The organism is Actinomadura sp. 7K534, assembly GCF_004348575.1.
Classification (GTDB): Bacteria; Actinomycetota; Actinomycetes; order Streptosporangiales; family Streptosporangiaceae; genus Spirillospora; species Spirillospora livida.
Genome location: NZ_SMKB01000036.1, coordinates 1 through 43,831, shown reverse-complemented (window position 1 = coordinate 43,831; position 43,831 = coordinate 1). Strand labels below are relative to the sequence as shown.

38 protein-coding genes and 1 riboswitch are annotated in these 43,831 nt (G+C 72.9%); of the genes, 21 read left to right on the top strand and 17 right to left on the bottom strand.

Features of this window, described 5'->3' with window-relative positions:
* The 11 genes from E1266_RS10655 to glpK form a co-directional block, all read left to right on the top strand.
* A partial coding sequence (locus tag E1266_RS10655; RefSeq protein WP_132046151.1) for a PP2C family protein-serine/threonine phosphatase occupies positions 1–1,668 on the top strand: 1,668 nt, incomplete at its 5' end.
* Positions 1,669–2,134: 466 nt separating this feature from the next.
* Positions 2,135–2,277, top strand: a riboswitch (cyclic di-AMP (ydaO/yuaA leader).
* A gap of 11 nt (positions 2,278–2,288) precedes the next feature.
* Positions 2,289–3,050 carry a CHAP domain-containing protein gene (locus E1266_RS10650; protein WP_243718351.1) on the top strand — a complete coding sequence of 254 codons (762 nt, stop codon included), beginning with the start codon at positions 2,289–2,291 and terminating at the stop codon, positions 3,048–3,050.
* 307 nt (positions 3,051–3,357) lie between these two features.
* Complete coding sequence (locus E1266_RS10645; RefSeq protein WP_243718350.1) at positions 3,358–6,246, top strand: CDP-glycerol glycerophosphotransferase family protein; 2,889 nt, start codon at positions 3,358–3,360, stop codon at positions 6,244–6,246.
* Positions 6,230–7,504: a glycosyltransferase gene (locus tag E1266_RS10640; protein ID WP_132046149.1), complete on the top strand. Its 1,275-nt coding sequence runs from the start codon at positions 6,230–6,232 to the stop codon at positions 7,502–7,504. Before E1266_RS10645 ends, E1266_RS10640 begins: the two co-directional genes overlap by 17 nt.
* Before the next feature lie 24 nt (positions 7,505–7,528).
* Positions 7,529–8,728, top strand: coding sequence for an acyl-CoA dehydrogenase family protein (locus E1266_RS10635; RefSeq protein WP_132046148.1), 1,200 nt, complete (start codon positions 7,529–7,531; stop codon positions 8,726–8,728).
* Positions 8,725–9,501, top strand: a complete 777-nt coding sequence (locus E1266_RS10630) for an SDR family oxidoreductase (RefSeq protein WP_132046147.1) — start codon at positions 8,725–8,727, stop codon at positions 9,499–9,501. The genes E1266_RS10635 and E1266_RS10630 overlap by 4 nt, the downstream gene beginning before the upstream one ends.
* 8 nt (positions 9,502–9,509) lie before the next feature.
* A complete protein-coding gene (locus tag E1266_RS10625) occupies positions 9,510–10,163 on the top strand; it encodes a TetR/AcrR family transcriptional regulator (RefSeq protein WP_132046146.1) in 654 nt (217 codons plus the stop codon).
* Between the two features lie 19 nt (positions 10,164–10,182).
* Positions 10,183–11,337, top strand: a complete 1,155-nt coding sequence (locus tag E1266_RS10620) for an acetyl-CoA C-acetyltransferase (protein WP_132046145.1) — start codon at positions 10,183–10,185, stop codon at positions 11,335–11,337.
* A 25-nt stretch (positions 11,338–11,362) separates the two neighbouring features.
* Positions 11,363–12,523, top strand: coding sequence for an NADH:flavin oxidoreductase (locus E1266_RS10615; RefSeq protein WP_132046144.1), 1,161 nt, complete (start codon positions 11,363–11,365; stop codon positions 12,521–12,523).
* A 208-nt stretch (positions 12,524–12,731) separates the two neighbouring features.
* A complete protein-coding gene (locus tag E1266_RS10610; protein WP_132046143.1) occupies positions 12,732–13,499 on the top strand; it encodes an IclR family transcriptional regulator in 768 nt (255 codons plus the stop codon).
* 51 nt (positions 13,500–13,550) lie between these two features.
* Positions 13,551–15,077 (top strand): glycerol kinase GlpK, encoded by a 1,527-nt coding sequence (gene glpK, locus E1266_RS10605; protein WP_132046142.1) that lies wholly within the window; start codon positions 13,551–13,553, stop codon positions 15,075–15,077.
* 33 nt (positions 15,078–15,110) lie between these two features.
* Here the strand turns inward: glpK and E1266_RS10600 are convergent, their stop codons facing one another.
* Positions 15,111–16,262 (bottom strand): acyl-CoA dehydrogenase family protein, encoded by a 1,152-nt coding sequence (locus E1266_RS10600; protein ID WP_243718349.1) that lies wholly within the window; start codon positions 16,260–16,262, stop codon positions 15,111–15,113.
* A gap of 106 nt (positions 16,263–16,368) precedes the next feature.
* Here E1266_RS10600 and E1266_RS10595 point away from each other — a divergent pair, with 106 nt between their 5' ends.
* Both E1266_RS10595 and E1266_RS10590 read left to right on the top strand, forming a co-directional pair.
* Positions 16,369–17,079: a GntR family transcriptional regulator gene (locus tag E1266_RS10595; RefSeq protein WP_132046141.1), complete on the top strand. Its 711-nt coding sequence runs from the start codon at positions 16,369–16,371 to the stop codon at positions 17,077–17,079.
* 78 nt (positions 17,080–17,157) lie between these two features.
* Positions 17,158–18,336 carry an acyl-CoA dehydrogenase family protein gene (locus tag E1266_RS10590; RefSeq protein WP_132046140.1) on the top strand — a complete coding sequence of 393 codons (1,179 nt, stop codon included), beginning with the start codon at positions 17,158–17,160 and terminating at the stop codon, positions 18,334–18,336.
* Here E1266_RS10590 and E1266_RS10585 read toward each other — a convergent pair.
* From E1266_RS10585 to E1266_RS10570, 4 genes are read right to left on the bottom strand one after another with little or no spacing between them, the layout of a single operon-like run.
* Positions 18,302–19,393: a nitronate monooxygenase gene (locus E1266_RS10585; protein ID WP_132046139.1), complete on the bottom strand. Its 1,092-nt coding sequence runs from the start codon at positions 19,391–19,393 to the stop codon at positions 18,302–18,304. The genes E1266_RS10590 and E1266_RS10585 overlap by 35 nt on opposite strands.
* A 49-nt stretch (positions 19,394–19,442) precedes the next feature.
* Positions 19,443–20,183, bottom strand: coding sequence for a CoA-transferase (locus E1266_RS10580; protein ID WP_132046138.1), 741 nt, complete (start codon positions 20,181–20,183; stop codon positions 19,443–19,445).
* Positions 20,180–21,058 (bottom strand): CoA-transferase, encoded by an 879-nt coding sequence (locus E1266_RS10575; RefSeq protein WP_132046137.1) that lies wholly within the window; start codon positions 21,056–21,058, stop codon positions 20,180–20,182. Before E1266_RS10575 ends, E1266_RS10580 begins: the two co-directional genes overlap by 4 nt.
* Positions 21,055–21,801 carry an enoyl-CoA hydratase family protein gene (locus E1266_RS10570; RefSeq protein WP_132046136.1) on the bottom strand — a complete coding sequence of 249 codons (747 nt, stop codon included), beginning with the start codon at positions 21,799–21,801 and terminating at the stop codon, positions 21,055–21,057. The genes E1266_RS10575 and E1266_RS10570 overlap by 4 nt, the downstream gene beginning before the upstream one ends.
* A gap of 66 nt (positions 21,802–21,867) precedes the next feature.
* Here E1266_RS10570 and E1266_RS10565 point away from each other — a divergent pair, with 66 nt between their 5' ends.
* From E1266_RS10565 to E1266_RS10545, 5 genes are all read left to right on the top strand, one after another.
* Positions 21,868–22,653, top strand: a complete 786-nt coding sequence (locus tag E1266_RS10565; RefSeq protein WP_132046135.1) for an SDR family oxidoreductase — start codon at positions 21,868–21,870, stop codon at positions 22,651–22,653.
* The gene (locus E1266_RS10560; RefSeq protein WP_132046134.1) at positions 22,650–23,558 is read left to right on the top strand and encodes an SDR family oxidoreductase; all 909 of its coding nucleotides are present in this window, start codon (positions 22,650–22,652) and stop codon (positions 23,556–23,558) included. The genes E1266_RS10565 and E1266_RS10560 overlap by 4 nt, the downstream gene beginning before the upstream one ends.
* A gap of 157 nt (positions 23,559–23,715) precedes the next feature.
* Complete coding sequence (gene hrpA, locus E1266_RS10555) at positions 23,716–27,684, top strand: ATP-dependent RNA helicase HrpA (protein WP_132046133.1); 3,969 nt, start codon at positions 23,716–23,718, stop codon at positions 27,682–27,684.
* A gap of 51 nt (positions 27,685–27,735) precedes the next feature.
* Positions 27,736–28,689 (top strand): prolyl aminopeptidase, encoded by a 954-nt coding sequence (gene pip / locus E1266_RS10550; RefSeq protein WP_207945537.1) that lies wholly within the window; start codon positions 27,736–27,738, stop codon positions 28,687–28,689.
* Between the two features lie 109 nt (positions 28,690–28,798).
* The gene (locus tag E1266_RS10545; RefSeq protein ID WP_243718348.1) at positions 28,799–30,250 is read left to right on the top strand and encodes a chromosome segregation ATPase; all 1,452 of its coding nucleotides are present in this window, start codon (positions 28,799–28,801) and stop codon (positions 30,248–30,250) included.
* Between the two features lie 7 nt (positions 30,251–30,257).
* Here the strand turns inward: E1266_RS10545 and E1266_RS10540 are convergent, their stop codons facing one another.
* From E1266_RS10540 to E1266_RS10495, 10 genes are all read right to left on the bottom strand, one after another.
* A complete protein-coding gene (locus E1266_RS10540; protein WP_132046131.1) occupies positions 30,258–30,473 on the bottom strand; it encodes a hypothetical protein in 216 nt (71 codons plus the stop codon).
* Positions 30,474–30,618: 145 nt separating this feature from the next.
* Positions 30,619–31,308, bottom strand: coding sequence for a hypothetical protein (locus E1266_RS10535; protein ID WP_132046130.1), 690 nt, complete (start codon positions 31,306–31,308; stop codon positions 30,619–30,621).
* A 107-nt stretch (positions 31,309–31,415) separates the two neighbouring features.
* The gene (locus tag E1266_RS10530; protein WP_132046129.1) at positions 31,416–31,931 is read right to left on the bottom strand and encodes a hypothetical protein; all 516 of its coding nucleotides are present in this window, start codon (positions 31,929–31,931) and stop codon (positions 31,416–31,418) included.
* 104 nt (positions 31,932–32,035) lie between these two features.
* Positions 32,036–33,400, bottom strand: a complete 1,365-nt coding sequence (locus E1266_RS10525; protein ID WP_243718347.1) for an AAA family ATPase — start codon at positions 33,398–33,400, stop codon at positions 32,036–32,038.
* Positions 33,397–34,869 (bottom strand): hypothetical protein, encoded by a 1,473-nt coding sequence (locus tag E1266_RS10520; protein ID WP_132046127.1) that lies wholly within the window; start codon positions 34,867–34,869, stop codon positions 33,397–33,399. The genes E1266_RS10525 and E1266_RS10520 overlap by 4 nt, the downstream gene beginning before the upstream one ends.
* Before the next feature lie 30 nt (positions 34,870–34,899).
* Complete coding sequence (locus E1266_RS10515; RefSeq protein WP_132046126.1) at positions 34,900–35,994, bottom strand: hypothetical protein; 1,095 nt, start codon at positions 35,992–35,994, stop codon at positions 34,900–34,902.
* Positions 35,991–36,839, bottom strand: coding sequence for a hypothetical protein (locus tag E1266_RS10510; RefSeq protein WP_132046125.1), 849 nt, complete (start codon positions 36,837–36,839; stop codon positions 35,991–35,993). The genes E1266_RS10515 and E1266_RS10510 overlap by 4 nt, the downstream gene beginning before the upstream one ends.
* Positions 36,840–36,930: 91 nt before the next feature.
* The gene (locus tag E1266_RS10505; protein WP_132046124.1) at positions 36,931–37,806 is read right to left on the bottom strand and encodes an NAD(P)-dependent oxidoreductase; all 876 of its coding nucleotides are present in this window, start codon (positions 37,804–37,806) and stop codon (positions 36,931–36,933) included.
* A 98-nt stretch (positions 37,807–37,904) separates the two neighbouring features.
* Complete coding sequence (locus E1266_RS10500) at positions 37,905–39,008, bottom strand: phosphotransferase (protein ID WP_243718346.1); 1,104 nt, start codon at positions 39,006–39,008, stop codon at positions 37,905–37,907.
* 96 nt (positions 39,009–39,104) lie between these two features.
* Positions 39,105–39,506, bottom strand: a complete 402-nt coding sequence (locus E1266_RS10495) for a nitroreductase family deazaflavin-dependent oxidoreductase (protein ID WP_132046123.1) — start codon at positions 39,504–39,506, stop codon at positions 39,105–39,107.
* Between the two features lie 127 nt (positions 39,507–39,633).
* Between E1266_RS10495 and paaI the strand changes: the two genes are divergently transcribed.
* The gene (gene paaI, locus E1266_RS10490; RefSeq protein WP_347876711.1) at positions 39,634–40,074 is read left to right on the top strand and encodes a hydroxyphenylacetyl-CoA thioesterase PaaI; all 441 of its coding nucleotides are present in this window, start codon (positions 39,634–39,636) and stop codon (positions 40,072–40,074) included.
* A 9-nt stretch (positions 40,075–40,083) separates the two neighbouring features.
* On the opposite strand, the gene E1266_RS10485 is transcribed toward paaI, so the two are convergent.
* A complete protein-coding gene (locus E1266_RS10485; protein ID WP_132046153.1) occupies positions 40,084–40,950 on the bottom strand; it encodes a helix-turn-helix transcriptional regulator in 867 nt (288 codons plus the stop codon).
* 574 nt (positions 40,951–41,524) lie between these two features.
* Between E1266_RS10485 and E1266_RS10480 the strand changes: the two genes are divergently transcribed.
* Positions 41,525–41,833: a hypothetical protein gene (locus tag E1266_RS10480; RefSeq protein WP_132046122.1), complete on the top strand. Its 309-nt coding sequence runs from the start codon at positions 41,525–41,527 to the stop codon at positions 41,831–41,833.
* A gap of 561 nt (positions 41,834–42,394) precedes the next feature.
* Here the strand turns inward: E1266_RS10480 and E1266_RS10475 are convergent.
* Entirely contained in the window at positions 42,395–43,084 is a 690-nt protein-coding gene (locus E1266_RS10475) for an alpha/beta fold hydrolase (RefSeq protein WP_132046121.1), read from the bottom strand.
* 87 nt (positions 43,085–43,171) lie between these two features.
* On the opposite strand from E1266_RS10475, the gene E1266_RS10470 reads away from it, so the two are divergent.
* On the top strand, positions 43,172–43,831 hold a 660-nt coding region (locus E1266_RS10470), incomplete at its 3' end, for a helix-turn-helix domain-containing protein (RefSeq protein ID WP_207945534.1).

Genomic DNA, 43,831 nt, shown 5'->3' with positions numbered 1-43,831 from the left:
GGGTCGGCCGGGGCCGTGCTGGCGGGGCGTCGCGCGCCCCGGGCGGAGGGCGGCGCGGCCGAGCGCCGGGCCGCGCTGTCGGAGGTCGAGGACGTCCTTCGCCGGGTGACGGCCGAGGACACCGCGGGGGACGAGGAGATCCTCGGCCGGGTGCCGGACGACCCGATGGCGCGGGCCGTGCTGGACGCGACGCTGGATTCGTCGGCCCATCTGGTGCCCGTGCGCGGGCCGGACGGCAACGTGGCCGACTTTCTCTATGTGGCCCTCAACGAGGGCGCCCGCGACATGTTCGGCCGCGGCAGGGAGGAATTGACCGGGCAGCGGCTCCTGCAGACCGATCCGGGGACGGTGCAGAGCGGGCTGTTCGACGATTACATCGAGGTCCTGGAGACCGGGACCAGTTTGGAACGTTCCTCCATTCCCTATACGACCGCCCAGCGCGGCCTGTCGCGCTCGTCCCGGACGAGCGTGCGGTGCGTGGCGGTCCCGACCGGCATCTGCCTGACCTGGCGGTACCACCATGCCGAGGACCGGACCGTGCGGCGGCTGGAGCGGGTCGAGCGGCTCGCCCTGGTGGGGTTCGGCGAGTGGGACCTCGCCACGGGTGAGGCGGACTGGACGCCGCAGATGCTGGCCAACTACGGGCTCGGCCCCGAAGAGGTGCCGCCGTCGCCGCACGACCTGCCGAAGGCCGTGGCCGAGGACGATCTCCCACTGGTGGAGGAGGCCGTCCAGACGATGTTCTCGCGCCGGGAGCCGGTGGAGGCCGAGCACCGCGTGATCGGCCCGGACGGCGCCCCGCGGCACCTCTGGATGTTCGCCGAGCCGGTGCTGGGCGACTCCGGGCTGCCGGTCTCGATCAACATCGTCTCGCAGGACATCACGCGGCGGCGCGGGGTGGAGCGGGCGCTGGCCGAGACCCGGCGGCAGATGCTGAAGCAGCAGGAGCGGATGGCGCAGGAGCGGCGGGTGGCGGTGACGCTGCGCCGCGCGATTCTGCCGGACGAGGACGAGTCCGAGCGGCTGCCGGGCCTGATGACGGCGATCCGCAGCCTGGCGGCGGAGAGCACCGCCCGCATCGGCGGGGACTGGTACGCGACCCGCGCGCTGGCGGACGGGCGCGCGCTGTTCGCCATCGGGGACGCGGCCGGGCACGGGCTGCCCGCCGCCGCGGCGATGGCGCGCAGCCGCAACGGGCTGCTGGGCCTGGCCTGCACGGGCGAGCCCGCGGGACGGCTGGTGGGCTGGCTGAACGAGCTGGTGGGCACCATGGACCCGACGGCGACGGGGACCGCCATCGTCGCCGTCTTCGACCCGGGCCGGCGGGTGATGGAGTGGACGTGCGCCGGCCATCCGCCGCCGATCCTGATGCGGGGCGGCCGGGCGGAGCGCCTGGAGGTCGTCCGCGACCCGATGCTCGGCGCGATGACGGACTGGGAGTACACGACGATCACCACCCAGCTCGACCAGGGCGACGTCATCTTCCTGTACACCGACGGGCTGGTGGAGCGCAGGGACGCCGACCTGGACGACCGGATCAACCGCCTCACCGACATCCTGCAGGACTCCTCCACCCGGCCGGAGCTGGTGCTGGACGAGGTCCTGGCCCGCATGGAGCACGACAGGGCGGCCGACGACACCACGCTCTTCGCCGTCCGCGTGGAGTGAGGAGCGTCATGTTCGGGGGCGGGAGAACCGCCTCGTGTGATGTGCACCACGCGTAACCGGGGGTGAAGACGGCCGGTACGTGGCGGACCGCCATGTGCCGGCCGTCGTCGTCCCCGGGTCCTTTACCTTTCCCCGGATGCCGGGAGGCCCCTGCTGGCAGGGGCTGTGGCCGGTCGACCGGTGATCGGGAAGACATCGGGTCCTTACGCTGTTGGTGGTGTCTTGGAAGGTCTTTGAGCAGGCAAGACGGTGTTTTGTCCGCGATTTGCGTTCCTTGAGAACGTTGATACCTTCTATCCGAATCACGCAGCGCACCCCATGCGTTGCCACCGGCCGCCCATGTCGCGGCCGAGGATCGCGGAGCGGATCCCGCACGCGATGCGCGCCAGACGATGCGCGCCCCCTCACCGAGATCAGTCGCTGAGATAAATCCGAACAGTCAGCACCGCGCCCGCGGTGCGAGGCCGAGTCCGTCCGGTCGAATCCGACCGGCACGGAGCCGGGGACCCAGGTTCCAGGGGTGAATCGGCGCGTCCGAGAGTCGCGCCGTAGGGCTGCTTCCATGCCCGAATCCGTCAGCTAACCCGGTAGGCGTCATGGAAGACAAGGAGATTCCCTGCATGACCGGTCGTTTCAATCGACTTTCCATGGACAACATCACCGCCGAGGACAAGGCGGTCGGCGCCGCGGTAGGCGCGGTGCTCGCGGGGGCCGTCGGGCTCGCGCTCATCAACCCCCTCGCCGGCGACGCGTCGGCGGAGACCACTGCCCAGGCGGCCGCCAAGAACGGCTCCGTCGCGGCGAGCGTCTCGAACCAGTCGAACCAGTCGAGCGGCTCCACCGCCCTCTCGGCCGCCGAGGCGCGCAAGATGGGCTACAAGGTCCCGCCGCGCGACGTGGACCCGTCCGAGGTCATCAAGCTGGCCGAGAAGCAGGTCGGCATCTCGGAGGGCCGGGGCGGCCAGACCAAGTACCACGACTGGTTCGTGTCGACCCCGCACGCCAAGGCCACCGCCAAGCGTGACGGCGGGTTCTCGGTCAAGGCCTACAACGGCGCGCAGTGGTGCAACATGTTCGTGTCGTGGCTGGGCGCCCAGACCGGTGTGAAGAACATGGGCTGGGACGCCTACACCGTCCAGCACGCCTCCTGGTTCAAGGAGACCGGGCGCTGGGGCCAGAAGGCCAAGCCGGGTTCGGTCGTGTTCTTCGACTGGGACCGCGGTTCCAGCATCGGCGCCATCGACCACGTCGGGATCGTCGTCAAGGACAACGGCAACGGCACCGTCAGCACCATCGAGGGCAACACGAACGACAAGGTGGAGAAGAAGGTCCGCAGCAAGTCCGTGATCGTGGGTTACGGCTACCCCGACTACAAGGCCTGATCCACCGCACGGCCACGTCCGTGCTCCACGCGGTTCCGCGTCGATCGGAAGGCGCCCGGCAGTCCTGCCGGGCGCCTTCTGGCGTTCCCGGGCCGGGTGCCCCTTCTCTCCGCGGAAGTCGGGTAATGCCAACCATTGACAGCCTTTGATCGCTCTTGGACCTCAGCGCGGCGTTCCTGGAAAGGAATCCGTGCACGCGCGTCCGACCGGCGCCTGGAAGGGAGCGTCCACGAGCGGGAAGGCCGGGGTCGGGCGCCTTCGCCGGAGGTCCGGGGGCTCCCGGAGCCGAAGCCGCGGGGGGATGTCAGTGCGCCCGGATCTGAGTGTGGTCGTGATCGCCTACAACGATGCGCGGAGGCTGCCGCGCGCGGTCGCGTCGGCGCTGGGGCAGTCGCTGGGCGGTGTCGAGACGGTCATCGTCGACGACGCGAGCACCGACGGCACGGCGGAGGTCGCCGACCGGATCGCCGCCGCGCACCCCGGCCGCGTCCGGGCCGTGCACCTGCCGTCCAACTCCGGCGGCTGCGGCCGGCCGCGCAATGCGGGCGTCGAGGCGTCCACCGGCCGGTACGTGATGTTCCTCGACAGCGACGACCTGCTGGACCGGCACGCCTGCCTGAACCTGCTCGGCGCCGCCGAGGACACCGGCGCCGACCTGGTGTCCGGGCGGTGCGACCGGATCTTCCTGGACCTGCCGGAGGGGGCGCGGGAACGCGTCCGGCCCTGGTACCCGTGGCTTTACCGGCGCAGAGCCGTGTTCGGGTCGCTGGAGGAGAACCCCCGCCTCCTCTACGACACCCTGTCGACCAACAAGGCGTACCGCAGGTCCTTCCTGGAGGAGCACGGCCTCAGGTTCGTCGAGGACCTGCACTACGAGGACCTGCTGTTCACCGCCGAGGCCTACCTGGCGGCGCGGGGGACGGCGCTGATCCCGCACCGCGTCTACAACTGGCTGGTCAGTGAGCGGACGCCGGCGCCCTCCATCTCCAACCGGCGCGCGGACCTGGCGAACTTCGCCGACCGCCTGGAGATCCACCGGCGCATCGACATGCTGTTCGCGCTGCGCGGCGCCCACGAGCTGGGACGTGCCAAGGACGTCAAGTTCATCAACCACGACCTGGTCCTCTACATGCGGGAGATGCGCGGCCGCGACGTCGGCTACCAGGAGCGGTTCCTGGGGCTCGCGGCCGCTTACCTGGCGGAGCTCGATCCCCGCGTGTTCGAGGAGGCCAACACGCTGCCCGCGATCGCCGCGTACCTGGTGCGCGAGGGGGACCACGCCGGGGCGCTCGCGGCCGCGGAGTACGCCCCCGAGAAGCGGCCCGAGCTGCGCGCGCGGCTCGTGGAGCGGGACGGGCGCGTCTTCTGGGGCGCGGGCCGGCCCCGCGGCGCCCTCGGCCGCCGCGTCCTGGACGTCACGGACTTCGGCTTCCATCTGCGCCCCCTGAAGGATCTTCGGCCGGCCAACACGGTGACCGAGCTGGAGATGCGGGGAGGGCGGGCCCGCATGGCCGGCCACGTGCTGAACCCGCTGGGCCGCATCGGCCCGGCCGGACTGTCCGGCACACTGGAGTTCTGCGACCGGCGGCGGAAATCCCGGAGGGCGCGGATCCGGGCGAGGCTGCGGCACGAGGGCGACCGGATCGGCTGGGAGGCCGAGTTCGACCCCGTCGCGGTGCTCCGGCCGACCGGGCTCATCGACCCTGTCTGGGACGTCCGGCTCCGCCTCAGGGCGGACGGTGAGGACGTGGTCACCCGGCTGGGCGAGGGCCGCGGGTCGCCCAAGCTGGACGGGGTCGTGCTGCCCGTCCGGCCCCGGCTGACGCGGTTCGCCGGGGACCGGCTCCGCTCGTACGTCACGGGCGGCGGGCACCTGGCGTTCGCGCTGGAGACGGACAGTCCGTGGGCGCGGCTGGCCGGCGCGGCCGCGCGCCGCGTCCCGGTGGTCCGGGCCGGACGGCGCGCCTGGCGGCGTGTGCGGCGGCTGGACAGGAGCGCCCGCCGGAGGCTGACCTCGCGCAAGACCAAGGTCGCGGTGTTCAACCGGGTGCTGAGCCGGCTGCCGGTCCGGACGGGCCTCGCGGTGTTCGAGAGCCAGCTCGGCAAGCAGTACTCGGACAACCCGAAGTACGTCTACCGGGAGCTGCGCCGCTCGGGTCTCCCGGTCAGGGCCGTGTGGTCGTACGCGTCGTCCCCCGACGGGTTCCCGCGCGACGCCGAGCTCGTCAAGCGCGGGTCCTGGGCCTACTACCTGGCGCTCGCGCGGGCCGAGTTCTGGATCGACAACCAGGGCTACCCGGACGGGCTCCGCAAGCGGCCGGAGACCACCTACATCCAGACCTGGCACGGGTCGGCGTTCAAGCTGATGGGCCTGGACCAGCCGCGGCTCAAGGGCGGTGCCGCCGCGGAGCGGGAGCGGCTGCGGCGGATGGTCGATCGCTACGACTGCTTCCTCGTCCGGTCCGGGCACGACGAGGAGACTTTGTGCGGGGGCCTCGGCGTCCGCGCGGAACTCCTGCCGGTCGGCTACCCGCGCAACGATCCCCTGGTCAACGGCCTGGACGACGACCCCGAGCTGGCCGCCGAGGTCGCCGCCCTCCGGGACTCGCTAGGGCTGGGCGACGGTCGCCGCGCCGTGCTGTACGCACCGACGTTCCTGACGGGCCCGAAGGGCCGCCCGGTCCGGCTGCTGGAGCCGCCCCTCGAACCCGAGGTGTTCGCGCGGGAACTGGGGGACGAGTTCGTCCTGCTCGTCCGCCCCCACTACCTGTGCCGGGCCAACCTCCCGCCCGGCTCGCACACGGTGATGCGGGACGTGGGAGGCGTGCCCGACGTCACCCCGCTGCTGCTGCTCGCCGACGCGCTGATCACCGACCACTCCTCGATCATGTTCGACTTCGCGCTCCTGGACCGCCCGATCGTGCTGCACCTGCCGGACGGCCGGGACCGCGTCACCGGCTACTTCGACCTGCAGCGGCACGCCCCGGGGCCGATCACCCGCACCGGGGACGAGCTCGTCGCGGCGCTCGCCGGGCTGGACCGGGCGGCGGCCGTCCACGCCGCCCGGCGCCGCGCCTTCGCCGCGCGCTTCGGCGAGCACGACCGGGGCACCGCCGCCCGGGCGGTCGTGGACCGCTACTTCCGGGCCGCAGAACCGCAACGCCACAGGGGGAAGAGGAATGGCCGCACCGCGTGACGTCTTCATCGTGTGCAACAACGCCGACGAGATGGGCGGCCTGCAGCGCTGGGCGCACCACATGGCGCGGCTGCTGGCCGGGCGCGGCGACCGCGTCACCCTCGTCGCGATCACGAGCGGGCCGGAGCGCCACCACCACGGCAGGGACGGCTCGTACGCCGTCGAGGTGCTGCACAGGGAATGGCGGTCGCCCGCGATGGCGTGGCGGCCCCGGCGGCGCCGCGAGCGCCTGAACCTGCTCGCACGCGGCCGGGATCTGCGGCGGACGGCGGCGCAGCGGCGCGGCGCCGCCCGGCTGTCGGAGCTGTTCGCCGCCGCGCGGCCGGGTTCGGTCGTCATCGCGGCGCAGGTGTGGGCGATGGAGTGGGTGCGGCGAGCCGACACGGCGGGGCTGCGCGTGGTGGGCATGAGCCACGAGTCGTTCTGGGCCACCCGCAAGTCGTCCCGGTACAGACGGGTCAAGGAGAACTACGCCGGCGTGGACCGCTTCCTGGTGCTCACCGAGGAGGACGCCGACGCCTGGGCCAGGGACGGGATGACGAACGTGGACTACATCCCGAACGCGCTGCACATCGTCCCTAGCGTCCACCCCACGCTCGACCTCCCGGTCGTGGCCTGCGTGGGCCGCCTCTCGTACGAGAAGGGCGTGGACCTGATGCTGGAGGTGTGGGAGCGGCTCGCCCCCCGCCACCCGCGCTGGCGGCTGCACATCTATGGCGGCGGGCCGGACGAGGAGGCCCTGCGCGGGCGGGTGCGGACGGCCGGGCTGTCGGGCTCGGTGGAGTTCCGCGGCGTGGTCGACGACGTGGAGGAGGCGCTCGTGGAGGCGTCGGTCTTCGCGCTGCCGTCGCGGGCCGAGGGCTTCCCGATGTCGGTGCTGGAGGCCATGGCGTACGGGCTGCCGACGGTCGCCTTCAACTGCGCGCCGGGCGTCCGGGCCCTGCTCGGGGACGAGCGGGGCGGCGTGCTCGTCGACCCGGGCGACACCGCCGCGTTCGCGCGGGAGATGGAGCGCCTCATCGAGGACCCGGCGCTGCGCCGCGCACTTGGCGCGGAGGCCCGCGCGTCGGTCACGCGCTTTCATCCGGACGCGGTCCTCGCCAGATGGGACCGGCTCTTCGATCTCCTCCACCGCGATCTGCCGCCCGTCCCAGCGGAGCGGGCCGTGGGCAGGCGGCCCGTGCGGGCGCCGTCGCACGTCTCCGGACCGGTGGCGGAGCGCGCGGCCGAGCCCGCACTGGGGGGCGATTCTTTCTAACAACTGTTTGGTAGAGTGCGCGGCGTGACAGAGAACGACTCCCCGGCGGACCGGGCGTTCCGCGCCGAGGTCCGCGACTGGCTCGAGGCCAACCTGTCGGGAGAGTTCGCCCACGCCCGCGGGCTCGGCGGCCCCGGCCGCGAGCACGAGGCGTTCGAGGAGCGGCTCGCCTGGGAGCGGCACATGGCCGCCGCCGGCTGGACGTGCGTGGGCTGGCCCGAGGAGTACGGCGGGCGCGGCGCCACCGTCGAGCAGCAGGTCATCTTCCACGAGGAGTACGCGCTCGCGGACGGCCCCGCCCGGGTCAACCACATCGGCGAGAACCTCCTCGGCCCCACGATCATCGCGTTCGGCACCGACGAGCAGCGCGCCCGCTTCCTCCCGCCGATCGTCGCGGTCGAGGAACTGTGGTGCCAGGGGTACTCCGAGCCCGGCGCCGGCTCCGACCTCGCCAACGTGCAGACCCGCGCGGAACTGCGCGGCGGCCACTGGGCGGTCGACGGCCAGAAGGTCTGGACGTCGCTGGCCCTCGAATCGGACTGGTGCTTCGTCGTCTGCCGCACCGAGCCCGGGTCGGCCCGGCACCGCGGGCTGTCCTACCTGCTCGTCCCGATGAAGCAGGACGGTGTCGACATCCGCCCGATCGTCCAGCTCACCGGCACCTCCGAGTTCAACGAGGTCTTCTTCGACGGCGCCCGCACCGACGCCGGGAACATCGTGGGCGCGCCCGGCGACGGCTGGAAGATCGCAATGGCGACGCTCGGGTTCGAGCGGGGCGTCGCGACGCTCGGCCAGCAGGTCGGGTTCCGCCGCGAGTTCGAGGGCGTCGCCGAACTGGCCCGCCGCACCGGCGCCATCGACGACCCGCTGCTGCGCGACCGCCTGACCAGGTCGTACATGGGCCTGGAGATCATGCGCCTGAACGCGGTGCGGACGATGGCGGGCATCGCCGCCGGGGCGCCCGGGCCCGAGTCGTCCATCTCCAAGCTCGTCTGGAGCACCTGGCACCGGGAACTGGGGGAGCTGGCGATGGACGTCCTCGGCGCCGCCGGCCTCGTCGCCGACGGCGCGCCCTACGACCTGAACGACTGGCAGCGGCTGTTCCTGTTCTCCCGCTCCGACACGATCTACGCCGGGTCGAACGAGATCCAGCGCAACATCATCGCCGAGCGCGTCCTCGGCCTGCCCCGTGAACCGGCCGCGAGCAGAGAGGCACGCCGATGACGCCCCCCTACGTACCCGGGCACGGCCTCCTCGACGGCCGCGCCGTCGTGATCACCGCGGCGGCGGGCGCCGGGATCGGCGGCGCGACCGCGCGCCGCTGCCTGGAGGAGGGCGCCCGCGTCCTGATCTCCGACGCGCACGAGCGGCGGCTCGCCGCGTCCGCGCAGGAGCTGGAGAAGGAGTTCGGCGCGGGCCGGGTGACGGCCCTGCCCTGCGACGTGACGTCGGAGGAGCAGGTCCAGGCCCTCTACGACCTCGCCGTGGAGCGCTTCGGCCGGATCGACGTCGCGGTCAACAACGCCGGCCTCGGCGGGACGGCCGAGCTGGTCGACATGGCCGACGAGCAGTGGAGCCGCGTCCTCGACATCACGCTCAACGGCACCATGCGCTGCACCCGCGCCGCCCTGCGGATCATGCGGGGCCAGGGCTCCGGCGTCGTCGTCAACAACGCGTCGGTGATCGGCTGGCGGGCGCAGAAGGGGCAGTCCCACTACGCCGCCGCCAAGGCCGGGGTCATGGCCCTCACCCGCTGCTCCGCGCTGGAGGCCGCCGAGTTCGGCGTCCGGGTCAACGCCGTCTCCCCGTCGCTCGCCATGCACCCGCACCTGGTGAAGGTGACGTCGGAGGAGCTGCTGGACGAGCTGACCCGCCGCGAGGCCTTCGGCCGCTACGCGGAACCATGGGAGGTGGCCAACGTTATCGTCTTCCTGGCCAGCGACTACTCCTCGTACATGACGGGCGAGGTCGTCTCCGTCTCATCCCAGCACGCATAGGAACACGCATGAGTCCACGACGGCGCGACGCCGAGGGCACCGCCGCCGCCCGCGCGGAACGGCGGGCCGAGCTGCTCGCGACCGCCGCCGAGGTGTTCGCCTCCCAGGGCTACTCCGCCACCACCGTCCGGAAGGTGGCCGACGCCGCGGGCATCCTCGGCGGCAGCCTCTACTACCACTTCGACTCAAAGGAGGCGATGGCAGACGAGATCCTGTCGACCTTCCTGGACGAGATGTGGGCCTCCTACGAGCGCGTCCTGGCGGCGGGGCTCAGCGCGCGCGACACCCTGGAGGGCATCGTCGTCGAGTCGTTCCGCTCGATAGACCGGCACCGGCCCGCCGTCGTCATCTACCAGAACGAGTCCAAGCACCTCGCGACGAGCGAGCGGTTCCAGTACCTGAACGAGTCGCGCCGCCGGTTCCAGGAGATGTGGCTCTCCCTGCTGGAGCAGGGCGTGCGGGAGGGTGCCTTCCGCGCCGACCTCGACCCGGGTCTCGTCTACCGCTTCATCCGCGACACCGTCTGGGTCGCCGCCAACTGGTACCAGCCGGGCGGGCGGCTGTCCGCCGACGACATCGCCAAGCAGTACCTCGCCATGTTCCTCGAAGGCATCCAGGCGAGCCCCACCCCACCCACGAGCCAGGAACCACGCACGAGCTAGCCCCACGAAGGAGACCCCCATGGCCGAGGCATACATCGTCGACGCGGTCCGCGCTCCGGTCGGGCGGCGCGGCGGCGGCCTGTCCGGCGCGCACCCCGCCGACCTCGGCGCGCACGTGCTGTCGGCGCTGATGGACCGCACGAAGGCCGACCCCGCCGCGGTCGAGGACGTCGTGTTCGGCTGCGTCGACACCGTCGGCCCCCAGGCCGGCGACATCGCCCGCACCTGCTGGCTCGCCGCCGGACTGCCCGAGGAGGTCCCCGGCGTCACCGTCGACCGGCAGTGCGGCTCGTCGCAGCAGGCCGTCCACTTCGCCGCGCAGGCCGTCCTCTCCGGGACGTCCGACCTGGTCGTCGCGGGCGGCGTGCAGAACATGTCGCAGATCCCCATCGCGTACGCGATGACCGCCGCCGAGCCGCTCGGCTTCACCGAGGGCCCCTTCGCCGGGTCCAAGGGCTGGGTCAGCCGCTACGGCGACCGCGAGGTCTCGCAGTTCAACGGCGCCGAGATGATCGCCCGCGACTGGGACATCTCCCGCGAGGAGATGGAGCAGTTCGCCTACGAGTCGCACCAGCGCGCCATCCGCGCCATCGACGGAGGGCGGTTCGAGCGCGAGATCGTCCCCTACGAGGGCGTCACCACCGACGAGGGGCCGCGCCGCGACACCACCCTGGAGAAGATGGCGGGCCTGAAGACCCTCGTGGACGGCGGACGGCTCACCGCCGCCGTCTCCTCCCAGATCTCCGACGGCGCCGCCGCGCTGCTCATCGCCTCCGAGCAGGCCGTCAAGGACCACGGGCTCACCCCCCGCGCCCGCATCCACCACATCTCCGCCCGCGGCGAGGACCCGATCCGGATGCTGTCCGCCCCGATCCCCGCCACCGAGTACGCGCTCAAGAAGACCGGGATGACGATCGGCGACATCGACGCCGTCGAGATCAACGAGGCGTTCGCGCCCGTCGTCCTCGCCTGGCTGAAGGAGACCGGCGCCGACCCGGCCACGACCAACTCCAACGGCGGCGCCATCGCCCTCGGCCACCCCCTCGGCGCCACCGGCGCCCGCCTCATGACGACCCTCCTGCACGAACTGGAGCGCACCGGCGGCCGCTACGGCCTCCAGACCATGTGCGAAGGCGGCGGCCAGGCCAACGTCACGATCATCGAACGCCTCTGACCCCCGACAGACCCGGAGTCCGCCCGTGGACGTGTTCGAACCGGCCCGGCTAGGGCCGCTCACCCTGCGCAACCGCGTGATCAAGGCTGCGACCTTCGAGGGGATGACGCCTGACGCGGTGGTCAGCGACGACCTGATCGAGTACCACCGGCGGCCCGCGGCCGGGGGAGTGGGCATGACGACCGTCGCGTACTGCGCGGTCGCCCCCGAGGGGCGCACGGAGGGCGGGCAGATCTGGATGCGGCCCGAGGCAGTGCCGGGCCTGCGGCGGCTCACCGACGCCGTCCACGCCGAGGGCGCCGCCGCGGCGGCGCAGATCGGGCACGCGGGACCCGTCGCGGACGCCAGCTCGACCCGGCTCCCCGCGATCTCCGCCGGGCGGTTCTTCAACCCGCTCGGCATGCGGTTCACCAAGGTGGCCACGGCCGAGGACATCGACCGCATCACCCGGGCGCACGCCGAGGCCGCCCGCCTGGCGATCGAGGCCGGCTTCGACGCGGTCGAGATCCACTTCGGCCACAACTACCTCGCCAGCTCGTTCCTCAGCCCCCGGCTCAACAGGCGCAAGGACGCCTACGGCGGCCCGATCGAGAACCGCGCGAAGGTCCCGCTCGGCATCGCCCGCGCCGTCCGGGACGAGGTCGGCGACCGCATCGCGATCACCGCCAAGCTCAACATGCGCGACGGCGTCCGCGGCGGCCTGGAGATCGACGACAGCCTGTACGTGGCGCGCCGCCTCCAGGAGGACGGCACCGTCGACGGGCTGACGCTGACCGCCGGCAGCTCGCTGCTCAACCCGATGTACCTGTTCCGCGGCGAGATGCCGATCCCCGAGTTCGCCGCCAGCTACAAGCTGCCGATGCGGATCGGCATGCGGATGTTCGGCAAGAGGTTCCTGCGCGTCTACCCCTACCAGGACACCTACCTGCTCGAACACGCGCGCAGGTTCCGCGCCGAACTGGACCTGCCGCTCGTCCTGCTCGGGGGGATCACCGACCGAGCGACCATGGACAAGGCCATGGCCGAGGGGTTCCAGTTCGTCGCCATGGCCCGCGCGCTCCTCCGCGAACCCGACCTGGTGAACCGCATCGCGGCAGACCCCTCCACCCCGTCCCTGTGCATCCACTGCAACCGCTGCGTCCCCACGATTTACAAGGGCACCCACTGCCCCGTCATCCCGGCCTGACGGCCAGATCAGGCCGGGAATTCGCCATTGAAGGCCGCGTAGCAGGACGCGGCCGACGATGATCGTCGCTTTCTCCTTTCCCGGGCCGCGGTTACCCTCCCCCTGTGCACCAGATCGCAGAATCCGGGCAATTTTCGGGGGCGGGGACGGTGATCATGGCAAATGCCGACATTGTCGGCAGATCGGGGCCGCGGCTAGCCTCGGGAGCATGCCCGGACCCGTGCAGTCGATCGAGCGGGCCGCCGCGATCCTGCGCCTGCTCGCCGCCGGTTCGGGCCGGCTCGGCGCCGGGGAGGTCGCCAGGTCGCTCGGGCTGGCCCGCGGCACCGCGCACGGTCTCCTGCGCACCCTGGAGCGCGTCGGCTTCGTCGAGCAGGACGGCGGCTCCGGCAAGTACCGGCTCGGCGCCGCGCTGCTGCACCTCGGCGCCGGGTACCTGGACGTCAACGAGTTGCGGTCGCGCGCCATCAACTGGGCCGACGCCCTCGCGTCCCGCAGCGGCGAGGCCGTCCGCATCGGGACCTTCCTGGACGGCAGGGTCCTCGTCGTCCACCACGTGTTCCGCCCCGACGACACGCCCCAGGCCATGGACGTCGGCTCCCTGCTCCCGCTGCACGCCACCGCGCTCGGCAAGGCGCTCATCGCCCACGACGCCAACGCGGCGGCGTCCGTCCGCGACACCGTCCTGGAGCCGTACTGCCGCCGCACGATCACCGACCCGAAGGAGCTCGCGCGGGTCGCGGCCCGCGTCCGGGAGAACGGGTGGGCCGCCGAGGCCGAGGAGCTGTCGATCGGCGAGGCCGGCGTCGCGGCGCCGATCCGCGGGCACGGGGGCCTGGTCGTCGGCGCGATCGGGATCTCCGGCCCGGTCGAACGGGTCTGCGACACCCGCCGCGTCCCGGAGCCGAGGCTCGTGGCGTTCGTGCGCGACGCCGCCCGGGCGGTCTCCCGGGACCTCGGCGGCGCGCGCCGCTGACGCCCGGCCGGCGGCCCCCGGCGCAGCCCGCCGCGGGGGAGGGGACCGGCCGTGGCCGAACGCTACGTGATGTCGATCGACCAGGGCACGACCTCGACCCGGTGCATCCTGTTCGACCACGGCGGCCGGCTCGTGGCGGTCGCGCAGCGCGAGCACCGGCAGCACTTCCCGCGGCCCGGCTGGGTCGAGCACGACCCCATGGAGATCTGGCGCAACCTGGAACGCGTCGCGCCCGAGGCGCTCGCGCAGGCCGGGGCGTCCGCGGACCAGATCGCGGCCGTCGGGATCGCCAACCAGCGCGAGACGACCGTCCTGTGGGACCGGATGACCGGCGACCCCATCGGCCGCGCCATCGTCTGGCAGGACATGCGGACCGGCGCCCTGGTGGACGAGCTGGCCCGCGCCCCCGGCGCCGCGGCGGTCACCGAGCGCAGCGGGCTGCCGCTGGCCACCTACTTCTCGGCGCCGCGCGTCCGCTGGATGCTCGACCACACGCCCGGCCTGCGGGAGCGGGCGGAGCGCGGCGAGGTGTTGTTCGGCACGATGGAGAGCTGGCTGATCTGGAACCTCAGCGGCGGCACTGACGGCGGCGTCCACGTCACCGACGTGACCAACGCCAGCCGCACGCTGCTGATGAACCTGCGCACGCTGTCCTGGGACGACGGGCTGCTCGACTTCTTCGGCGTCCCGAAGGCGATGCTCCCGGAGATCAGGTCGTCCACCGAGACCTACGGCACGGCCCGCCGCGTGTTCCCCGGCGTCCGAGTCGGCGCGGCCCTGGGCGACCAGCAGGCCGCGCTGTTCGGGCAGACGTGCTTCTCCCCGGGCGAGACCAAGTGCACCTACGGGACGGGCGCGTTCCTGCTGATGAACACCGGGACCGCGCCGGTGCGGTCGGACAACGGGCTGCTCACCACCGTCGGCTACAAGATCGGCGACGAGCCCGCCGTGTACGCCCTGGAGGGCTCGATCGCCATCACCGGCGCGCTGGTGCAGTGGTTCCGGGACGGGCTCGGACTGATCACCACCGCGCCGGAGATCGAGACCCTCGCCCGGTCGGTCGACGACAACGGCGGCTGCTACATCGTCCCGGCGTTCTCGGGGCTGTTCGCCCCGCACTGGCGCAGCGAGGCCCGCGGCATCATCGTCGGCCTGACCTCCTACATCACCAAGGGGCACCTGGCGCGGGCCGTGCTGGAGGCGACCGGCTGGCAGACGCGCGAGGTCGTGGACGCCATGAACGCGGACTCCGGGCTGGCGCTGAGGGAGCTGAAGGCCGACGGCGGCATGACGTCCGACAACCTCGTCATGCAGATGGTCGCCGACGTGCTGAACGTGCCGGTCGCCCGCCCGATGGTCGTCGAGACGGTGTCGCTCGGCGCCGCCTACGCCGCGGGGCTCGCCGTCGGCTACTGGGCCGGGCTCGAAGGGCTGCGCCGCAACTGGCACCGCGCGGCCCGGTGGGTCCCGGCCATGGAGCCGGGCCGCCGCGACGCCGAGTACGAGAACTGGAAGCGCGCCGTGGAGCGCACCTTCGGCTGGATCCGCGCCGGCGAGGACCCCGCCGCCCTGCCGTGACCGGACCCCGCCGGGCGGGAACGCCGGGGGGCGCTAGATCCGGTTCCGGTCGATGAGCTGCTTGACGATCACGTTGCGCTGGATCTCGTTGGTCCCCTCGCCGACGATCATGAGCGGGGCGTCGCGGAAGTAGCGCTCGATGTCGAACTCGGTGGAGTAGCCGGCGGCGCCGTGGATGCGGACCGCGTTCAGCGCGATCTGCATGGCCGCCTCGGACGCGTAGAGCTTGGCCATGCCCGCCTCCATGTCGCAGCGCACGCCCGTGTCGAGGCGCGCGGCGGCGTCCAGGGTGAGCAGCCGCGCGGCGCGCAGCTGGGTGGCCATGTCGGCGAGGTAGTTGCCGATGGACTGGTGCTGCCAGATCGGCTTGCCGAACGCCTCCCGTTCCTGTGCATAGCGCAGGGAGTCCTCCAGTGCGGCGCGTCCGACGCCCAGCGCGCGTGCGGCCACCTGGATCCGGCCGACCTCCAGGCCACGCATCATCTGCGCGAACCCGTGCCCCTCCTCGCCGCCGAGCACCGCGCCGAGCGGCGCCTCGTATCCGGCGAACGACAGCTCGCAGCTCTCGACGCCCTTGTAGCCGAGCTTGGGCAGGTCGCGGGAGACGGTCAGCCCGGGGCCCTTCTCGGCCAGCAGGATGCTGATGCCCCGGTGCCGCGGCGACGCGTCCGGGTCGGTCTTGCACATCAGCGCGATCAGGCCCGACATCCGCGCGTTGGTGATCCACATCTTGGCGCCGTCGACGACGTACCGGTCGCCGCGGCGCCGCGCGGTCGTGGTCATCGCCTGCAGGTCCGAGCCGCCGGACGGCTCGGTCAGCGCCATCGTGGCGCGCAGCTCGCCGGTCGCCATCCGGGGCAGGTAGCGGGCCTTCTGCTCCTCGGTGCCGAACACGGCGAGCAGGTGCGAGACGACCGTGTGCCCGCCGAACGCCCCGGCGAGGGTCATCCAGCCGCGGGCCAGCTCCTCGGTGACCAGCGCGTAGCACGCCTTGGACACCCCGACGTCGCCGTACGGCTCGGGCACGGCGAGCCCGTACACGCCGAGCTCCTTCATGCGGTCGATGAGGTTGGCGGGGTAGGTTCCCGCGTGCTCCAGCTCCCGGGCGACCGGGCGGACCTCCTTGTCGACGAAGTCCGCGACCACCTCCACGATGGCGCGCTCCTCGTCGCTCAGCGTCAACACTGCTGCCGGTCTCCTCCCGCACGGACCCGTCCCCGGGCATTTCATATATTTGATTTGCGCGCGCGGGATGTCAACATGATGTGACGACACAGGTGCGGGGGAGACGATGACAGTGGCACCCTCCGGCGGGCGGGCCCTCGGCCGGCGCCGCCAGCTGAGCGACGAGGTCGCCGCCTACGTGCGCGAGCTCATCATGTCGGGCCAGGTCGGGCACGGGGAGTTCCTGCGCCTCGAACGGATCGCCGACGACCTCGGGATCAGCGTCACGCCCGTCCGGGAGGCCCTGCTGTCGCTGCGCGGCGAGGGGTTCGTCACGCTGGAGCCGCGGCGGGGCTTCATGCCCGCCCCGCTGACCCGGCAGGACGTCCAGGACCTGTTCGAGGCGCAGGCGTACTTCGCCGGCGAACTCGCCGCCCGCGCCGCCGAGAGGATCACCGAGGCGGAGCTGGAGTCGCTCGCCCGGACGCAGGCGCTGCTGGAGCGGGCGTCCGAGACCAGGGACTCCGGCGCCATCGAGGCGGCGAACCACCAGTTCCACCGGGTGGTCAACCTGTGCGCGGACTCGCCCAAGACCGCCTGGCTGCTGCAGCTCGTGGTGCGGTACGCACCGCGCCGCTTCTACTCCAGCATCCAGGGCTGGCCCCAGGCCTCGGTTGACGACCACCACCTCGTCCTGGCCGCCCTGCGGGCCGGGGACGCCGGTGCCGCACGGCACGCGATGCGCGCCCACATCCGGCACGCGGGCACGCTGCTGGTCGTCCACCTGGAGGGCCGGGGCTTCTGGGAGGACGGGCGCGCGAAGGACGGGCGCGAATAGGGGCGGACCCGCTCTTCCGGCCGCCCGCAGCGCCCAATATCGTATAAAAAATTGAGTTCGACCGGGAGGAACGCGCACGTGAGGCTGCAGCAGACGCACGGGCTGTCGGACGAGCAGCGGGAGATCATCGCGACCGTCCGCGCGTTCACCGAGAAGGAGATCATCCCGGTCGCCGCCGAGCTGGAGCGCGCCGACGAGTACCCGCAGGCGATCGTGGACGGCATGACGGGCCTCGGCCTGTTCGGCCTCATGATCGACGAGGAGCACGGCGGCCTCGGCGAGTCGCTGCTGACCTACGCGCTGGTGGTCGAGGAGCTGGCCCGCGGCTGGATGAGCGTGTCCGGCATCATCAACACCCACTTCATCGTCGCCTGGATGATCGCCCACCACGGGACCCCGGAGCAGAAGGCGCACTACCTGCCGAAGATGGCGGCCGGGGAGATCCGCGGCGCGTTCTCGATGTCGGAGCCCGGCTGCGGCTCCGACGTCTCGGCCATCACCACCCGCGCCGTCCCGGACGGCGACCACCACGTCATCGACGGCCAGAAGATGTGGCTGACGAACGGCGCGTCCGCCAACCTCGTCGCCACCCTCGTCAAGACCGACCCGGCCGCCGGCCACCGCGGCATGACGGCCTTCCTCGTGGACAAGACCCCCGGCTTCGGCGAGGTCGCGCCCGGCCTCACCGTCCCGGGCAAGATCGGGAAGCTGGGCTACAAGGGCGTCGACACGACGGAGCTGCTCTTCGACGGCTTCCGGATCCCGTCCGCGCAGATCCTCGGCGGGACGCCCGGCCGCGGTTTCTACCACATGATGGACGGCGTCGAGGTCGGCCGCGTGAACGTCGCCGCGCGGGCCTGCGGCGTCGCGCGGCGCGCCTACGAGCTGGCCGTCGGGTACGCGCGGCAGCGCGAGACGTTCGGCAGGCCGATCGCCGAGCACCAGGCGGTGCTGTTCCGCATCGCGGAGATGGGCACGAAGGTCGAGGCGGCGCACCAGATGACGGTGATGGCGGCGCGCCGCAAGGACGCCGGCGAGCGCAACGACCTGGAGGCGGGCATGGCCAAGTACCTCGCCTGCGAGTACTGCAAGGAGGTCGTGGAGGACGCGTTCCGCATCCACGGCGGCTACGCCTACTCCACCGAGTACGAGATCGAGCGCCTCTACCGCGAGGCGCCGATGCTGCTGATCGGCGAGGGCACCGCCGACATCCAGAAGATGATCATCGGTCGGCGGCTGCTGGAGGACGGGAGCTGACCAGCGCGGCCTGCTGGGCGGCGATCGCCTCCGCGGCCTGCCGCACGATGGAGCCGATCAGCTCGCCGCAGGTCGGCAGGTCGTCGATGACGCCGACGACCTGCCCGGACGCCATCACGCCGAGGTCGGGGCGGCCGTCCACCATGGCGGCCTTCAGCAGCATCGGCGTGTTGGCGGCCATGAGGACCTGCGACCACGACAGGTCCTTGCCGTGCTTCATCGCCCTGCCGTCGGCGATCATCTCCCGCCACGACATGCCGGACAGCTTCTTGAACCGGGCGCCGTTGCGCAGCGCCCGGACGAGCCCGCCGATCCGGCCGGAGCCCTCCAGGGTGTCGACCAGCTCGCTGCGCAGCACCCGGTGCGGCATGCCGTCCACCTGGCGGGTCACCACGGTCTCGCCGGTCCGGAGGTACACCTGCTTGACCGCGTCCGGGACCGAGCTGTCGGACGTCAGCAGGAACCGGGTGCCCATCGCCACGCCCGCCGCGCCGTAGGCGAGCGCCGCGGCGAGGCCGCGCCCGTCGAAGAAGCCGCCGGCGGCGATCACCGGGATGTCCACCGCGTCCACGACCTGCGGCAGCAGCAGCGTCGTCGCGACCGGGCCGGTGTGCCCGCCGCCCTCGCCGCCCTGCACGAGGACGGCGTCGGCGCCCCAGCCCGCGACCTTCTCCGCGTGCCGCCGCGCGCCGACCGACGGGACCACCACCAGGCCGGCGTCCTTCAGCTTGGCGATCAGCTCCCGCTTCGGCGCGAGCGCGAACGACGCGACCTTGACGCCCTCCTTGATCAGGAGGTCGATGCGGTCGCCCGCGTCGCCGGCGTCGGCGCGCAGATTGACGCCGAACGGTGCGTCCGTGCGCTCCTTGACCTCCCGGATCGCGCCGGCGAGCTGGTCGAGCGTCATCGTCGCCGACGCCAGGACCCCGAGGCCGCCCGCGTTCGCGACGGCGGTGACCAGCCGCGGCCCGGCCACCCACCCCATGCCGGTCTGGACGACCGGGTGCCGGACGCCGGTCAGCCGCGTCAGCGCCGTGTCGAGCACCTGCTCGCTCATGCGTGCCTCCCGTGGGGGGCGACCCCCCACACCCCCCGGTTCGCTTCGCTCATGATGAGACTTCCCTCTCCCGCAGGCCCTTCGGATCGAGGACCTCGCGCATGACCCGCAGTTCCTCGTCGTCCGGGAGCCGCGTCTCGGGCACCTCGTCCGGGACGACCAGCTCGAACCCCGTGGCGGCCACCACGTCCTCGACGCGCACGCCCGGGTGCACCGAGCGGAGCCGCATCCTCCGGTCCGGGGTGTCGAAGTCGAGCACCGCGAGGTTGCTGACCACGGCGCGGATCTCGTGGGCGCCCCGGTCCCAGCCGACCCCGCTGACCATGTCGACCTTCTCGGTGAACACGCGGGTGGAGTGCTTCGGCACCCAGTAGCTCGTCGTGTTCAGCAGCGTGTTGCCGGGGCCGCCCCGCACGCCGAGGAGCTGCCGCGCCGGGCGCTCCCAGTCGCCGATGCACGAGATGTTGGTGTTGCCGTGCGCGTCGATCTGGCTCGGGCCCATCACCACGTGGCGCCGCCCGTTCAGGACGAGCCAAAGGTGGTCGCGGAACGGCAGCCAGCCCTCCGCCGTCGCCGCCGGCCTGCCGAGCGGGACGGGCTCGGCGCTCAGCGCCGGGCCGCCGTCGGTGGTCAGCAGACCGGGCTCGAACGTCGCCCGCGCCAGCCGCGACCCCAGCATCGGCACGAACCCCGCGACGGCCGCCGCGACGATCTCGCCGTCGCCCCGGAAGAGGTCCGCGCAGGCGGCCGCGCACACCTCGGCGCGCGTGATCGAGGTCAGGGTGCTCATCGGGACTCCTCCTGCCAGGCCCGGACGGCGTCCTGGTAGGCGGCCTCGTCGCCCGACAGGAAGCGGTCCCGGAACGCGGCCCACTTGTCCGGGTCCGCCGCCGATTGCGCGTAGAGCTTCTGGAACGCCTCGTCACGCCCGAAGTCGGGCGCGCAGTCGGTGAAGTGCGCCCCGTTCGGCGTCTCCACCACGCCCGCCACGTGCGCCCGGCTGATCAGCAGGGACTGCAGCGGACCCTCCTTGGCGAAGTCAGCGGTGTCGACCAGGCGCTCGCACGACACGTACGTCCGGTCGGCGGCCTTGGCGAACAGGTCGTCCATGTAAGGGTCGGGGCCGAGGTACTGGGCGTTGCCCCGGGAGTCGGCGCGGTTCATGTGGATCAGTGCCACGTCCATGGTCAGGGCCGGGACGGCGACGAGCTCCCGGCCGTCCTCGTACGGCGACCGGACCGTCTTCAGCTCCGGGTTGACCCGCATCACGTCCGAGCTGAGCCCGGCGGGGGTCGGTAGGAACGGGAGCCGGTGCGCCGCCGCGTACAGCCCGAACATGAACATGCCCTCGTCGTACTCGGTCAGCTCGATCGAGCCGGTCTGCCGAGCGTTCCGGAAGTGCGGTTCCAGGGGGACCGAGTCCATGGTCACGAAGGCGGTGACCAGGCGCCGGACCTTGCCCGCCGCGCACAGCAGCCCCACGTCCGGCCCCCCGTAGGAGACCACGGTGAGGTCGGTGACGGGGGTGCGGAGGATCGCGCGGACCAGCGCCATCGGCTTGCGCCGCGAGCCCCAGCCGCCGATCCCGAGGGTCATGCCGCTCTCCAGCGACCCGGCGACCTCCTCGGGGGAGAGCACCTTGTCAGTCGTCCCGCCGGTGCTCATTCCGCCCCCTTGGCGACGAAGGCGTCGCGGTGCTCGTCACCGGCGCCGACGAGGTTCAGCTCGAACGTGAAGCCCTGCTCGTAGCGGTAGCTGCGCTTGACGTCGATCGGGTCGATCCCGTTCAGCGACTCCTTGGCGCGCCGGATGACGTACCGGTCCTTCGCGGCGATGCCCGCGGCGACCTCCATGGCCTTGCCGCGCAGCTCGCCGGGCGGGACGACCTCCAGGACCGAGCCGTGGCGGTGCAGCTCGGCGGCCGTGACGTTGCGGCACGTGTAGACCATCGCGCGCATCAGGTGCTGCGGGACGAGCCGCGCCAGATGGGTGGCGGCGCCGAGCGCGCCCCGGTCCACCTCCGGAAGGCCGAAGTAGGCGTCCTCGGAGGCGACCACGATGTCGGCGTTGCCCGCGAGCCCGACCCCGCCGCCGAGGCAGAAGCCGTGCACGGCGGCCACCACCGGCACCTCGCAGTCGTAGACGGCGGCGAACGCCGCGTAGCAGCCGCGGTTGGCCCCCACCAGGGCGGCGTGGCCCTCGGTGCTCTGCATCTCCTTGATGTCGACGCCCGCGTTGAAGCCCCGGCCCTCGGCGCGGAGCACGACGGCCCCGACCGCGGGGTCGCGGCCGGCCGCGAGCAGCGCGTCGGCCAGCTCGTACCAGCCGGCGACGGTCAGCGCGTTGACCGGCGGCGCGTCCACGACGATCTCGGCGACCCCGTCAAGGGTCGTGGTGGAGACTCCCATGCGCTACCTTTCCACCAAACATTTGTTAGAACAGAAGGTAGCAGAGGCGCACGGAGGAGGCGGGGGATGTCCCTGACGCTCGACCTGGGCGGCAAGACCGCCGTGGTGACCGGTGGCGCGCGCGGGGTCGGGGCCGGCATCTCGCGCGCCTTCCTGGAGGCGGGCGCCGACGTCGTCGCCGTCGCCCGGCGCGAGCCGGAGTCGCTGCCCGAGGCGGGCGGCCGGACGGCGCGGTTCGTCTCGCTCGACGCCCGCGACCCGGACGCCGCGCAGGCGTTCGCCGACGGCCTCGACCGCGTGGACGTGCTGGTCAACAACGCGGGCGGTGCCCCGTTCCTTCCGCTCGCCGAGGGGGCCCTGCGCACCCACCTCAAGATCATCGAGCTCAATCTCGGCTCCGCGCTGATCATGTCCAGAGTGCTCCAGCCCCGGATGCTGGAGACGGGCGGCGGCTCGATCGTCAACATCGGCAGCGTGAGCGGCGTGCGGCCCTCGCCCGGTACCTCCGCCTACGGCGCCGCCAAGGCCGGCCTGCACAGCCTCACGCGGTCCCTGGCCGTCGAGTGGGCGCCGCACGTCCGGGTCAACACGCTCGTCCTCGGCATGGTCCGGACCGAGACCGCGCACCTGCACTACGGCGACGAGGAGGGGATCGCGGCGATCGGGCGCACCGTCCCCCTGGGCCGCCTCGGCACCCCCGACGAGGTCGGCGTCGCGTGCGTGTACCTCGCCTCGGACCTGGCCGCCTACGTCACCGGCACGGAGATGCTGATGCACGGCGGGGGAGAGCGGCCCGCCTTCCTGGATGCCGCCACCGTGAACAAGGGCCCGAACGAGAAGGAGTCGCGATGATCTGCAAGGACCGGGTGGTCGCCGTCACCGGAGCCGGGCGCGGGCTCGGCCGCGCGCACGCCCTGGAGTTCGCCCGGCAGGGCGCGCTCGTCGTCGTCAACGACCTGGGCGTCGCGCGGGACGGCACCGGCGACGCCTCGGAGGGGCCCGCGCAGGACGTCGTCCGGGAGATCGAGGCGCTCGGCGGGCGGGCCGTGGCCAGCACCGACGACATCGCCACCGACGCCGGCGCCGCCGCGCTGGTCGAGACGGCGACCGGCGCCTTCGGGCGGCTGGACACGCTCGTCAACAACGCCGGGTTCCTCCGGGACCGCATGCTGATCAACCTCGATGAGGACGAGTGGGACGCCGTCATGCGCGTCCACCTCAAGGGCCACTTCCTGCCGCTCAAGCACGCCGGCCGGTACTGGCGCGCCGAGAGCAAGGCGGGCCGCCCGGTGGACGCGCGGGTGATCAACACGTCCTCCGGCGCCGGGCTGCTCGGCAGCGTCGGGCAGGGCAACTACTCCGCCGCCAAGGCCGGGATCGTCGGGCTCACGCTCGTCGCGTCCGCCGAACTCGGCCGGTACGGGGTCACGGTCAACGCGATCGCGCCCGCCGCCCGCACCCGGATGACCGAGGAGGTCTTCGCGCAGACGATGGCGGCGCCCGCCGAGGGCGAGTTCGACGCCATGGCCCCGGAGAACGTCTCCCCGCTCGTGGTGTGGCTCGGCTCCGCCGGGTCGCGGGACGTCACCGGCCGGGTCTTCGAGGCCGAGGGCGGCAGGATCTGCGTGATGGACGCCTTCCGGCACGGTCCCGCGGCCGACAAGGGCGCGCGGTGGGACCCCGCCGAGGTCGGCGATGTCGTCGAGGACCTGCTGGCGAAGGCGCCCGCCCCCGAACCCGTCTACGGCGCGGGCTGAGCGCCGGGCGGGGCGGCGGAATGGCGTCCGGGGGAGCGGCGTTCTAACCGGTGCCGCCGGAAAACGGATCGCCCTCCGCGGGGCGTTCCGGCTACGGTGCGAGGGTTCGTGGGGTGAGCGGAGCCGACGGCCTGGGACCCTATCCTTGTCGATGCCTATGGGGACGCCTGTGACACCGCCGCTCGCCGATCTGCGCGCGCGCCTGCCGGAGCTGATGCTGCGCGACCAGCACCGGCTGCGCCGCCGGGTCGAGGGCGTGCGGAAGATGCGCGACGCCGGGCGGCAGGCCCGGGTCGCCGCGGAGATCACCGCCGACGTCGAGGCCGCCGAGCGGCGGGTCGAGCGGCGGCGGCTCGCCGTGCCCGCGATCACCTACCCCGAGCAGCTGCCGGTCTCGCGGAAGAAGGACGACATCCTCGCCGCGATCCGCGACCACCAGGTCGTGATCGTCGCGGGGGAGACCGGCTCCGGCAAGACCACCCAGATCCCCAAGATCTGCCTGGAGCTGGGCCGGGGCGTGCTCGGCTCGATCGGGCACACGCAGCCGCGCCGGCTGGCCGCCCGCACCGTCGCCGACCGCATCGCCGAGGAGCTCGGCACCGAGCTCGGCGACGCCGTCGGCTACAAGGTGCGCTTCACGGACCGTTCCAGCGACGACACGCTCGTCAAGCTGATGACGGACGGCATCCTCCTCGCCGAGATCCAGACCGACCGGCTGCTCCGGCAGTACGACACGCTCATCATCGACGAGGCGCACGAGCGCAGCCTGAACATCGACTTCCTGCTCGGCTACCTCAAGGAGATCCTGCCGAGGCGCCCCGACCTCAAGGTCGTCATCACCTCGGCGACGATCGACCCGGAGCGGTTCTCCGAGCACTTCGGGGGAGCGCCGATCGTGGAGGTGTCCGGGCGCACGTACCCGGTGGAGGTCCGGTACCGGCCGGTCACCGACCCGGACGACCCGTCCGCCGACCCGGACCGCGACCAGATCCAGGCGATCGTGGACGCCGTGGACGAGCTCGGCCGCGAGGGCCCGGGCGACGTGCTGGTGTTCCTCAGCGGCGAACGGGAGATCCGCGACACCGCCGACGCGCTGACCAAGCACTTCACCCGGCGGAAGAACGCCACCGACGTCCTGCCCCTGTACGCGCGGCTCTCCGCGGCCGAGCAGCACCGGGTGTTCCAGCCGCACGGCGGGCGGCGGGTGGTCCTCGCCACGAACGTCGCCGAGACGTCGCTGACCGTCCCGGGCATCAGGTACGTCGTCGACCCGGGCACCGCCCGCATCTCCCGCTACAGCCACCGCCTGAAGGTGCAGCGGCTCCCGATCGAGCCGGTCTCGCAGGCGTCGGCGAACCAGCGCAAGGGACGCTGCGGGCGCGTGGCCGAGGGCGTGTGCATCCGGCTCTACTCCGAGGAGGACTTCGAGTCCCGGCCGGAGTTCACCGACCCGGAGATCCTGCGCACGAACCTCGCTTCGGTCATCCTGCAGATGACCGCGCTCGGCCTCGGCGACATCGCCGCGTTCCCGTTCGTGGAGCCGCCGGACCGCCGCAACGTCAAGGCCGGCGTCGACCTGCTCCACGAGCTGGGCGCGATCGACCCGGCCGAGAAGGACCCGCGCAAGCGCCTCACCCCGCTCGGCCGCCGGCTCGCCCAGCTGCCCATCGACCCGCGGCTGGCCCGCATGGTGCTGGAGGCCGACCGGAACGGCTGCGTCCGCGAGGTGCTGGTCATCGCGGCGGCGCTGTCGATCCAGGACCCGCGGGAACGCCCCGCCGAGCACCAGCAGGCCGCCGACGAGGGGCACCGCCGGTTCGCCGACCCGACCTCGGACTTCCTCGCGTACCTGAACCTGTGGAACTACCTGCGCGAGCGGCAGAAGGAGCTGTCGGGCAGCGCGTTCCGCCGCATGTGCAAGAACGAGTTCCTGCACTTCCTGCGCATCCGCGAATGGCAGGACCTGCACGGGCAGCTCAAACAGGTCGCCAAGTCCCTCGGCGTCACGGTCAACACCGCCGACGCCCCGCCCGACCGCATCCACATCTCGCTGCTCGCGGGGCTCCTGTCGCACATCGGGCTCGCCGACACCGACAAGAAGGACGCCAGGAAGGACGCCCGCAAGGACGGGCGGCGCCGCGGCCAGGAGTACCTCGGCGCCCGCGGCGCGAAGTTCGCCGTGTTCCCCGGGTCGTCGCTGTTCAAGAAGCCGCCGCGCTGGGTGATGTCGGCGGAGCTGGTGGAGACGTCCCGGCTCTGGGGCCGCGTGAACGCCAAGATCGAGCCGGAGTGGATCGAGCCGCTCGCGCAGCACCTGGTGAAGCGCAACTACAGCGAGCCGCACTGGTCGAAGAAGCAGGCCGCGGTCATGGCGCGCGAGAAGGTCACCCTCTACGGGGTGCCGATCGTCGCCGACCGCCGGGTCAACTACGGGAGCATCGACCCCGCGCTGTCCCGCGAGCTGTTCATCCGGCACGCCCTCGTCGAAGGCGACTGGGAGACCCACCACCGGTTCTTCCACGACAACCGCGCGCTGCTGGACGAGGTCGAGGAACTGGAGCACCGCGCCCGGCGCCGCGACATCCTCGTCGACGACGAGACCCTCTTCGACTTCTACGACGAGCGCGTCCCCGAGGACGTCGTGTCCGGGCGGCACTTCGACGCCTGGTGGAAGAAGGCCCGCCACTCGGACCCCGACCTGCTCGGCTTCGAGAAGTCGATGCTGATGAACGAGGCCGCGGGCGACGTCAGCGAGGCCGACTACCCGGGCGTGTGGAAGCAGGGGCCGCTGCGCCTGCGGCTTACCTACCAGTTCGAGCCGGGCGCCGACGCCGACGGCGTGACGGTGCACATCCCCGTCCAGGTGCTGAACCAGGTCCGCCCGGACGGCTTCGACTGGCAGGTCCCGGGGCTGCGCGCGGAGCTGGTCACCGAGCTGATCCGGTCGCTGCCCAAGCAGCTGCGCGTCAACTTCGTCCCGGCCCCCGACTACGCCCGCAAGATCCTCGACCGCGTCGCCCCGCGCACCGAGCCGCTCCTGGACGCCCTGGAGCGCGAGCTGACCGCGATGACGAGCGTGCCCGTCGCGCGGGAGGCGTGGGACACGTCCCGGCTCCCCGCCCACCTGCGCATCACGTTCCGCGTCGTGGACGACGCCCCCGGCGGGCGCGGCCGCACACTCGGCGAGAGCACCGACCTGGACGAGCTGAAACGCCGCCTGGCGGGCAAGGTGCGGGGAACGCTGTCGAAGGCGGCGTCCACCGTCGAGCGCTCCGGCCTCACCGACTGGACCATCGGCGAGCTGCCCCGCACCTACGAGCGCAGCCAGGCGGGCTACGACGTCAAGGCGTACCCCGCGCTGACCGACGAGGGCGACAGCGTCGCCGTCCGGATGTACGAGACCGAGGCGGAGCAGCGCCGCGCGATGTGGCTCGGCACGCGGAGGCTGATCCTGCTGAACGCGCCGTCACCGGTGAAGCTCATCCAGGGCCGCCTCACCAACAAGGGCAAGCTCGCCCTCAGCCACAACCCGCACGGCTCCGTCGCGGCCCTCTTCGAGGACTGCGTCACCGCCGCGGCCGACCGGCTCATCGCCGAGGCCGGCGGGCCCGCATGGGACGGGGACGCCTTCCGCGACCTGTACGACCGGGTCCGCGCCGACCTGCACGACGCGACCGCGCAGATCGTGGGCCTGGTCGAGCGCATCCTGGCCGAGGCGCACGAGGTCGACCGCCGCCTGCGCGGCACGACGAGCCTGACCCTCGTCCCGGCGCTGACCGACATCCGCGGCGGCCTCACCGCGCTCATCCATCCGGGGTTCGTCACGGCGACCGGATGGGGGCGGCTGCCCGATCTGCCCCGTTACCTGCGCGCGCTGCAGATCAGGCTCGACAAGCTCCCCGAGAACCCCGGGCGCGACCGGATGCTCGCCCAGCAGGTCGGCGTCCTGGCGCAGGAGTACGAGCAGGCGCTTCGCCGCCTGCACCCGGCCCGCCGGGATGAGGAGCCCGCCCGGCAGATCCGCTGGATGCTGGAGGAACTGCGGGTCAGCCTCTTCGCCCAGCAGCTCGGCACGCGCTTCCCGGTCTCCGACAAGCGCATCCGCAAGGCCATGGCCCAGCTCTGACCCGGGGGGTGCGGCGGCACCGATTCCCGGATACGAATGGGGATCATGGAATTGAGAGACTTCTACCCGCCGGTCGAGCCGTACGACTCGGGGCTGCTCGACGTCGGCGACGGGAACCGGATCCACTGGGAGCTCTGCGGCGACCCGGACGGCAAGCCGGCGGTGTTCCTGCACGGCGGCCCCGGCGGCGGCCTGCTGCCCGACCACCGCCGGTTCTTCGACCCGTCCGCCTACCGGATCGTGCTGTTCGACCAGCGCAACTGCGGCCGGAGCCTCCCGCACGCGGGTGACCCGAGGGTGCCGCTGGAGCACAACACCACGCCGCATCTGGTGGCGGACATGGAGAAGCTGCGCGAGCACCTGTCCATCGACCGGTGGCTCGTGTTCGGCGGCAGCTGGGGCAGCACCCTCGCGCTCGCCTACGCGCAGGCGCATCCCGGCCGCGTGTCGGAGATGGTGCTCCGCGGCGTCTACCTCGTCCGCCCGTCCGACGAGGCGTGGGCGTTCACCCCGGCCGGCGCGGCGCATCTGTTCCCCGCCGAGTGGGCGGCCTTCCGGGACGCGATCCCGCCGGCCGAGCGGGACGACCTGCTCGCCGCGTACGGCCGCCGCATCGGCGACCCGGATCCGGCCGTCCACGTCCCGGCGGCGAGGGCGTGGGTGGGCTGGGAACTCGCCGCGAACACCCTCCTGCCCGTCCCGCCGCCGGACCTGGACGAGACCCTCGTCGTGGCGTTCGCCCGCATCACGCACCACTACATCGCGGCCGGCGGCTTCCTCCCGGACGAGGGCCTCCTCGCGGGCGTCGACCGCATCCGGCACATCCCCGCGGTGATCGTGAACGGCCGCTACGACATGAAGACACCACCGGACCAGGCGTGGGACCTGCACCAGGCGTGGCCCGAGGCGGACTTCCACATCGTCGAGGACGCCGGGCACGGCGCCGCCGAACCCGGTATTCGCGACCGGCTCATCGAGGCCACCGACCGCTTCGCCGGGCGGTGACGGCACGGCCGCGGCGCCCTGCCGCCCCGGGCCGGGTACGGCGTGGTCGCTCCCACATGTACCACCCAAGTCACTGCAGCAACTCGGATCAGGTCGTAAGGTTCATTCCATGCCTAAGAGCGAAGAGCGCGACAATAGCGGCCGCGAGGGGCTGGCCGCGGCTCCCCAGGGGGGCGCGGTCTCCGGAGGCTCGGGGAACGGGGGGTCCGCCGAGACGGCGGTCGCCCGGGTGGGCGACCCGGTCACGGTGTGGCCGTGCGCCAACTGCGGGAGGCCCGTCCCGCAGCCCGTGGGCGCCGTCCGCGCCGTGCGCTACTGCCAGGACAACGACGGCGCCTGCGCGAGCGAGGCGCGCGACCGCCGGGAGCGCGGCCGGGACGCGCCGGGCCTCACCGGGCAGGTCGCCTCGGCGTGGGAGATGGTCGAGCGGCTGGAGAAGGCCGCCGACCTGCTCGCGGACTCGCTGACCTCCGAGCTGAGCGTCGCCGGCGTCGAGCGGCGCGTCGCCGAGGTGCGCGCCGAGGCCGCCCGCGAGCTCGCCGTCGCGCAGAGCGAGCGCGACGCGTCGCAGCGCCGCGCCGAGGAGGCGTGGCAGGAGGCGTCCGCGGCCCGGCAGCGCGCCGGTGCGGCCGAGGAGCAGGCGGCGCGCCTGCGCGAGGAGGCCAAGGTCGCCACCGCCAAGCGCGACGCGGCGCAGCAGGCGTGGGAGGAGGCGCACCAGATCGCGCAGCAGTCGATGACCGCGAAGCTGGCCGCCGAGAGCGAGCGCGACCGCGTCGCGGCCCGCGAGACCGAGCTGCTCGCCGCGCTGGAGAACGCCCGCGCCGAGCTCGTCGCGCTGCACGCCAGGCTGGCCGAGGCCGAGGGCGCCGCCGAGGCCCAGCGCGTCGAGGCCGCCGTCGCCAAGCAGGGCGCCGAGGACCTCCGCAACGCCATGCGCGACACCGAGGCGCAGCGGCAGCGCGCCATGCAGGCCGCGAGCAAGGCCGAGGCCGAGCGCACCGCCGCGCAGCGCGCCCAGTCCGAGGCCGAGGCGGAGGTCGTCCGCGCCCGGGCGCGCGCCGAGGAGGCCGCCAAGGAGCGCGACGCCGCCCAGGCGCAGGCCAAGGCCGCGACCGCGGAGCGGGAAGAGCTCACCGCCAAGGTCAACGACCAGGCGGTCCAGCTGCGGCAGCTCGCGCAGTCGGTGGCCGAGCAGCAGGCCGCGCTCACCGCCCTCGCCGAGGAGCGCGACGCCGCCCGCGCCGAGGCCGACCGCGCCCGGCGGCAGATCGACCAGTTCACGCACAGCACGCTGTCGTCCACCGCCGTCCCGCCGGGAGGCCGGATGGCCGGCGGCGGCACCCCGGCACCCCCGGCGCCGGCGGGCCACCCGTACGCCGCGGGCATGCCGCCCGGCCCGCCCCCGGCCGGCGGTCCCGTGCCGAGCGGGGCGCCGGCGCCGAACGGGTCCCCGCTGGGGGCGCCCGTCCCGGTGAACCCCCCGCGGCAGCCCCAGGGGCAGCCCCAGGGGCGGGTGAACGGCGTCGACCGGGAGGACCCCCTGTTCACCGGGCCCTGACCGGTGCTCAGCCGTATCTGATCGCCAGGAACAGCGCCAGCGCCGCCGCTGCCCAGATCATCGCGACGTGCCCGCGCTCGCGCGCCACGACCTGCCGCAGGCCGGTGATCCGCTGGCGGCTGAGCCGCAGGTCGGACACGGCGCGCCGGGCGCGCTCCCAGTGCACGCCCATGTAGATCGCCAGCGCCGCGACGCCGAGTAGAAGCAGCACGTTTCCGCTCATCAGACCCGCCTCCGTTATCGCGGAAGCTCAGATTGAACAGCGGATCCGGCCGCCGCGTCCGTGTCGGGCGACACATTCCCTGGAATCCATGCGGAACCGGCCTGCCCGGGCGGCTCCTCGCCAGGTGCCGGCCGCCGGGCGCCGGTCAGCCGCCGAACCGCTCCGGGTCGATCTCGATCCAGATCTGCTCGGCGCGGCCGAGCAGGCGTCCGTCCGCCCCGTACAGGGCCGTCGCGGCGTGCATCTTGCGGCCTTCGCGGCTGCGCGCGAACCCCAGCACGACGCACTCCTCCCCGGCCTCGGGCACGTCCATCACCTGCCCGGTCATCGTGCCGAGGACGGCGGGACGCTCCGCCACGTCGAACGACCAGCCGCCGGGGCAGTCCAGCGCGGCCCAGACGAGTTCCCGCTCGGGCACCCGCTCCGGCGCCCACGGCGCCGCGACCGTGCCCCCTGCGACCGGCCCCGGCTCCAGCCGCAGCCCGTCGCCCGGCTCCCGCTCCGGCCCGCACACGAAGCAGCCGGGGAACGGGTGGTACTCCGCGGCCCGGTACTTCTCCGCGGCCTCCACGGCCCGCTCGAACGGGACGGGCGCGATCGGCGGGACCACGATCGCCCCCGCGAGCGCCTCGGCGATCAGCCGGTCCCCGTGCCAGAGCCGCGCGCTGTGCCCGCGCTCGTCGTCCACCGTGACGGCCAGCTCGGTGTCCAGCGGCGGCGGCTGCCGGAGCGTCACCGTCACCGTGTCGAACGGCACCCTCCCCGCGAGGCGCCCCGCCACGTACCCGCCGTTCCCCGAACCGTCCGGCCCGTGGAACCGCCCGTCAATGATCACTTGCGTTCCCCCCGTGCGAAACCCGCGCCCCGAACAAACGGCACGATCCTAATGAACCGCCCCGACATTCCCCCGTGCCGCCCCCGCGTGAAGCAGTGGAGGGAGAACTATACGGCCCGCGACGGCTGCGGGCGGCCGGGACGGGTGGTGAAGAACACCGACAGGGAGCCCATGAGGCGCGCGCGGACGGTCTCCTCGTCGACGGGACCGCCCTCGGGGACGGGGGTGCGGTCGAGGGCCCGGTCGATGAGGACGTCGATGTTGCGGTCGGCGACGAGGACGGAGCACGTGTCGCAGGCGTACCACGGGTAGAGCATGTTGAGGACGGCCACGGCGGTGTCGTCGTCCGACAGGTGCGTGGTGTCGAGCTCGACCTCGAACATGTCGGTGTCCTCGGGGTCGAGCGTGGGGTAGTAGAGCCAGCTCGGCCCGTCCGCGCCGCAGAAGTCGCAGCCCGGGTCCCGCGGGGCGGGTTCGCCGACGGCGAGTTCCAGCTCGTGGTCCCACGGCTCCACCCGCCGGTTGTGGCGGTAGCCCACGCCGTCGAGCGAACCCTCGCGGTTGTGCGTGACGTCGTGCACCTCGCCGCCGCAGCGAGCGCACATGAAGCCGATGTCCTCCATGTCCCTCCCTATCGCTGAGGCACCGGCTCTCACAGTATCCGTCCGGCGGCCTCCGTCGTACCCGGGCGTGCGATCTCCGCCGCTACGAAGATCTTTCTTGCCCGTCAGCCCGCCGGGACGCGGTGGCGGGCCAGGTGGGCGAGGACGGACTGGTTGGCCTCCCAGCCGTCCGGAAACTTGACCGGGACGCCGAGGTGGACCGGTTCGGCCGAGGGGTGCGCGTCGAGCAGTTCGGGGATGCCCGCCCGCGCCACGACGACGCACGCGTGCCTGTGCCGGGACGTCAGGACGCAGAGGCGCCCCGACTCCAGGTGGAACGCGGTGGCGTCGCGGCGCCCCGACAGCGGATGCAGCACGACGGTCATGTCGTACTCGCGGCCCTGGAGCCGGTTGGCGGTGTCGACCGTGATGCCGTCGCCGTGCGGGCCGAGGGCGGCGCGGATCGCGGCGACCTGGTCCCGGTGGGCCGCGCCGATCGCGATCCTGCCCGCGCCGACGGGGTGCGAGCCGTGTTCGGAGTGGGCGACGGGCCCGCGCTGGAGCGCCCGGACGGCCAGCGCCGCCGTCGCGCGGACGGCCTCGGAGTCGGTGCGCAGCGTGTGCCGGGCGGGCAGCTCGTAGAGGCTCCACCCGGTGGCCGCGGCCTCTTCGATGGCCCGGTCGTAGGTCGTGCCCATGCCGCGGGTGCCGAACTCCAGCCGCCGGTCGCCCGGCTCCGTCCCGGCGCGGAACCCGGTGAAGGGGTAGAACGCCTCCGACACCACCGGAGCGGCCGACGCGGGCAGCCGCCACGACACCGGGAGCCGGTGGACGGGCAGGTCCGGGTTGTGCGCCAGCAGGACCGACACGGCGCTGCGCATCGGGTCCCACGCGAGGCCCGCCCAGCGCTCCACCTCGACGGTGGAGAACGGGTCGAGCTGGCCGGGGTCGCCCACGAAGAGCGCCCGCTCGAACCGGCCGGCGATGCGGAGCAGCATGTCGGAGCGCATCTGGTACGCCTCGTCCACGATCGCCCACGGCCACGACCCGTCCGAGAGCGTCGCCCATTTCGCCGCGGTCGCGATCACGACGGGGTGCTCGGCGAGGTCGTCGGCCTTCTGCGCGACCCGCACCGCCGGGTGCGCCAGCACGCGCTCGGACGGCACGTACCCCGACGCCGACAGCCGGCCGAGCGGCACGTCCGGATACTTGCCGGCGATGCGTTCGACGAGGTCGTCGACCTGCTCGTTGGTCTGCGCCACGATCATGAGCCGCTCGCCCGCCTCGACCAGGTGCGCGGCGGCGCGGACGACCAGCGTGGACTTCCCGGCGCCCGGCGGGGAGTCGACGACCACGCCGCGGTGCCCGCCGGCGAGGTCGGCCAGGACGGCGTCGACCACCCGCGCCGCCGCCTCCCCGGGGTCGGCGGAGGGGGGCTCCGGATCGTCCGCCGTCACCCGCACCAGGCGGGGGTCCGCGTGTTCGGTCACGACCATTCCTCTTCGGCGTCCTCGTGGGTCGGCACGTACTCCTCGGGCGGCCCGCCGTGCGTCCACGGCGTCTCCTCCCGGTCGGGGAACTTCGCCATGCCGAACGAGCCGTCCGTCAGCGACGTGAAGCACACCCGGTCGCCGACCCCGGGGACGACGCCCGGCTCGGGCGTGAGCTTGCGGCCCATCCCGCCGGTCAGCTCCAGCAGCACGGCGCCGCCGCCGATCTCCACGATCCGGCCCTTCAGCGCCGGCCGCGCCGCGCTGCACACGGTCGTCCCGGCGTCCAGGCGCACCGGGTCCGCCGTCGCGACCCGCAGGTGCGGGCGGAGCTTGGGCCGCTTGCCCGTCTCGTCCAGCCGCTCCGGGGCGCACTCGGTGACGACGCCGCCGAACGCCTGGCCCGCGAGCCGGTGCTCGGCCATGACGAGGGGGTCGTCGAACGCCCGCTGCGCGTCGTAGGCGTCCTGGGCCCGTTCGAGGTCGTGCAGCCGCCGCGCCGCCCGGACCGGCGAGTCGCGGCGCGCCTGCGGGTACGCCTCCCCGAACGTCTGGTGGTAGTAGGTGAACGCGTCCCGGTCGCGCTCCCACCGCTTCGGCACGCTCGCGCCCTCCGGCAGCCCGCCCAGCACCCCGACGGCCCGCCACATCAGATCCCAGGTAGGGGTGAGCTGACCGGCGAGCGCGGCCCGCAGCCGCTCCTCGGCGCGTGCGCCGCCGCCCGAGGCGTCGTAGGCGGCGATCGCCGGGGCGAGGACCTCGTTGTCGAACGTCGGGTCGGTCGCCGGACCCGCGGGCGGCCACGCGACCGGGTCCTCGGCGCGCGCCGCCGCGGCGGGGCCGTCGAGCCCGTCGGGCGGGTCGATCCAGCCCATCAGCGCGGCGAGGTTGCCGTCCTCCAGCGAACTCTGCCCGGTCGCCCAGTGCAGCCGCAGCAGCTCGGTCATGGCGCCCAGCAGCGACGAGCCGGGATGGTCGTACCGGTCGGCGAACCACGTCAGCCACCGGCCGAGCACCGGCACCGCCGGGTCCACCGCGTACGGGCCCTCCGTGCTGCGGAACCGCGTCGACCGCCCCAGCATCCGCAGGAACGCCACGCCGCCCCGGTTCGGCACCAGCAGCTGCGGCGCGTCCCCGTACCGGATCCGCTCCTCGCCCTCCTTGCCGGGCGGCAGCTCCGCCACCTCGCCGCGGCTCGTCTCGATGTGGTTCAGCACCAGCTTGGCGAGGTCGGCCGCGAACGCGAACCGCAGATCCCGGTTGCGCGGCTGCGGCACCACCAGCAGCGCCGGATCGTCCGGCGCGCTCCCGGCCAGCACCGCCAGCGGCGCCGCCGCCTCCCCGGCCAGCCGCAGCGGCACCAGCACCAGCGGCGCCTCCGCCACATGGCAGTGCCGCACCGTCGCGAGCGGCCGCGCGACACCCGCGGCCGCGGCCTCCAGCCGCGCGAGCGAGGACAGCGCGCTCATGCCGGCCCCCCTGCGCGCCTCATCGAGGCATCACGCGACCCCTTCCAGGGCTTCGGCGCGGAGGCGGGCCGCGGTGCGCAGCTGCTCGGCGGTCTCCGCCAGGTCGTCGGACGGGGCGAGCGAGCCGTCCGCCAGCGCCAGCGCCGTACCGATCGTGTCGACGCCGCCGAGGTCGTCGCGGACGGACCGGCCGAGCGCTCCGGTCGAGCCGCACGCGCGCGCCTCGTCCCTGCAGAAGAACGCCATCTCGCAGCCCGACATGCACTCGGGCGCGTACCGGGCCTCGACCGCGCGGACCGACTCGGCGAGCCGCTCCCCGGGCTCGAACGTCAGGTCGCCGGGCAGCTCCGCCAGGATGTCGTCGATGCGGGTGAGGCGCGCGAGCTGCCGTTCCAGGACGGCGAGCTGCGGCCGCACGTCCAGCGGCGTCGCCGTCGGGCGGTTGGAGAAGTTCTCCGGGCAGACTAGGAACACGTCATGCGACACCCGCCCGGGGTCGTGGCCCAGCTCGGCCACCATCCGGCGCAGCGCCAGCACGTACACCGCCGACTGCCGCGCCGCCGCCGCGACCTGCTCGGGCTCGGCCTGCCCGTCCACGACCGCGAACGACTTGATCTCGATGACGTGCAGCCGGCCCGCGAGCTGGAAGGCGATGACGTCCGGCTCCAGGTAGGCGAACCGCCCGGCGATCTCCAGCCGCAGCAGCGGGTGGTCGAACAGCGTGCCCTCGCCCGTCTCCAGCGCGCGGGCGACCAGCCGCCGCGTCCGCGAGTGGCGCAGTTCCCGGCCCTCGTTGCCCGCGACGACCTCCAGGTCGTCGTAGGCGACCTCGGGGACGTCCAGGCCGAGCCGCTCGCGCAGCAGCGTCAGCAGCTCCGCGCACCCGTCCGCCTTCACCTGCGCCTCGAACGCGTTCCCGCGCGTGATCGCGAACTGCGACTGGCCGAACGGGGCGGGGAAGCCCAGCTCCCGCGCCACCAGGTCCTTGTCGACCCCGGCGGCGTCCATCACGCCGCGGCGGGCGCATCCCGGGTTGGACGTCAGCGCGGCGATCGTCCGGGCATCGTGGTTGCGCGGGGCGGCGGCGCCGCGCAGCCCGTCCAGGTCGGGTGCGGTCTCGGTCATCGCTCCGTCTCTCCATTGCCGGCGGGGCGCCGCCCGGCGTCCCGCAGGGCCCGCAGGCGGCTGCCGAACAGCAGTTCCGCGTCGTCGAGCTGCGCCCGCGCGCGCCCGGCGGCGGACGCGCGCCGCCGCCGGTCCGGCTCGCGGTGCACCTCCAGCTCGGCCCGGGCGGCCTCGGCGAGCACGGCCGGATCGACGGTACCGACCGTACCGGTGACCGCGCCGGGAATGTTGGACGCGAAACGCCACAGCAGCCGCTGCGCGCCGGGGGACGGCGTCCCCCGGCCCGCGTGCTCGGCCAGCCGGACGGCGGACGTCAGGAAGTCGGTGCGCGGGCTCAGCGGGCCGACGATCCGCTGCTCCAGCGGCCAGGTGCTCACGGTGAGCAGCCCGCGCGCCGGGGCGAGCAGATCGGCGGTCAGCGCGGCGCACAGATAGTAGGGGCGCGCGTAGGGCGCGGTGCGGAACGAGCGCTCCTCGTCGCGGCGCAGGCTGGTGAGCCGGCTCGCCGGGACGCCGCCGGGGAAGAACGCCGCGTACACCGACCCGATCAGCTTGGGCGCGGCCGGTGCGCCGAGCAGCGTCAGCGCCTGGTGCACCTGCTCCCGGACGGGCAGCAGCCCGCGCGGACCATCGTCGCGTTCCGCGCGGTCGCCCGTGCCGGTGTCCGCGGCGCCCTCGCCGAGGACGGCGTCGTCCCATGCCTGTTCCGCCCTGCGCAGTTCGGCGCGCAGTTCCCTCGCGTTCGAGCGGTCGCCCGCCGCCACGGCCCGCCGGACGGCGGCGCGCAGCTCGCTGATGCGCGTCTCCAGCTCGTCGGGGGTCGGGACGCCGGGGGACCGGAACATGCGGCAGACAGTACCGGAGCTTCCAGACAGTTCCCGTGTTTTCCAGTCTTTGTGGCTATTCGTCCGAGTTCAGCGGGGTGCCCCCTTGTCATCACTCCCGGCCGGGCGGGAAGCTCGCGCGATAGGTGGCGGCCATGTCCTCGTCCCCGTGCCCCTGCTCGATCGCGCGGCGGAACCGCTCGCCCGCGGCGTCGTTGACGTCCATCCGGATCCCGGCGGCCTCGGCGGCATCGTGGATCAGCCGGGTGTTCTTCTCCGCGTTGCGGACGGCGAAGCTCGGCTCGAAGTCGCCCGCGAGGATGGCCTTCATCTTGGCCTGGAGGTAGGCGTTGTCGAGCGGCCCGCCGGTGAAGACCTCGCCGAGCAGCGCGGGGTCGAGGCCGAGGCCCTCGGCGAGCGCGACCGACTCGGCGACGACGGAGGTCAGCGAGATCGCGTAGCTCACCGCGGCGAGCTTGAGACGGGTGCCCGCGCCGCCCGCGCCGTCCTCGGCCAGCCAGAGCGTCTTCGCGCCGACGCTGCCGAACACCGGGTCGAGGACGCTCCGGGCGTCCTGCGGCCCGGCCGCGAGGACCAGGAGCCTCCCCTGCTCGGCGGGCTGCTTCGTCCCCTGGACGGGCGCGTCCACGAACATGAGCCCCTGCTCGGCGGCGAAGGCGGCGAGCGACGGCACGGACTCGACGCCGACCGTGCCCATCTGCGCCCAGACCTGGCCCCGCCGCAGCGACGGCGCCGCCTCCTTCATGACCGACATGGCCGTGCCGGCGCCGTCCAGGATGGTGATGACCACCTCGGCGTCCGCGACGGCCTCGGCGGGGGAGTCGGCCACGGTCGCGCCGTCGGCCGCGAGCGGCTCCGCGCGCGACCGGGTGCGGTTCCACGCCGTGACCTGATGACCGTCCCTGAGCAGGGTGCGGGCCATCGCCGCGCCCATGATCCCGGTACCGAGCATCGCGACCGCTGTCATGCTTCCACTCCTCTGAGTACTAACTGCCTTGTATGCGCCGTCCGCCACGAGGCGACGGCGATGTTCTTCCTACCCGGCGGCGGGCAGGCCCTGCGGGATCAGCCGAAGGCGGGGCTGTCGCCCGGCGTGTCGGCGTACACGTCGGTGTAGGGCGCCGCGAACGCGTCCAGGGTGCGGTCCAGCTGCGCCGACCACCAGGTCACCAAAGCGGCGGAACCGCGCTCGCCCGCCCCGTCCTCGCCGGCCCCGTCCTCGCCCAGGTACCGGTGGCGCAGCGGCGCGACGTCGCAGAGCCGCTCCCACCATTCGCGGTGCACGGCCGACTGGATCTGCCCGGCGTCCAGCGGGAACGCCGAGCGGTGCCCCCGCACGAACGCCTGGACGCGGTCGAGGTCGAGCCCGCGCTCGTCCCCGCACGCGAACAGCCGCGCCGCCGCCCGCACGACCTCACCGGCGACCGGGCCGGTCGTCAGCCCGTCCCAGCCGAGGACGGCGGTGACGTTGCCCGACCCTCCGTACCGCAGGTGCGCGGAGTCGAACGAGCCGTGCAGGTGCCCGACCGTCGTCACCTCGATCTCGGGCGGCTGGTGGCCGGCGAACTCGGTGAGCAGTTCCCGCCGCTCCCGCAGCCGGCGGGCGGTCAGCGCGTCGAAGTCGGTCCCGCCGTCGCCGGGGATGTCGCCGAGCGTGGCGTCGACGGCTGCGGCCGCGTCCCCGGCGCGCGGCGTCGGCACCAGCAGGCTCTGCTGGACCGGCGGCGTCAGCCCGTCGAGCGCCGCGTGCAGCCTCCCGAGCAGCTCCCCGAGGGCCTCGCACTGGCCGAACGTCAGCTCCAGCCCGCCGCGCCCGCGGCCGCCCACCCACGGGTACAGAACGTAGCCGCGTCCGCTGGCGGTGACCAGCGTCCGCCCGCCGCGCGCCGGTACCGGAGCGAGCACCGGGAGGCCGGCCTCGTCGAGCGCGGTGGTCACGGCGTGCTGGAACCGCATGCGGCGCCGGTCGGGCTCGGCGTACTCCCTGAGGAAGAACGCGCCGTCCGCCGTGTCGACGCGCCAGCACCGGCGGCCGGGCCCGGCGTCCACCCGGCCCGTACCCGCCGGCGCGCCGATCTCCCAGCGCTTCAGCAGCCGCGGCGGCACGGCTCCGGTGTCGGCCCGCGGGGCGTGGGCCCCGGGGGTGTCGGCACTCTGTGACGTCGGCACCTCGGCACCTCGGCTGCGTCGGACGGGCGGGTCGAATGGATGTTCTACGGCGACGCTACACGCCCGTCCCGCCCCGCGAAAGGGAACCGCCCGGGCTCAGGCGCGTTCGAGGACGACCACGGGGATGTCCCGGGTCGTCTTCTCCTGGTACTCGTCGTACGCGGGCCAGACGGCCGTCATCTTCCGCCACAGCGCGGGCTTCTCGTCGGGCGTCGCCGTGCGGGCCCGCGCGGCGAACTTGTCGCCCTTCACCTGGACCTTCACCTCAGGGTTCGCCTGGAGGTTCGCGTACCAGAGCGGATGGTCGTCCGCGCCGCCCTTCGAGGCCACGACCAGGTACGCGTCGCCCTCGGGCTGGTAGATGAGCGGGGTCGTGTGCTCCTTCCCGGTGCGGCGCCCGGTCGTGGTGAGCAGCAAGGTGACCGTCCCCTGCCAGTCGTGCCCCACCTCGCCGTCCGTCTCCTGGTAGCGCTCGACGTGCTCCTTGCCGAACAGCATGGTCTTCTCCCTTGTCCAGCGTCCGCAGCGGCCGCGCGGAACGCACGGCCGTCCTCTTAACCTCCGAACCCAGTGGGGCCTTCCCAGGGGAACCCCTCTGATTCATGGCGATCACTACCCTGGGTGCGTGACCGACGCGGCTGAGGTGGCGCGACGATGCGCCGAGACGATGTACGCCAAGGACAAGGTGGCGCAGGACCTTGCCATGCAGATCTCCGAGATCTCGCCGGGACGGGCCCGGCTGCGGATGACCATCGGCGACACGATGGTGAACGGGCACGGCATCGCCCACGGCGGATACGTGTTCCTTCTCGCCGACTCCGGTTTCGCCTACGCCTGCAACAGCCATGACGCCGTGACGGTCGCGGCGTCCGCCGACGTCGTCTTCGTCGCGCCTGCCCGCACCGGCGACGTTCTGGAGGCGGCCGCGGTGGAACGCACCCGCTACGGCCGCAGCGGCATCTACGACGTGACGGTGCGCCGGGTCTCCGACGGGGAGGTCATCGCCGAGTTCCGCGGCGGAAGCCGGAGCCGCGACCAGCGCGTCCTTGACGACCCCGCGCCCTAGCCCGCCGGGTCAGAGGTCGCGGAGGATCCTGGTGAGCAGGGCCTCGGTGTCGTCGGGGCGCGCGGCGGTGATGCAGAGGTTGTTCATGGCGCGCATGTAGGTGTCGACGTCCGTGGGCTTGTCGAGGTAGAGCGCGCTGGTGAGCTGCTCCAGGTAGACGACGTCGGACAGCCCCGGCTCGGCGAACCGCAGGATGGTGAAGGGGCCGCCGGCGGCGGCGTGGCCGCCCGCGCCGAACGGCACGATCTGCATCGTGACGTTCGGCAGCTCGGACACCTCGATCAGGTGCTCGATCTGCCGCCGCATCACATCGCGGCCGCCGAGGGGGCGGCGCACGACCGCCTCGTCCACGACGGCCCACAGCGTCGGGGCGCCGGGCGAGGTGAACCGCTCCTGCCGGATCGTGCGGAGCTGCACGCGGCGCTCGACCTCGTCCTCGGCGGCGTCGGAGAAGCCGAGCCGGACGACGGCGCGCGCGTAGTCCTCGGTCTGGAGCAGCCCGGGGACGAACTGCAACTCGTAGGTGCGCAGCAGCGAGGCCGCTTCCTCCAGGCCGAGGTACACCTCGAACCAGCTGGGCAGCACGTCGCCGTAGCGGTGCCACCATCCCGGGGTGTTGGCCTCCCTGGCCAGCTCCAGGAGGGGTGCGCGCTCCGCGGGGTCGGAGACGCCGTAAAGGGTGAGCAGGTCGGCGACGTCGCGCTCCTTGAACCCGACGCGCCCGAGCTCCATCCTGCTTATCTTGGAGTGCGATCCGCGGATCTCGTAGCCCGCCTCCTCGGTGGAGATCCCGCGCTCCTCGCGCAGCCGGCGCAGCTGCGCGCCGAGCAGAATGCGCAGGACGGTGGGGCCGCCCCGCCGGGGGTAATCGATCAGCCGTCCGGCCGGATCACCTTCGGACGGCGGTGTAGGGGCAGCTGAATCCTGGGCCAAGGGGTCACCAGCCAGTCGACGGGTCTGCTCGGAGGCGAACGGCACCGCCCTATGTTAGAGGATCCGAACGGGTTTTTGGGAAGTATGAAAAGCGTGACCGCTTCGGCTCCTCCGCCGCCGCGGTGAATACGTGCCCGCGCGGGGGCGCAAGGCCGGTGACCTGTGCTGTCGGTGGCCGAATCGCTGCGGAACGTGTCATCGCGGTGCCGGTCGACATGGCTGGATGGTCATTTTCGGGCATCCGGGGGCGGCGTTGGTCCATGAATTGCCCGGGGTTCCGGTGCACGGCGACCGACCGATTCATTCGGCTCCATTCGAGCGGTCTCGTGTGACGGGCGGATGACGGGGATCTTCCATTCCGGTGAGTTTCCGGGGAAGTCCGCGGCGGCGGCCGTGACGAAGCTCTCGTCGGCGGCGGGTGTGGTCCGGGGCGCCCGCGGCGTTGAAGGGATCAGAGAGGCGATCACCATCGCCGCTCCGCAGAGGCGACCACCACACGCGTATCTGGGAGAACGAAATGAACGCGACCCGTGAACGGCCGGAGATCCGGTTCCTGACCTCCGGGGATGTGTCGGCGCACGAGCGCGCGGCGGCCGAACGCGCCGTCCGGACCGCTCTGGCGGACGCCGAGGGGGTCACGTCCGTCCAGGTCACCCTGAGCGTCGTGGCCGACGCTTCCCTGCCGCGCCCGGCGCTGGCCCAGGCCGTCGTCGACCTGAACGGGCGCCGCGTCCGCGCCCAGGCCGCCGCACCGCGCATCGACGAGGCCATCGACATGCTCCGCGAACGCCTGGCGATCCGCGCGTCCTCATCACAGGTGAGCTGACCCCCGGCCGAACACGAAGCCCAAACGGCGGCGCCCCGCAGGGACGCCGCCGTTCCCATCCCCACCACCCACCGCACACAACACCCGACCACAAGCAGGGCCAGCGAAGGCTTCACCCCAAGCCATCGTGCCCAGAACCCGCATCAGGCCCGAAAGCTCGGCCGCCACACCCGGCCCTTGTCCGTGCCGCCCGACGCTTGCCTGTACTGCCCGGCTGCTCCTGCCTGACCCTTGCCAGTACCGCCCGGTCTTGCTGTTCTGCGCGGCCTTTGCCCGTGCCGCCCGACCCTTGCCTGTGCTGCCCGGCCATCGCGTGTGCTGTCCGGGCTTGCCTGCGGAGTCCGCTCTTGCTTGCGCCGCCCACATCGCCGGTATTGGCGGGACGCCTCGCCCGTATCGCCGATGAGCTGCCGGATTGGGCGGTGCCGCCGCACAGCAGGCGCTGCGACGGTCTCATTCCGGGCTCTTTCCCGGCCTTCCGGGACGGCCTGGAGTTTCCGTCCCGGAAGTTCTTTTCCGGCACACATGTCAGGGGCGGGCCGCGATTTCCGTGGTCTCCGGCTAAAGCGACGACCGGTACGTCTCCAGTCGTTCGGCGAGTTCTTCGGGTTGGCTGAGAGCGAGAAGGTGCCCGCCGGGCATGTCGTCCACCGGGATGCCCAGCCGCTCCTGCACTACACGACGCTGGAAGTCGAGCGGGAAGAAACGGTCGTCTCGTCCCTGCAAGAAGACTGTCGGGGTGCTGGGCCACTCCTTGAGCGGCCACGGTTCTGCGAACGGCGTCGCCGATTGCGGGGGTTCCTCCTGGGAGAACGCTTCGGCCGTCACTTCCGGTGGAACGTCGTGGAAGAAGGCGTCCTTGGCGTCGAACCCGGCTGAAATGGCCCGCCCCTCCTGGGCGGCGTAGTCGGCCATGGCTTGGGCCTGGCCGGTGTTCGACCACCACTCACCGCCTGACTCGCCGGGCACCGGAACCATGGCGTTGAGCATGACGAGCAGGTCCACCGGCCTCCGGTCGCAGACGAGCGGCGCCGTGAGGCCGCCCATGGACTGCGCCACCAGGATGAGGTCCGACCGGTCGCCGATCGCCTCCATCACCGTGTCGGCATACGCCTGGAGACCGGCCGACTCGTCGCTGGCCGGAAGGTCAACGGCCACGACATCATGACCCCGCGCCCGTAGTTCAGGCACAAGCCTGTGCCAGTACCATGCCTGCCCCCCGGCTCCGGGGACGAGGACGTACGTCGCCATGGTCACCTTCCTATACGCGCATCGGAACGCCTGTGAGTTTCCCGAAACGTTCGCTCCTAATTTAGGAGTATTTCGTACGATACTAGTGTGATTGGTCGTAGGAAGTACGGCGACCCGTGCGGCATCGCGCGGGCGCTCGACGTCGTGGGGGAGCGGTGGGCGCTGCTGGTCGTCCGCGAACTGCTTTTCGGCCCGAAGAGGTTCGCCGCCCTTCACCGCGGCCTTGTCGGCATGAGTCCGAACGTCCTATCGCAGCGCCTGCGCGACCTCGAGGAAGCCGGAGTGGTCCGGCACCGGCAGCTCGGACCGCCGGTGAGCGCCCGCGTCTACGAACTGACCCCTCGCGGACGGGACCTCGAACCGGTCCTCCTCGCGCTCGCAACGTGGGGCTCCCACGGTCCGCTCGACCCCTCCTACACCGCCGAACTGAGCGTTGACGCGATGATGCTCGCGCTCAAGACGACATTCGACGACGCCGCAGCCCCGACCATGCGCGCCCGCCTGACCCTCCGCCTCGAAGACACCGTGTTCGTGGCCGAGATCGAGTCCGGCCGATTCCGCATTACCCGCACTGACACACCCCCGGACACGGACGCCACCCTGACCACCGCTGTCGCAACGTTCAGATCCCTGGTCTTCAGCGGCCGTCCACTGACGGAGGCCCTGAAGTCCGGCGACGTACAGCTAGAAGGCGACCAACCCCTGGCCGAGCGTTTCCTGGCCTGCTTCCCCAGCCCCACCCGGAGC

What these genes read in the sequence shown, in the direction of transcription:
- E1266_RS10650 (WP_243718351.1), top strand. Translation starts at nt 2,289, where the DNA reads ATGACCGGTCGTTTCAATCGACTTTCCATGGACAACATCACCGCCGAG.
- E1266_RS10640 (WP_132046149.1), top strand. Translation starts at nt 6,230, where the DNA reads ATGGCCGCACCGCGTGACGTCTTCATCGTGTGCAACAACGCCGACGAG.
- E1266_RS10630 (WP_132046147.1), top strand. Translation starts at nt 8,725, where the DNA reads ATGACGCCCCCCTACGTACCCGGGCACGGCCTCCTCGACGGCCGCGCC.
- E1266_RS10625 (WP_132046146.1), top strand. Translation starts at nt 9,510, where the DNA reads ATGAGTCCACGACGGCGCGACGCCGAGGGCACCGCCGCCGCCCGCGCG.
- E1266_RS10620 (WP_132046145.1), top strand. Translation starts at nt 10,183, where the DNA reads ATGGCCGAGGCATACATCGTCGACGCGGTCCGCGCTCCGGTCGGGCGG.
- E1266_RS10610 (WP_132046143.1), top strand. Translation starts at nt 12,732, where the DNA reads ATGCCCGGACCCGTGCAGTCGATCGAGCGGGCCGCCGCGATCCTGCGC.
- E1266_RS10595 (WP_132046141.1), top strand. Translation starts at nt 16,369, where the DNA reads ATGACAGTGGCACCCTCCGGCGGGCGGGCCCTCGGCCGGCGCCGCCAG.
- E1266_RS10585 (WP_132046139.1), bottom strand. Translation starts at nt 19,393, where the DNA reads ATGAGCGAGCAGGTGCTCGACACGGCGCTGACGCGGCTGACCGGCGTC.
- E1266_RS10580 (WP_132046138.1), bottom strand. Translation starts at nt 20,183, where the DNA reads ATGAGCACCCTGACCTCGATCACGCGCGCCGAGGTGTGCGCGGCCGCC.
- E1266_RS10575 (WP_132046137.1), bottom strand. Translation starts at nt 21,058, where the DNA reads ATGAGCACCGGCGGGACGACTGACAAGGTGCTCTCCCCCGAGGAGGTC.
- E1266_RS10570 (WP_132046136.1), bottom strand. Translation starts at nt 21,801, where the DNA reads ATGGGAGTCTCCACCACGACCCTTGACGGGGTCGCCGAGATCGTCGTG.
- E1266_RS10565 (WP_132046135.1), top strand. Translation starts at nt 21,868, where the DNA reads ATGTCCCTGACGCTCGACCTGGGCGGCAAGACCGCCGTGGTGACCGGT.
- E1266_RS10560 (WP_132046134.1), top strand. Translation starts at nt 22,650, where the DNA reads ATGATCTGCAAGGACCGGGTGGTCGCCGTCACCGGAGCCGGGCGCGGG.
- hrpA (WP_132046133.1), top strand. Translation starts at nt 23,716, where the DNA reads ATGGGGACGCCTGTGACACCGCCGCTCGCCGATCTGCGCGCGCGCCTG.
- E1266_RS10545 (WP_243718348.1), top strand. Translation starts at nt 28,799, where the DNA reads ATGCCTAAGAGCGAAGAGCGCGACAATAGCGGCCGCGAGGGGCTGGCC.
- E1266_RS10540 (WP_132046131.1), bottom strand. Translation starts at nt 30,473, where the DNA reads ATGAGCGGAAACGTGCTGCTTCTACTCGGCGTCGCGGCGCTGGCGATC.
- E1266_RS10530 (WP_132046129.1), bottom strand. Translation starts at nt 31,931, where the DNA reads ATGGAGGACATCGGCTTCATGTGCGCTCGCTGCGGCGGCGAGGTGCAC.
- E1266_RS10520 (WP_132046127.1), bottom strand. Translation starts at nt 34,869, where the DNA reads ATGAGCGCGCTGTCCTCGCTCGCGCGGCTGGAGGCCGCGGCCGCGGGT.
- E1266_RS10515 (WP_132046126.1), bottom strand. Translation starts at nt 35,994, where the DNA reads ATGACCGAGACCGCACCCGACCTGGACGGGCTGCGCGGCGCCGCCGCC.
- E1266_RS10510 (WP_132046125.1), bottom strand. Translation starts at nt 36,839, where the DNA reads ATGTTCCGGTCCCCCGGCGTCCCGACCCCCGACGAGCTGGAGACGCGC.
- E1266_RS10505 (WP_132046124.1), bottom strand. Translation starts at nt 37,806, where the DNA reads ATGACAGCGGTCGCGATGCTCGGTACCGGGATCATGGGCGCGGCGATG.
- E1266_RS10495 (WP_132046123.1), bottom strand. Translation starts at nt 39,506, where the DNA reads ATGCTGTTCGGCAAGGAGCACGTCGAGCGCTACCAGGAGACGGACGGC.
- E1266_RS10480 (WP_132046122.1), top strand. Translation starts at nt 41,525, where the DNA reads ATGAACGCGACCCGTGAACGGCCGGAGATCCGGTTCCTGACCTCCGGG.
- E1266_RS10475 (WP_132046121.1), bottom strand. Translation starts at nt 43,084, where the DNA reads ATGGCGACGTACGTCCTCGTCCCCGGAGCCGGGGGGCAGGCATGGTAC.